We start from the raw sequence: 57,671 nt of genomic DNA, 5'->3' as shown, positions 1-57,671 counted from the left end.
CCGTGAAGATTATCGTAAAGTTAAGGCTATGTACGGCTTCTAATACTGCGTCATAAGCACCTAATAGTAATAAGATAAAAGACCCAGATATGCCGGGCAGTATCATGGCACAAATAGCGACTGCGCCAGCAAAAAACAAATAAGGCAAGCTTGGTGTGGTCGTGAGTAATGGTAAGCTGCTAATGACCACAGCGGCAACAAGACCAGTCACGAATAGTGCTGCCCGCCCTATATTCCAACGCTGAATCTCACTCAATAATATAAATACCGTTGCGACAACCAGTCCAAAAAAGAACGACCAAATAAATAACGGTTGATTATCTAATAGGTGTTTGATAATACCGGCTAAAGTAGCAAAACTGGTGGCGATTCCCAATAACAAAAATAACAAAAAAGTGGCATCAACTTGTCGCCACACCGCAACCAAACCTTTGATTCCACCTTCCTGTCGAAATATCTGCCAGAGATTGGGGCCGATGCTACTCAGGGCGTTAATCAAGCGCTCATAAATACCAGCAATCAGCGCAATGGTGCCACCAGAGACACCCGGTACGATATCCGCTGCTCCCATCGCCATTCCTCTGATATAAACCCCAAATAGTTGCTTTGGACTATTGGAGGATGCAGCAGTGCTGCTCTTATCCAGTGGTTGTGGCGCTGACGGCTCATTTTGCCGCGGTGATGGTGATGCCGTCATGGACAATCCTTTTTTATTTAAAAACACAGTGAAAGTTAATGCGATGCCGCTAAGTATGCTAGGACAGTGATGCGAAAATTGAATGTCGCAATGTAATAAGACATAAAAGCCAGATTAATGTTAAAAACACTAACCTAGCTCCATGGTATGGTATTGCAAGTGTAGTCGTTACTCAGCAGGCGCAAGTGCTGGATAACCAAGGGCATAAAGTATGCCTTCAAGCCCTGTGACATTGATGGCGGCATCAGCACGTGCTTGCACAATGGGCTTGGCGTGATAGGCGACGCCTAGGTCTGCAATGGCCATCATCGGTAAATCATTGGCACCGTCACCGATACAGACCACTTGTGACATTTCGATGCCTAAACGTTCAGCAGTATGCTCAACGATAGACGCTTTTTTGGCACCATTGACGATGGGCAACTGTACGTGACCAGTGACTTCCCCTTCGTCGATATCTAAGGCGTTGGCGTGAACTTCGTCAATGCCTAATTGCTCAGCGATATAGCGCGCAAAGTAGGTAAAGCCGCCTGATACCAGTACGGTATGGTAGCCCAAAGCCTTTAGTGCACTGATGGTAGTTCGAGCACCCATTGATAGCGTTAGGCGGCTGCAGATATCATCTAGTACATCGGTCGAGATGCCTTTTAGTAACGCCACACGCTGGGCAAAAGACTCATCAAAATCCATCTCACCGCGCATTGCCGCTTCCGTAATGGCTTCGACTTCTTCGCCGATGCCCGCTGTTTTTGCCAACTCAACGATAACTTCTTGCTCGATTAAGGTGGAATCCATATCAAAGCAGGCAAGTTTGTGGGTACGTAGCATATGACCGACTGATAAAATATGGCAATCGACAATATCCAAGCGTTCAGTACTGCTCGCTTGATGACTATCGTTATAAGCTTCGGTCAAGTCATGACGCAAGCGCGTGGTCAGCTGATCATCAATGATGTGAGCTGCTGCGGTCTTTTTGCCAGGATGCATGAGCGTATCAGTGACTGGTACCAACAAATAGCGGAACACTTGTGCTTGAGTAAAAGGCAAGCGCTGTGCGTTTGCTGCCGTTGGCTCTGTATCAGAAACGGTAATATTGACAAAACTGGCATCAGTATCTTCAGCGACGGTGACCAAATGCCAGCTTGGCTGTTCATCGACCCATGATTGCACATACTGGTGGATATCAAGCGTCGATATTTTGGTCGGTAGCACAACAATAAGAGCAAAAACTGGCAGGGACTGTAGCGCATCAAAATCTTGTAAGTTCGTGTTATCTGGTAACAGTGACGCAATAGAGTCAACGGCTTGTTGCCATGCTTTGCTGTCTTTTGGTAACGAGTAAGATGTATTGTGTGGCATGGCTCAATGGTCCCTTGTATGCTCATATAAGATTGGGAATAATAGCAGCTTTACTCAGCAGCGCCTATAGATGACGCGCAAAGTATCACCGTCGATTAAAGATGGCAGCGATCGTTGAAAAATCATTTGAAATTGAATGTGATTATTATGATAAATTTATAAATCTACTAACGCTATAAGACTTATTATGGTGATATAGTAGATAAGATAAGCGGACTGTATTCATGATGATATTCACAACAATGATCGCAGTCGCCGCTTACCAAATGTGCAGTAGATTATCCTGAGTATTAGTATTTGAGACAGCAGTTTTTAAGTAACCAAATCTTGTTGTAAATGCTATTTTAGGCAACAACAGAGGTGTTGGGTTATGGTACTTAAATTTAATACATACTTGTTAAGATACGCACTATTATAGTTTTTTTAAATTCGCCAAAAAATGAGGGATAGCCTTGTTTTTTTAATTTCTCTTATCCAAAAAAGTTTACCATATCATGACGTATTTAGCGCCGCGGCAAGGGTTGTTTGCCATTATTCTTCTGGTTAGTTTTTGTTTGCAGACGTTGTTATTGGTCATCAGCACCGATCAACAGCTGAGCAAAAGTCGTGCGTTAAAAGGCGAGCAGATGGTCGCCCAGCTGATTGATGAAGCAAGGTTATCTTTAGAAAATAAAGACCGTGTCAGCTTAAGTGTCATTGCCAATCGCTATACCAGCGAGCAAGACGTGACGCGCATATTGATTAAAGACAATAACGACGACATCTTGGTGCCTGTTGGCAATGCGCCCATGCAGCAAGGTGATACCATTCGTCAGATTGCTACCAATGGCGATTCGGTGATTGGCAGTGTGTCGTTGACGTTAAAAGATATTAGCAAAGGCGAGATTATCGCTATGCAATGGCCGTTCGTCATCGGTACGATGCTGCTGCATTTGTTGCTTTGGCTGGTTTATGGTTACCTTGCCCGTCCAACCAAAGAGCAAATTAACGCGCTTAGCCGCGATATTCAAGATTTGCATCGTGAGCAGTATATGCAAATCGATCAGCGCAGTTATGATCGGGAGTTTGAACGCCGTGCCACGGATACGGATAGAGAAACTTCGGAGCATTCTGTAGAGAGTGCAACGGACAGTCAGCCAACCAATGCACACAAATTGGATGTACATAGTGAAGTAAACCAGTACTTAAGAACGCAACAGAATCAAGCGGCGACTGATACCACTGGCTCTGATAGTCAGCCTATCGATAGTACGACTGAAGAGCGAGCGGAGCATGATGCAGCAAATGGTGCTGCCCAAGATGAGATAAGCCGTGCTCCTAAATCTGGTAGCGCCTCTCGGTTGTCTGCCACCCGCTCATTTGACAGTGTGAGAGTGCAGATTGTGTTCCATGACGAGTTCAATATGCTTGAGCGTCTGGCACCGGCTCAGCGTTTACCTTATTTGGCATTATGTACGCAGCTATTAAACCAAGCGGTGACCGAGTTACTTAAGCAGCCATTGTTGTTGGGTGTCAGCGCGATGAACGAGCCGCGTTTCGATGACACGGGTGCTAGTGTGTTGTTAAAGGCGGACAATAGCCATGCCAAAGTGGCGTTAGCAGGCGTGATGCTGGGCAAGCTGTATTTGATGCTCAACAAAATCATCCATGACAAGCACATTGAGCTAAGCCGCTTTGCCCTTCCTGCTAAAGCAGGTGTCAGCGATGATGCACAGGCGCAAGCAATGACACAATTATTACACAGCGTCGGCAAAAAAGAGCAAATGCTGATTTTGTTACCCAATGCAGGTCTTAAGCAAATCAGCCACCATGTGCAGGTACAGAGTATCATGCGCCCAACCACTGTTTATGAGCGTGAATGTGCGGTGTTCGATGGTGGTAATGATTCGATGATCCAACGCTTAGCAGATGTGCGCAATGCGGTATTGATGATTGAAAGCGCAGATGAGTCGGCTATTTAATGCTACTTATATTCGCTGATTACTATACAATTGTCTGAGATATTGTCTCTGTCGTTATCTTTATATAGCCTAAAAATAGGGCGGTAATAATAAAAAGCATTGACAACGTGAAGTAGAGACTTTATAAGGCATATATATATTAATGTATTCTTAATACCCTTGCTAAAAATGATAGGAGTTTGTCATGAGTGACGCTGATATTGACGACGATTTTGATGATGATTTTGTCGACGATGATGATGCAAAGATGGTAGAAGAGGCCGAGACGAGCGTGCGTACGCGCTTAAGTAGTCTTGAGAAGCGTCGACTGATCGATAATTTGCTAGAAGAAAAGCGTTTGGCCAAAGAGCTAAAGGATGATCTAGACGATATAGACAATTTCGATGAAGATGGCGATGATTGGGATGATGACGATCTTTAGTTTTTAAACTTAAGTCATAGCCTAATGTGAAAGTGCTCAGTCATTTAAGCCGACTAAAGCCTTTTAATAACGGCATATTAGCTGACAGTGTAATGCTAATGATATCGCGATCGTTACTTTTTGACGGTTGCTCGCAACCCGCTCTATGCAGTTATTCTTATTTTATAAAGATGGTTTGGGTGCTTTGCCGAAACCATTTTTACCTTCAAATTATCCACTATTCTGCACTTAACCGATCATTTATGGCGACTGCCGCACTCTATCTTTCAAGGACAATTACATCATGAGTAACCAACTAAGCTTCGATGAATTACTAGACTATTTGGACAATCAAGAGAGCCCATTTGTGCTTGATAGTGTCGCCGCGCATGGTTTTTTGACAGCGACAGTTATTGGGCGTCCATTACCGAATTGGCTGGATGCACTGTTTGAAGGTCATGTTAGTGAAATCCCAGAAAACGTCATCGACGGTATTCAGCGCTGGCGCGATTCTATTATCGCTGAGCTAAAAAACGAGACGCCTATTGAGCTACCGTTTGGCGAAGATGCGGGTGATGAAGAAGTGGCTGTTGATTTTTCAGATGAATCAGATATCGTTGCTTGGTCAATTGGCTTTGTCGATGCGATGTATGGCGATGAAGCCAGTGATTGGTTTGAAGATGAAGAGACGGCTGAAGATGTGGCTGTCTTGACCTTACCAATGATTTTGCTAAGCGGTATCGATGATGAAGATCCAGAGCTTGCAGAGATGCGTAAAGATGAAGACAAGCTGGCACAAATGGCCAATAGCATCGAAGGCAATTTGACCGAGTTATTTTTATTGTTCCATACCAACGATTAGCCTTTTTTATCAATATAGGGACAGCGTGGTTTGGTCTATATCCAAGTTGACGCTGTCTATATAACGTCACCGATAAGGTCGTATTATGACTGTGCAACTCTCCAATCTTGAGCATTTGCCCAACTACCAAATCACCGAGCGTTTAGATGTGGTGTACGGCAGTACAGTACGCTCAAAACACGTCGGCAAAGACTTGTTTGCTGGACTAAAAAATATCGTCGGTGGTGAGTTAACGGCTTATACCGAGCTGTTAGAAGAGTCACGCCAAGAGGCGATCGATCGGATGATTGTCAAAGCAGAGGCTTTGGGTGCAGATGCGGTGGTGGGGTTACGTTTTTCGACCTCTAGCATCGCGCAGGGAGCTTCTGAATTGTTTGTCTATGGCACCGCTGTCAAAGCCATACCGATGCCGCAGCAAGTCTACCAAACCCCACCAAGCGACTCTCATCATCAGTCTGGTCAACAGCCAAATCTACAAAATTCTGCACCGACAGCGACCGATGACTTGCCACGTTTCAACCCTTTTGGTTAGCTAACCAAATCTTAAAGCATCGATGCTTTTTTATGATAAGTTTATGACAAGAGACGTGCCATGAATAATTCCCTTACCCAAATGCTTATCAATTACGCACCGTTTATTTTACTATTCGCTGCTGGTTGGTTCTTTGGGTCGCGTCATGAGCGCCAACATCTCGCGCAGTTAAGCATTGCAGAGCAAGAATTAAGCCATATTATGGTCTCAAGCGAGCGCTTTTATGTGCCGAAACTTGTTGCCAATACTGAGGGCGAGCTGGTACTTGGTAGCGTGGTTATTGCCCAAGATTATTTCAAAATGATTATCGCTCGGGTATTGAGTATCTTTGGCAAAAACTTGACCACTTATGAGACCTTACTCGACCGTGCCCGCCGCGAGGCTCTTGTACGTATGCGTACCGAAGCACAAGCCAAAGGCTATAACCATATCTACGGCTTACGTCTAGAAGTCAGCAATATCAATCAATTGGGCAGTATGGTTGAAGCCATCGCTTATGGCACTGCAGTGAACAGCCGTGAGTAACTCTAAAGCGCAATGAATCACTCAGAATTAATGTAATCAATATCTACGATTGAATGCTAGTCATGCGTTTTGATTGTCCCTCATCTATACCGTTTCTTACTTACCTCACCTGTTATTTATAAAGAATAAACCATGCTTCTTCTACAGATTATCGCTGGATTTATAATCTTTTATATCCTCATAAAAGTCGCTAGTTGGTTTGGAAGCCGCGACAATTCGCCAGTTTCTTTGGATTCTTCTTGGGATCAGGATAATCTTGACGATAGCGATGGTAGTGATTCAGGCAGTAGTGATTCAGGCAGTAGTGATTCAGGCAGCAGCGACTCAAGTAGCGGTGATTCAGGTGGTGGTGATTGAAGGCTGCTGTTCAATGATATTTCATCGTTCTCTAAATCCAAAAACCATATTTGACTGATGAGTCGTTGAATAAAGCAAATAAGGGCGACTTTACCCCTATATACTTGCTTTTACCCTGTCTTATTTTTTGCTGTTTTTTTAATTGATTGTCGGTGTTTAACGGCTATTGATTATGAGGATACGCCTTAGCAAGGATTGCTAATCAGGCGTCATTTAATCAGCATACTCGGTCTATAAAATTCATCTATAAAATGAACCTATAAACAGCTCTTATCTACAAGGATGTAGTTATGGAAGGTCTTGCCATAGTCACGTTAGTCAATTCAGTTATCATTCCTATTTGTCTGTTTTTAATCATGATGGGCATGGGGCTGACCCTCGTCACCAACGATTTTAAACGGGTTTTAAAATATCCAAAAGCAGTCGGCATTGGCTTGACCAATCAGTTGATACTGTTACCTATCATTGGCTTTGCGTTAGCCAATATCATGCCATTACGCCCAGAGTATGCCGTCGGGGTTATGCTCCTCGTACTGTGTCCGGGTGGCACTACCTCAAACTTATTTACCTATTTAGCCAAAGGCGATGTGGCGCTGTCGGTGACGATGACCGCGATTGCGAGCGTGATTACCGTCTTTACCATTCCCATTGTGCTGAGCTTTTCATTGATTTATTTTATGGGCAGCGGTAGTGAGTTTGAGTTACCAGTAGTAAAAACGATGCTGACTTTGGTGGTGCTGACGATAGTGCCTATTAGTGTCGGTATGCTGATTAAACGCTATGCACCAACCGTTGCCGATCGCTCACAAGTTTATGTGTCTCGATTTGGGGTGATATTTTTAACGTTTTTAGTGCTATTTTTGGGCTATGTGCAACGCGATATCATTGTCGACGCCTTTATCGCTACGGGTCCCGTATCGGTATTATTAAATCTCTCAACCATGGCGCTCGGTTATTATAGTAGTAAATGGTTCGGTCTCAACTGGTCGCAAAGAACCTCGGTGACGCTAGAAGTCGGTCTACAAAACAGTACCTTGTCGATATTTATGGCATTGACGTTATTATCTAACTACGACATGTCGATGATGCCAGCCATTTATACCTTGGTGATGTTCTTAAGCGCGGGGATTTTGGTGCGTATATTTAGCGCTCAACACGATAAGCTGAGAAAATCTGAAATAGAAAATAGCGTGTTGGCAGCACGTATGCTGTAGATACTGAAATCCCATAACAGGTTTAAATATTGAACCTTGTTATGGGTAATAGGTGAATTATCTATTTATAGCGTTTAGCATTTAGCATTAACCAATCAAAGTCGGCGGGTATTTACACTGCTTCTAGCTTCCGCTTGTTCACTAGCCGTTTGTTCTTTCACTTTTTCAATTTGAAATAAGAAAGTACGGTTTTTGAGTACCGCCACAAACACCACGCCGCCGACGGTATTGCCCACCAATATCACTACTAAAAACAGTAAATAACGCCCCAAGCTGACGGTATTGCCGTATAGCAAAGCAGAAAAAATCTCAATGTTGCCCACGATACTGTGATGCAATCCTAAAAAACCAATACTGCCAGTAATAAGCGTTACCAAAACGATGCGGCTAAGGGTGTCGCGCGCTGAGGTCACAAGCCAAGCGGTGACGCCCATCATCCAACCTGCTAAGATGGCGCTACCAAATATGACCCACCACCTAAACCCTAAAATGTGTTCGGCATAAGTGTCGATGTCGCTCACGCTAAACAGCTGCATATTTAAACCCAACCCTATCATCAATGCGGCAAACAAACAGCCGCCAACGATGTTGCCAGCGATGACAATGCCCCAAAGGCGTAGCAATTTATGCAACGGTTCAATCTTGTTAAGCACAGGTAGGCTTAATAATGAGGTTTGTTCGGTGAATAATAGCGACTGACCAATGACGACGATGATAAAGCCAATTGGGTAAAGTAGGGAGGCGAGCACGATTGCGTATTGGCTTGGTAGTACGCCACTCAACAGCGCAAAAGCTGATAAAATCATAAAGAAGCTAATGCCAATCTCAAGCCCAGCGGTAAAAGCACTGGTAAATAGCGAGCCAAGCGAGCGCTCAAAGGTTTCTTTGGCATCCATCACTTGCTCAACCAAGATACTGGCATAGCTTTTTGCTTGACTCAAGTTATCATCATTGGCGACTTTTTTGATGGTTTCTTTATCTTCTTCGCTCATATCTTCAGAGAAATCTCCGTCTTCTAAACTTTCTGTCGCCTCGGTATCATCTGACATCTCAGTTTTGCTAACGTCTTTATCTTCAGCAGTAGATGATTGATAAACGCTATCATCAATCAAGCGCTTATCGTCTATTTCATTAGCGTCAGATTCATCAGCTTGAGAGTGGCTGCTATTGTTATAGGTGTGCTCGGTATCTTTGGACACGGTCGGCTCGCTGTTTATAAGATCATGATTTTAGGATAAAGACGCCATTTATATGCTAGTGATGTTATAAAATATATCTCATAGCATGACCCATATTTTATAACATCACTAGCACTTATTTTGTGGGATTCTCATTCGATTGAGGGCCTTTATGGGCTTTTGCGCTTATTAATGGGGCAATGCCACTCTGCAAGTCTGATAAATTGCCTTAGCATCTAACAAAATCTGGCCATCTGCGTTAAAATCACTCTATTCATGATTTTCCTAATTTTTATATTCGCTTTAATCACATTCAATCAATAAAAGATAATGCCATTATGAGTAACCACAACCTCACTACATCTATTCAAGCGGCCTTAAGCCAGTTAGAGAATGCGTACAATCCTGCGGAAGTCGAAGCAGGCATGTATCAAGGCTGGGAAGAAAGCGGCTATTTTAAGCCGACGTTTGACAAAGAAGAGTCATTTTCTATCGCACTACCACCGCCGAACGTCACCGGCTCTCTGCATATGGGTCATGGATTTAACAACGCGATTATGGATGCGCTCACGCGTTATCATCGCATGGATGGTGACAATACGCTTTGGCAACCGGGTACAGATCATGCTGGTATCGCGACCCAAATGGTCGTTGAACGTCGCCTCGAAGCACAAGGACTCAAACGCCGTGATATGACGCGTGAAGACTTCGTCGATAAAGTGTGGGAATGGAAAGAAGAGTCGGGCGGCAATATCACCAGCCAAATTCGCCGTTTGGGCAGCTCGGTTGATTGGTCACGTGAGCGTTTTACCATGGATGATGGTCTGTCTAACGCGGTAAAAGAAGTGTTCGTACGCCTATTCGACGATGGCCTTATCTATCGTGGTAAGCGTTTGGTGAACTGGGATCCTAAGTTCCAAACCGCGCTGTCTGATTTAGAAGTTGAAAACCACGACGAAAAAGGCAGTTTGTGGCATTTCCGCTATCATTTCACGGATAAAGACCTAACCACCCAAGATGGTAAAAATTATCTTGTGGTAGCCACCACGCGTCCTGAGACATTGCTTGGTGATACGGCTGTCGCGGTCAATCCTAGCGATGAGCGTTATGCACATTTAGTCGGCAAAACCATTACCTTGCCAATTACGGGTCGTGTCGTGCCTATCGTCGCTGATGATTATGTCGAAAAAGACTTCGGTACGGGCTGCGTAAAAATCACCCCAGCGCACGATTTCAACGATTATGAGTTGGGTCGTCGTCATAGCTTGCCATTGATTAACATCCTTGATGAGCGCGCCAATATCTTAGCATCGATGGAAGTTTATCCTGACTTGCAGACGCGTGAGCCAGAGCTAGAGACCACGCCAAGCGAGTATGCAGGACTTGAGCGTTTTGCCGCTCGTAAGTTCCTCGTTGAGCAAGCAGGCGAGCAGGGCTGGCTAGAAGATATCGAAGACTACGCACTAAAAGCCCCACGTGCTGAGCGTGGCGGCACGATCGTTGAGCCGTGGTTGACCGATCAGTGGTATGTCGCGGTTAAAGAGCTTGCCAAGCCTGCGATTGACGCGGTAGAAGACGGTAGCATCGAGTTCGTCCCTGCGCAGTACAAAAACATGTATATGTCGTGGATGACTGATCTGCAAGATTGGTGTATCAGCCGTCAACTCTGGTGGGGACATCGTATCCCTGCATGGTATGACGATGCGACGGGTGAAATCTATGTCGCCCGTGACGAAGCGGAAGTGCGTAGCAAGTACAGTCTCAGTGACGATATCGTATTGCGCCAAGATAATGATGTGCTCGATACGTGGTTTAGCTCAGGTCTATGGACGTTTAGTACGCTTGACTGGGCAGACGTCAACGCCGATCCACGCGTGATGGACACCTTTCACCCGACCAGCGTGTTGGTGACAGGTTTTGACATTATCTTCTTTTGGGTTGCCCGCATGATCATGATGACCATGCACTTCGTGAAAAACGAAGATGGCACGCCGCAAGTACCGTTTAAGACCGTTTATGTGCATGGTCTGGTACGTGATGGCAATGGTCAAAAGATGTCAAAATCGAAAGGTAACGTCTTAGATCCGATTGACCTAATCGATGGTATTGATCTAGAAGCGCTGGTAGAAAAACGTACCAGCAATATGATGAATCCAAAAGACGCGGCCAAAATCGAAAAGCAAACGCGTAAAGAGTTCCCAGAAGGCATCCCAGCCTTTGGTACAGATGCACTGCGCTTTACCTTCACGTCCTTAGCCAGTACCGGTCGCGATATTAACTTTGATCTAAAGCGTGTCGAGGGCTATCGTAACTTCTGTAATAAAATCTGGAACGCCAGCCGTTTTGTACTCATGAACTGTGTCGATAGCGAAGGTGCTGCCAAGCCTATCGATCAAGTGGCGAACCCTGACGTTTGGGAATTGCCAGAACAATGGATCATGAGTCGTCTGAACTCTACCGTTGCCGATATTCATCAGCATTTCGCTCAGTATCGTCTCGATATGGTCAGCCAAGATATCTATGAGTTCATCTGGAATGAGTACTGTGATTGGTACGTTGAGCTTGCCAAAGCCAGTCTAAATGATGACTCGGTATCGGACGAGCGCAAAGCGCAAATCCGCTATGTATTGCTGCATGTGCTAGAGACAGCACTACGCTTTAGCCATCCAATCATGCCGTATCTGACCGAGCAAATCTGGCAGACGGTTGCGCCACTATTAGGTCGCAAGAATACCGACAGCATCGTGGTCGCTGATTATCCAAAAACGGATGCCGCACAAATCAGTGAGCAAGTTGAGGCGGATATGGCGTGGCTACAGGAGCTAATCGCTAGCGTCCGTAACATCCGTGGTGAGATGAAACTGGGCAATGCCGTACGTCTGCCAGTGCTACTACAAAATATCTCTGCTGATGAAGATGCGCGTCTATCACGTATCAAAAACCAGTTCAAAGCGCTTGCCAAAGTCGAGAGCTTGGAGATTGTCAAAGAAGGTGATGAGGTGCCGCTATCATCATCAAGTATGGTCGGTCAGCTACGGGTACTCGTACCGATGAAAGGTCTGATCGATCCAACGGCTGAGCTAGCACGCTTAGGTAAGTCATATGATAAGTTGAAAGGTCAATCCGAAGGTATCGCGCGTAAGCTAGGTAATGAAGGCTTTGTGAGTAAAGCACCTGCGGAAGTGGTAGAAGCAGAGAAAGCGAAACTGGCTGAGTTAGAGGGGCAGTTGACGGCGATGACGGCGCAGATGGAACAGTTGAAAGCGTTGTAGCATTACCTAGATAGTAGCTCCATTTTTTATTTTGCGTCTACTCTATTAGTTAGTTTATACGCATAGAGCAAAACAAAAGTTTATGATACATTAGATCTCTTGGCAAAAGTACCAGTTTATTGACTTCCACTATCGGAGTTATGAGGGCTGCAATGACTTATGCAAGAGGTCTATTAATATACACCTTATTCTTAAAAATATTACTATGCAATTTAGAGAAAATACCATGAGTTCTAAACCTATTCAAAAAATTATATTTGGCAGTCCTGGTACTGGCAAGAGTCATATGATTGATAAAGAAATTATACCTAATGAATTGAAAATTAATATTGATAAGAATCCTGAGAACGTAGTAAAAGCTGTTTTTCATCCAGAATATACCCATGGTGACTTTATGGGAAAGTTGCTACCAATGACCAAATCAGGTCAAGTAGAATACAATTTTTATGAAGGACACTTTTTAAGAGCCCTAAGTCAAGCATATAAGAATATCCTCAAGGTGTATAATAAACAAGGTGATAGAATAGAAGATACAGAAGTAGAAAATGTTGTATTGGTAATCGATGAAATTAACAGAGGTAATTCATCATCTATTTTTGGCTCAGTCTTTCAACTTCTTGATAGAGACGATGAGGGTTGGTCAAACTATAACACCAATATCAATGGTGTAATGTTTTTCAAGCTACTTGAGCTTATAGGTTTCACGTTCTCATATGACAAAAATCAAGAGATTGATGAGTACAAATTAAGGCCGTACGATGGCGTAAAAAAATTAGAAACGTTGCAAGAAAAAATATCATTCCTAAATTTTGATTTAATTAATAAAACAATAAGGATTCCACCGAACCTTTCCATTGTTGCTACTATGAATACGTCAGATAGTTCCATATATTATATGGACACCGCTTTTAAAAGACGTTGGGATTGGGAGTTTATCAATATTGACTCAAACTCGATAAAAGTCTCAGGAGTAGCTTTTAGCAATAGAACCGATTGGGATAGATTTATAACAAAATTAAATAATTTTATTAAATCTAATCACAACTATATTAGAGGAATAGAAGATAAGCAAGTTGGAAAGTATTTTATAAAAGATGAGGTGATACTCAAGTCTAGCATCCAAACTAAACTCATGTTCTTTATTTGGGATAGTGTTTTTACAAGAGATAAAAAACCCCTTTTGGAACTTTTAAATATTAAAAATAAAGATGATCTTGTAACGTTTGGAGATTTTGCAGAAAGAGTAGATGATTTTATTAAAGAGATTGAGAAACCTAATGTTTAACTTCAATGAGCTGAAGGTAATCAAAGGCAATGAGTCTGAAAATCGTAATTATGGCTCATTCGTCGGAATAAGGAAAGATAGCTGTACTCAAGAAATGATTTTTAATCTACCGAGAGGTTTCGATGATTTCGATATAAACTACGAAAATATTAAAAAAATATTTTTCAGCATGTACAAAACTTTTAAAAAGTTCATAAAAAGTAGAAAAAATTTATATAATATCTCTGATTATAAGCCACAATCGAAAGACAACATGAACACGGATAGAAATAATTCCTATCGGTTTACTGATACAAATAATAATGAAATTATAATGTATAGTAAGATTGACATGATTGATAAGATAATGTCTGTTCAGAACCTATTGGATTTAGATGCTTTAATTCAGGAGGTTGGTTTGTTAGAGGATATAGATTATTCGGATATAGATAATCTAGTTAATAATGGAGTGTTTTTAAAGAACAATAGTATCATAATTGATTTTATGCATGGTACAAGAAATGCTATACATAGTATACCAAGCGAGATTATTGAGATATATTGTTATATTTATAATGAGGTTTTAGTCGAGTTAGAATACGAAGTTGACGAAAAAGTAAAGGATATTTCATATAATTTCTCTTATCAATATCTAACTAGCGAGCAAAGTTTATTTAATGAAAATAATTATGAGTCTACAATAAAAATACTTAAAGATCGTTTGGATATAACTCATAGAAATACTTCATATAAAAATAATTCCTATTGGATTGTATATGAGGCCGTAGAAAACTTCTTATATGGTAGCCTAGAATTTGACGAAAATGAAGGGCAAGGATTTTGGGGTATTAATAATTTTTATCAAATATGGGAGGATATGTGTAATTCATTTTTTATTAAAAATATTGAAAAGGATAAAATACTATATTGTGACTCTGCTCTCAGATTGGAAAATAAAGTTGATAATTTAAAAAGAGAAAATTTCGGCGGTTTTAATATACTAATAGATAGTAATTTTGACAATAATTTCAATATCAAATTCAATAAAAACGAAAGATGGATGAGACCTGACCTTATTTTTCATAAGAGCAATAATTCAATTATAAAGTCATTAATTGATAATGGCATTATTTCATACGAATTTGAAAAATCGAAAAACTTGCTCATGAATAGTCTTATAAAAGTTAGACTGAATCATAAGAAAGTATATGATGATGTTCCAAGCTATGAGTTTCAGAATAAAGTTTTTGACTATATAATAAATAAATTTCAAGGTATGAGTCATAGAAACCCTAGAAAAGGAATATCTAAAAAATATCATAGCTTAGCAGTAAAGAAAGTAAATTCTAAACTATATCATTTTAATGGAATAACGGAAAAAGACTTCTTATTAGAATGGAATGGTATTGTAGAAGATACTATTAGAAAAGAGTCTAATCATGACATATATTGTATAGATTGGAAATATCTGCCAATAAGTTTCTTTGATAAATCTTCTAAAGATTTAAAATCAAACGTAGTAAAGCAACTAACATATGAGTTCTGCTTAAAAAATAATGCCTACTGCAAAGATAAGAAGATAAAAAGCCAATTTATACTACCTTCCTATAAAACTACTGAATCAGTAATTGATATCTATAGCGAGATTGATGAAATTGAAGTATGTATGTTGAATTTTGATAAAGTCCAGAGTGTATACCTCTATGAGTAAAAAAGAATTTCGAAGTGACTATATTATAGATTTTAAATCTAATTTAAAAGATATTAAGATCAAAAAATATATAGAAAAATCAGTTAAGAGCTTCTTAAAAAAACATGAGATTTATGACTATTTACTTATTAGTCCTGAGAATCAAATAACTCATAAAGACTTCAAAGTAGTAGATTTCAGTTATTTCTATGAAAATATAGTATTTGATTTTTCAAAAGAAAATGACATACTAAATATGAAGACTAAGGTTTGTATTACTTTTGACAAACGCTTATGTAATATTTATGATGACCATACAAATAGATATTATAATACACTTTCAATTGGTGGTTCTAACGTTGCCTACTATATTCTATTTACTTTAGATGAGATTTATGACTATATTTATTATGATGTTTGAAATATTTTCATAATTATATATTTACAGCTAATTTACAACTTACCCTTAACCTTAGAACTCTGAAAAAATTAACAATAGTTCTAGAGTTAAAAAATCGCCGCAGCAAACACTATGGCGGTTTTTTATTGCCAGCAATTAGTCTATTATCTCTAAAGGAATAACACGCTAACGTAAGGAACACCATGAACCATCTCACCGTCGGACAACGCTCGCCTTTAAGCAATCTTGCTATTGACGATACCGCACCCATCACGCTCAAGTTCACTCGTCAAAGCCCAATAGAGATGGACATCAGTTGCTTTGCCTTAGACGCAGCGGGCAAGCTGATCAATGATGATTACATGGTGTTTTATAATCAGCCAACCTCACCATGCGGGCAAATCAAGCTCACCCATTACGAGTCACAGCCAACGGCGAGTAAAGGCATCCAAGCCGAGTTTGAGGTGAATTTATCCAAACTGGCTACGGATATAGACAGCTTGTTTTTTGTGTTATCAGCCGACACCCCGCTGAATCAAATTCAATCGTTAGAGATTGGCATTTGGCAGCAGTCACAAAAAGTACAGGCAGAATATCAAGCAGCAGACTTTGCCCAGCAGCAAGCCAGTATGCTGATGCAACTTTACCGTAAAAGTGGCGTTTGGCGAGTATCCAACGTCGCGCAAGGCTTTAATGGTGGACTTGCCGCCATCGTGCAGCATTTCGGTGGCGATGTAGAAGAGGGCAGCCCACAAGCAGTAGAGGCGACCGTCACGCCAGTTAAAGCAAAACCGTCATTAGAGAAGGTCATGCTAGACAAAGCGCCAAAACTGGTCAATCTGGCCAAAAAAGCCACGATATCGCTTGAGAAACGCCAATTGCAACAATTAACCGCAAAAGTGGCGTTGGTGTTAGATGCCTCAGGCTCAATGAACAGACAGTACAAAAAAGGCCGCGTGCAAGAGGTGGTCAACCGCATATTGCCATTGGCAGTGAGCTTCGATGACGACCAAGCGCTAGACTGCTGGGCGTTTGCCCGAGACCCGCAGTATTTGGGCGAGATTGGACTGAGCAACTATGACGGTTTCATTGACAACGCTCATGGCGGCTGGCGCAAATGGGCACTTGGCCCGCGTATCAACAACGAAGCAGAAGTCATGAAAGCCGTGACGGAGTTTTATCAAAAAGACGGCTTGGATGTGCCTGTCTACGTGCTATTTATCAGTGATGGCGGAGTGAATGACAATCGCGGTATCACGAGAGTCATGACGGAAGCGGCGAAACTACCGATATTTTGGCAGTTTGTGGGCTTGGGTGGTCGTGGTTATGGCATCCTAAAAAAACTAGACGACATGGCAGGGCGCGTGATTGATAATTGCGACTTTTTTGAACTAGATGATTTGGACGACATTAGCGAAGAAGCCTTGTATGAAAATATGCTGGAGGAGTTTCCAAGCTGGCTCAAAGAAGCACGCGAGATAGGATTGATAGCGAAATAAACCAATCAGACACTTGTCCCTAAAACTAAAAGCCGCCCATAGTGTCTAGACTGTGAGTGGTTTTTTATTGCTAAAAATTCAGTCAAAGGTGGTTAGCTCACTTACCCAACCACTAACCAAACATACCTATTGATAGCAAAAACCTCGTAAAAATAGCCTTGTACCATTTTGAGTGATATTGCATGCTTAGCTACCTATATAGGTAGGCAGTTCTATAAATGATTATCTGGTTTAACAATCTAGCTGTCTAACCTTTATCGAATATTAGCCAATCCATATCATTCAATGACAGTATTTTTATGAGCCAACACAAAAAAGCCTTTTACTATCGACCCAAAACCAATCAGCATAACAGCCCAACGGTGCGTTGGACGTTTGTCATACTGGGTTGGCTATTTTTTGTATTGGGGATTATCGGTGTATTGCTGCCAGTCATGCCGACTGCGCCTTTTATATTACTGGCGGCAGGTTGCTGGGCACGTAGTTCGCGGCGCTTTCATTTTTGGTTGATCAATCATAAATACTTTGGGAAATTTGTCCGCGATTGGGAAAATAATCATGCGGTGCCACTCTATGCCAAGTGGTTAGCGACAATAATGATGACTATTTCAACAACGATGTTATTTTTTAATATTCCCGCCGATATGATATGGATAGCATGGCTGGTAGCCGTGGTCTGTACTGGGGTAGCGGTCTATTTGTTCCGTCTGCCAAATGCCTAAAATACGTTGATTTTCAGGTCAAAAATCGTAAAAAATAGGCTTTAGTTACATGAAAGCTAAGATAAGACTTGCGAAATCAGGATGTTCCCCCTATAATACGTCCAAGCTTAAGAGCAGTTCTGCACCAAATCATTACCTCGTAGTATTAGTTATAATCCTTCGTTTTAATATTTATCGTTCAGTAGCTATTTGCAAGCGTTATCGGTCACTAGGCCATTAATAAATTTAAAAGTAGGATTATATTATGTCAGACGTTCAAAAAGGTACAGTTAAGTGGTTCAACGAAGCTAAAGGCTTTGGTTTTATCGCTCCAGAAACTGGCGCAGACGTTTTTGCTCATTACAGCGAAATCACTGGTTCAGGCTTCAAAACTTTAGCTGAAGGCCAAGAAGTTGAGTTCACTGTAACTCAAGGTCAAAAAGGCCCACAAGCCCATAACATCGTTGCTATCTAATTTGTCTTTATAGACACTTAGAGCAAGATGAAAAAAAAGCGAACCTTCGGGTTCGTTTTTTTTCGTCTAAAATTTGGTGTAGATTACTCATAAAAAAGCCTACTTACTATGTTAATAGTCGTAGGCTTTGTTGATTCTGCATAAATTTATAGTGGGCAAGCTATCATAGGAATGAGCGTCTTATAAAAAACTGATACCTATATTAATCAATCCACCGCCAACGATCAACCAAGCGAACATAATCGCCCCCAAGATAAGGGGTTTAACGCCAGCTTGTTTAATAGCGCCCAAATGCGTGGTTAGACCAAGTGCAAACATCGCCATGGTGAGCAGCACATCGTCTAGCATCACCATACTATGCTCAAAGCTTGCGGTCATCGGCACCCAAGTGTGCAGTAAGACGATGGCAATGAATATGAAGGCAAACCAAGGTACTTTGACTTGTTGGACGCGATTCATAAACGATGGTTTTTTGCCATTGTCGCTGCTACCTTTGGTTAAGGCAAACGATAAAATAAGTAAAAAAGGGGCAAGCATCATGACGCGTATCATCTTGGTGACAACCGCTGTGTCACCCACTTCGGGACTGACTGCGTTACCAGCGACGACGACTTGCGCCACTTCATGAATGGTGGAACCCGTATAAATCCCGTACTGCTGAGCATTTAGCCAAGGTTGCAACCAACCAAGATGGTATAAAAACGGATAGAGCAGCATCGCAACCGTACCAAAGACCACCACTGTCGCTACGGCAATAGTGACTTTGTGGGCTTCCGCTTTGACCACAGGCTCGGCGGCAATAACCGCGGCGGCACCGCAAATACTCGCGCCTGACCCAATCAATAGCGTCGTTTGTTTGTCGACTTTTAACCATCGGGTACCTATCCAATAGGTGAGTAAAAAGGTCGATGTCAATACCAACGCATCGCTCATCACCGCAGACAGTCCGACACTTGATACTTGCGTTAAGGTCAGCTTAAAGCCATAAAACATGATGGCGAGGCGCAATATTTGACCTTTGGCAAATGCCACGCCGACACTTAAGCGCTCAGCAAGGTTAGGATAGACAGTATTGCCCAATACCATACCAAGGAGAATGGCTAAAGTGAGAGAAGACAAGCCAACGATACGTCCATTTGTCCATGTGTTGACACTAGTATTGAGCCACAAACAAAACAAGCTGCCAATCAGCACGACGATGAGCCCTGCTAAATGGCGGCTGCGCGGGAAATAGTTATTTACTGATTGGGTCAAGGCGTACATGACTAACTGTCCTATTATGTATAATCGAAATAAGCATAAGCTTATGAATAGACATTATAAGGCAGACCAATCTATAATAAAAACAGACTAATTAGATAAAAACTATCGATTTTTTAGGTTGATAAAAGTCTTTGGGCTAAAAAGATGGTTTTTTAGATAATAAAGGGTTTTTAAAATAACAGGTGGTTTTTAGATTGTATCAATAAGATAGGATGTCAGAGAAATTATGAAAAAAGCCATGCAGGTATTGCCAAAGATTACCCTCAAGCAATTATCAGTGTTTGTCAGTATTTATCAAACGGGTAGTACCAGCCGTGCCAGTGAAGCGCTGCATTTATCGCAGTCGGCGGTCAGTAGTGCGCTGACAGAATTAGAAGCAAGGCTACAAATGCCATTATTTGAGCGCGTCGGGCGTAGGCTCAATCAGCACCCCAACGCCCATCCTATTTATATACAGGCACAAGCCATCTTGGGGCAGGCCTTAACTCTAGAGCATTATCATAAGCATCAAGCAGGGCAGATTCATATCGGTGCCAGTACCACGATCGGCAATTATGTGCTGCCGCCGCTGCTTGCCAAGCTATATGCGACGCTGCCCGATGCCCATATCGATATGTATATCGCCAATACTCAAGAAGTGGTCAGCGAAGTTGAGCAGTTAAATATTGATATTGCGCTGGTAGAGGGTATGCCGCGCCCGACAGACATGAAGGTGATTGAGCAGCGTGCGTGGCGGACAGATACCTTGATGATCTTTACCAAGCGCGATAGCAAATGGTTGACAGACATGGTAGCGTATAATGATGCGGATAATTGCTACGAGCTTAGTATTGCACAACTGGCAAAGCTGCCGCTATTGGTACGAGAGGCAGGGTCAGGTACACGGCAAATTATCGACGAGCAGCTGCTCAAGCATTTGCCTGATGCGGAGATTGTGATGGCGATTCAGCAGTCGGAAGCTATTAAGCATATGGTGAGTGCAGATATTGGTCTTGGCTGTTTATCACAGCATGTCATTCAGGCAGAGCTGACAGCAGGAGCGCTGGTACAGGTGAAAGTCGCGGGCATAGATTTGTCACGAACTTGGTGGCTAGTGTGGCATAAAGCCCGCCATCAAAGCCCGATTTGGCAAAGCTTTATTGATATTTTGACAGAAGATTAATTTTAGTGATAAATATAGAGGTATTAGAAATATAGAGGTATTAGCGAGAATATCTAATATTTCAATGAATAATAAAAAAGCGCAATGTCAGACAATGCGCTTTTTTTAATGAGCTTTTTTAATAGTTTTAGCTAACTTGGAAACGAGGTTAGGTCTTTTTTTAAACTACTTATTAATGGGCTTATCCAGTCTTACGACCAAGCTATCGCATGGGACGTTAGGCAAGATATTATCTGCCGTCGCGCCACTAAGCCAAGCGGCGATACCATGGCGTTCATGACGACCGATGACCAGCAAATCAACCTCATGCTTGTGGCAATAATTGACGATACCTTCGCTATTAGAGATGGCGGTGGTCACTTCAGAATTGACCGCATGTAGGTCATTACGCTCCAAAAACTGTGCCAGTTTGGCACGCGCTTCTTGACAGCGTTCATCGTCAATCTCATCGTATAAGCTGGAGGCTGGCACCAGCTCATAGCCAAAGCCAACCATAGTATCTTTGACGATATGTAATACCGATAACTTGGCGTTAGGACGATTCTCGACGATACGTTTGGCCTTTTGGGCGACCACATCAGCATCGGACATTAAGTCGGTGACCAATAAAATATGTTCGTAACTCATGAGCGGCTCCTTGTGACAGATGATTTTAACTATAGCACTACTGATGGCTGCTGTTAAGTAAGCTTTGAGTTCGCTTTGTGAAAATCCGACATTCTGCCATCTTAGTCATCTTTATCACTATAGTATCTTGACTTATGAAGGTGCGAACCCCATCTAATTCCGTTAGGCAAATTCTTTTTAATTTATACCAGCGCATTGCTGTCATTTAAAATGATGCACGGGTACATGCCATTAAATTTGAATATTACTCATAAGTTAATCACAATAAAACTCACAATATTTTTATATGAATAGCATATAAAAAAGACCCTACGATAAGTATTAAATACACTATTTATCTATTGTTTACTCCAATTTTATTTTATCGCCACTGGCTAGATTTAGTCATTAATCGCATATTATTCTAAATAAAATTAGAGCAATCCATAAGGAAAATTATGACCGACACGTTATCTACTACTGATCTAACTTTGCATCCTGCCTTTGAGCTGATTGAGCATCGCCATATCGATGCATTGTCGATGGACGTATTAATAAGCCAACACGTCAAAACAGGCGCGATGCATTACCACTTGGCACATCCGAGTGACGAAAATGCCTTTTTGGTGGGCTTTCGAACTCAGCCAATGGATTCAAAAGGTGAGGCGCATATTTTAGAGCACGTGGCTTTATGTGGCTCTGAGAAATTCCCCGTCCGTGACCCGTTTTTCTCCATGATTAAACGCTCATTAAACACGTTTATGAATGCGATGACCGCTGCCGATTGGACGGCGTATCCGTATGCGACGCAAAATAAAAACGACTACTTTAATTTGCTAGCCGTTTATCTGGATGCCTCATTTTTCCCCAATATTCATCCGCTGGATTTTGCCCAAGAAGGCATCCGTGTTGAGTTAGACGAAAATGACAAGCCGCAATTTAAGGGTATCGTTTTTAATGAAATGAAAGGCGCAATGAGTGGTGAGATTGACCAGTTGTATCATACGGTCGCCCATCATTTATTCCCAACGACGACGTATCACTATAATTCGGGCGGCGATCCTGCCGATATTCCTGACTTGACCCATACTGAGCTGGTTGAATTTCATCAGAGCCATTATCATCCGTCAAACAGCGTGATTATGAGCTTTGGTAATATTCCAGTTGCTGAAACCCAAGCTAAAATCCATGAAGATGCCTTGATTCAATTTGAAGCGGGCAAAAAACACGTCTCGCGTCCTGAAAAACGCCTGTCTGCACCGATTAGCGCCGTTGATACTTATACTGCTGACGAAGCAGGTCCTGACCAAACTCATCACGTGATTGCGTGGTTATTACCATCGATTACTGATCCCAAGCAGCGTTTGGCATTGCGTTTATTAGAAGGCGTGTTGGTTGAGCATGCTGGTTCGCCGCTGCGTGCGTATCTAGATAGCCATCCACTCGGTAAAGCGCCAAGTCCACTACTAGGGCTGGATGACAGTCATTATGAAATGGTCTTTTATACCGGTCTGCGCGGTTCAAACCCTGAACACGCCGAAGCGGTAGAGCAGGGCATTATTGATTTGCTTACACAAGTGGCGAGCAAACCGATTGATGATGAAACGATTGAAACTATCTTGCATCAAATCGAGATTGATCAGCGCCATATCGGCGGCGATAGCATGCCCTATGGTCTAAATCTCATGCTAGAGGGCTTTAGCACTGCTATTCATGACGGTAATCCTATCGATGTATGGGAAGTCGACGAGCATTTACAATGGCTACGTGAGCAAGTAAAAGATGCGCAATGGTTACCGAATTTAATCAAGACTCATTTGCTTGATAATCAGCATCGCGTACGCGTGACCATGACGCCTGATAGTGAAAAAACAGCCCGTTTGGCAGCAGCTGAGCAGACTCGTCTTGATACCATCGAGATGGATTTGACCGCTGATGATAAAGCTATCTTAAAACAGCAGGCATTTGATTTGGCAGCGCGCCAAGCAGCGCCTGATGATTTAAGCTTATTACCAAAAGTGGGTTTAGAAGACGTACCGACTGATATTAGCTTTAAACAAGGGTTGCAAAAGCAGATTAATTTAAGCGGCAAAGAAAGTACGCTATTTGAATATGAAGCGGGCACCAATGGCTTATATTATTATCAAATAATTGTACCGTTGACTGATGCGATTGATAATGAGGATACAAGCGAGCTGCCCGTTAATGAAGTCATTAATCATCCGCTATTGCCTATTTATTTGAGCTTGTTATCAGAGCTAGGTACAGATTCTCTAAGTGCCCATGAAATGCAGGCCAAGCAAGCGGCGCATTCATCAGGGGTGACGGTGCGTATCAGCCAACGTACCAATGTCGATGACAGCCAAGCGATTAGCAGCTATTTCGTCGTGGCAACGCGCGCGCTGAATCGTAAACCTGAAGCGATTGATTTGCTCAAAGAAGTGATGGAACACAGTATCTTTAGTGAGCATGATCGTATCAAAGAAATCTTGCAGCAGCGTCAAGCAGGCTGGCAATCAAACCTTGCTGGTTCAGGGCATTCTTATGCCATGCAAACCGCCAGCCGTGGTATGAGTCGTCAAGCGCAGTTAGAGTACGTGCGCAGTGGTCTGCCAGCATTGAACGCGCTAAAAGACTTCTTAACTCATGCCAGTAGCGATGACGCACAGTGGGATAAATTAGCAAACAGCTTGATGGACTTACATCAACGTCTAATTAGTTTGCCTAAGCACGCGGTTATCATCTGTGAAGCGGAGCAAACCGAACGCTTAAGCAATTTAATCGTTGATAGCTGGAAAGACAGTCAAGCGCCAAAAATTGCAGCGCAGTTAAAAAATGCTGATGCAAGTATCGACGCCAATATTCCAAGCGAGTTTGCCGAATTGCAACTTGATACGGCGTTAAATGGTGAAACAGACGTAGTTAAAACCCTAGAAAGTAGTGTGGCGCTCGATGTTGAAGACTTGGCGTGGCTAGTGCCAACCAACGTCTATCATAATGCCAGCGCTTATACCGTACCAGCGGCTGATCATCCAGATACGGCAGCCTTGATGGTATTAGCGCCTTATCTACGCAATGGTTATCTGCATAGCGCTATTCGTGAGCGCGGCGGTGCTTATGGTGGCGGTGCGGGCTACGATGCCAATGCCTGTGCCTTTAAGTTCTTTAGCTACCGTGACCCGCAGTGTGCTGAAACTTTTGCCCATTTTGATGCCAGTATCGAATGGCTATTGAATGAGCCGCAAACGGACGAGCAGTTAGAAGAGGCCATCTTAGGTATTATCTCAGGAATGGATAAGCCAGGCTCTCCAGCAGGGGAGGCGGTTAAAGCCTGCTTTGCAGATTTGCATCATCGCGGCGTCGACTGGCAACGTAAAATGCGTGCCTCAATACTGGCCGTGACCGTGGCTGACTTGCAGCGCGTTGCTAAGCAATACCTGCAAGGTCAAAAGCATGTACGTGCAGTACTTGCGCCTTATGATAAAGAAGCAGCAGTACAAGAGTTAGGCTTTAACGTTTGTAAAATTAAAAGTTAACCTTCTTCAAGTCTGCTGATTTAATTGTTATAAAAAAAACCGCCGCTTTCACTAAAAATGGAAGCAGCGGTTTTTATTGCTTGATAGTGTTTTTTAAAGGCTTACTTTTTGATTAAGTAATTGGCGACTGCTTTATAGGCAGGTAAAGAAGTTGGGTCGATTTTACCGTTACTGGCATCTGGATATGACGCAAAACGGACGATGACCATGTCCGCTGCTGGGTCAACATAGACCGTTTGACCGTGGACGCCGCGTGCCGCATAGATGGGCGTGGGGTTATTAAATAACCACCACATGCTTGTGTAGCTGCCGTTAGTCAGCTGCTTATAATCGGCTTTCGCAAAAGCCTCTTTATCGCCACCCGCTTCGATATTATCAACGACTGTAGCTGGGAATAAGCGCTTACCATTAATTTCGCCTTTATTGAGCATCAAGCTACCAATGCGTGCCATATCATGCAAACCTGCACTAAGACCGCCGCCAGCAAACGGCGTACCTTTAGCATCGACCGTCATATACGCGCTTTGTTCAGCACCGATTTTTTGCCAGATGCGTTCAGAGAGTAATTCATTCACCGCTTTACCAGTCGTACGCGAAATAATCCAGCCTAGGGCGTCGCTATTAATGGTTCGATAGTTGAAAGCTTCCCCGTGTTCGCCGTTCTTCTTAACTGTTTGCAGGTACTCAAAGTAACCATTGGGTCCTTTATAATCTTTCGGTTTTGGTAGTGGGCTTGCCGCTTCTGAATACTTCCAGATATCGGCATTAGGATCAGCATAGTCTTCGCTATAATCGAGCGCTGTGGTCATGTCCATGACTTGGCGTACGGTTGCATCACCAAAGCCACTGTTTTTGAGCTCTGGAATGATAGACGCTACCAAGGCTTTATCGTCAAGCTTACCTTCGGTCACGAGGATTTCTGCTAACAGCCCAGTCATTGATTTGGTCATCGACATCGCCGCATGATTGCCCAGCTCATTGAGACAACCGTTTTGGCGCTCGTATACCACCTTGCCATGATGCATGATCATAATGCCGTCAGTATAATTGGCATCCAGTGATTGCTTCCAAGTCATCGGGCGCTTACTGTTAGTAGGCATAAAGGTGATGGCATCGATGTTTTTATCTAACGCATAGCTGAGCTTGGAAGGCGCACCGATACCGCGACTGACGTCAGTGGTGGGCATCAATTCACGGATATGACAGACCGTCCAACGCAGCTTGGGGAAACTAAAAAAATTAGAGGAAGGTTGAGTAATCAGTTTATCGGCAGGCGGCGGAAAACCTTGCATCCAGCCAAGCGTTTGTGGGTCTGATTGTTTGGCGGTTAACCGTGCATCTTCCGCATGGCTGGTGATACTTATACTGGTTAGGGTCATGGCGATGGTCAGTGGTAGTAGCGGTAAAGAGCGTTGCAATAAAGTCAGCATAATATTCTCGCAAGTCGGCTTAAACGATTAACTTCAGACAATAAAAAACCATTGATAAGTGGCTATATTCAAAACTTAGCATAAGACTTATCAATGGTTTTTACCAACCACTTTTGTAAAGCAGTCGATTTTTTTATAAGGTTATTTTTTATAACGTTATGTTTATAACTCTATTTTTTATATGCTTAGGGCTAGTAGCGCTTGATCGCTTGGTCTTTACCGATGATATCCTGATGAATAGGGAAATTTTCATGGTTATCGTATTTCTTGCGGTCAGCAAAGTAGCTTTTTAGGGTACGACGTACCGCTTCAAAGGCAAGTTTGTCCCATGGAATATCTTCTTCAGTAAATAACGCACAATCAAGACTTTCAGAGCCGATGCCATAAGCACCGTCTTTTAGCTCAGTGATATAGATGCTATAGATTTGCCCGATATCAGGAATATCATATAAGCAGTATAAATGCGGATTGATGACGACCGCTTCTGCTTCTTCAAAACTTTCACGAGCGGCCCCTTCTGCCATGGTTTCGCCATTTTCCATAAAGCCAGCTGGCAGTGTCCATAAGCCATACTGTGGCTCGATCGCGCGGCGACATAGCAGTACCCGATGCTTATGCACAACGAGTGAGCCACAAATCACTTTTGGATTTTCATAGTGAATATAGTGGCAATTGGGGCATACCAAGCGTGGGATATTATCCGTGGCTGGTATTTTACGTTCTGCTTCATGACCGCATTGTAAACAATAGCGCATATCAACTGCCTTATTTAGTGATAAATCTACATGATAAATAGAAATGATAAAAAGGATTGTCGTTCTTGGAAGAATTATGATTCTTATTTTATAAAATAGTATGACTTTAGCTTATCAGATGTTATGTGATCATAGCTGTTAATCCTAAGATAACACAAATTCTCATCACACTGGCAGTGATAATAACAAGCACACAGGTTTGCGCAACTGCTTACGGCTACGGTTGCTATTAATGAATGCATCAGCAGGCAGAGCAGGACAGTCACATAAAGTATATGCAGTCACGATAAGATTGCGCTAGGCTAGACTCACGCTAACTATTGAATGATAGCTTTACCTATAACGAGAGTAATGGCTGCCGCGACCGGTGTTGTTGTAAATAAGGGCAACCAGAAAAGCGCGCGCATCTATCAGAGTAGGGGGTATTAAAAAATGCCACTTTACGTCGCCAAGCATAACGATAAATGAATGGAGGCCAGCATGTAGATGCGATACGCGTAGCAATAATACTGGCGCAAGCGTTGTACACATTGCGAGAGATAAGCTCCACCATCCGATGCTTAATTCTAATAAAAATATAGGGCAATAATCATGTTACTTCCACCGCAGTCGCTACGTTTTGATGAATTTTCAGTCGCTGTGCCGGACTTTATTCGTTATCCCACTATTAGAACGCTGGCGGAACGGGTGCAGCATGAGACCTTAAATGCCGTCACCAGTCCTGCGCTGTATGATGCTAGCACTTCTCGTAGCACTCGCATTCTAGATAGCTTGTATCAAACACCCATTGCCGATGCCTCGGTATTGGTTGCCATTACCCATGAACGCCATCCAAAACTGCTACTGACACGCCGCGCTGCGCACATGAACAGCCATGCTGGCGAGGTCTCTTGCGTTGGTGGTAAACATGACGCAGGCGACGGTAATAATGTCGTCACCGCTTTGCGTGAAGCCTGTGAAGAGACCGCACTACCACCTAATAAAGTCCAGCTCATTGGTCAATTGCCCATTCAAACCTCCAAAAGCGGTATGAGTGTGCGTCCTATTGTGGCGCTGATTGCGCCAGATTTATTATTAGTCCCTGAGCTTGGCGAAATTTCGCGTATTTTTTGGGCAGATTTTGAAACCTTGCTGACTCAGCCTACTGTCGAGTATGCGGTAGAATATGCAATGCAAGATAAGATCGCGACCATTCTTACACCTAGCTGGCAAGTGGATGGTGAAACGGTTTGGGGTCTGACAGGACGAGTCATTGCCAGTCTATTAGAAACAGGCTTTGATCGCCAGCTTGAGTGGTATTATCGTATCCAAAATACGCGCAATTAATCCGTAAGGCGGCTAACGGCTGACGTTTAATCACTATTCGTTTTATTTTAGCTACTATGCTTTATTTATAATCCCCTACTTATAATAATCGTCGTTTTTCTTTAGCCACCAGTTCATATTATCTTGGCGTTTGGCGCGGAAGGCTTCTAATTTTTCAGCCACACTTTGATTGTGTTGGCGTGCCGTATCGAGCGCAAAGAGAATCGGCACCGATGATAAGACACCAAAGCGGATTTTTGATTTTGGCAAATCCAGCCCATCGCCGATATCATCGCCGACCAAAGTACGGGTCACGCTAGCATTGATCATCTCAACGAAACGCCCCCGTCGATTGTCTTCGCCCATCAGCTGACGCGGCAAATCATGCAAGGCTTTGGCTAATGGTTGCCCCATTTTAAAATCAAGTTGCTGAATTGATAAATAAGTATAGAGCCATTCCCAACAGGCAGTTTCATCTTTTGGCAGGCGATCTAAGTCAACCCCCATCCAATAACTGGCAAGATTCCATAGATGCAGAATACCTGCCGCTTCTTCAGTGCTGATGCGTGCGCCAAGCAGCCGTAACCCGCGCATAATCAACAATGAAAACTGCAAATGAGTAGCAATCATATCGGTTTGATTGATAGGAAGACCCCAATAATCAGTATTCCAGCTGCCATCTGAGTTGTGATGTTGGTCGGCATCTGGTATGACGCCTTTAGCAGCATTGCCTTTACCTTTGAGCAAGTTTTGCCGTACTAAGGTATGAATTTGCCGCACCTTGATTGATTGCCGCCAACCTTCTGAGCCAATCGCCAATACTTGCTCGATAGACTGACGTTGATTATGGGCGTTTGTATTCGGCTTATGTAATGGGGGATGTTCAGAGACGGCTAAGATATAGGCATACGTACGCATCAGGCGGGGCAAGGCATCGTGCATCAATGCGCCTGTCTGAATGAGCGGCAGGGAGAGGGCAGGAATGCTGTAGCCTGCCATCAAGGCGACATTACGTAATAGCCAAATCAGCATCAGCGGATAGCGTCGATAGGCAATCGCACCGATTTGGGCAAGCTTGGGATCGAACCAATCGGGATGGTGGCTAAATTGTTCAGCCAAGGCGTTAAATGCAGAGTTGTTTGTGAGATTAGCATCGAATTTATTGCTATTGCTATTGCTACTGTCGCTGATAATAAATTGCTGTAAGGGCTTTGCAAAACGAATGCCGTCAGCGGCTAAAGTATCTGCCAGTGAATCACCGATATCGTAGCCTGTGACTATTTCATTTAATAAATCTTGCGAGATAACGAAGTCTTTTGGCAATAAATAACGCTTGATGCGCTTTAAGACTTGCAAGTCGCTATGGTCATCAATCGCGGTCGTCCGTCCGTGACGCTGATAAGGTTTTATTGAGGGTTGTTGTTGATTCAAAGTATCAGCCGTCTGTTTATCAGTTATGTTGATTGAATCCATATTTATTAAATGCCTTCTTACCAAATGCCTTCTGAACAAATGCTTTCCTATTAGATCATTTCACAAGGTCAATAGTATTAATAGCCATTTGACTGGTTTAGCGTTTCTAATTGTCTTTGCGTGGTGTTCATACGGCGCTTGGCTTTACGCAGCTCGTCGGCTAATGACAGTAGGCGCGCGCGTGCTTCTTTTTCATTAGAAAAGTTTAACATCGCCCCACTTTCTAGCTTATCAAATTCTTCTTGGTAGGTTTCTATGAGGCGCTTGTCTTTGTCTAACTGACTGTCTAAGGCGTAATAGTCTAAGCCTTTTTGATTGGCAGTTTGCAGTGTGTTCGCCAAGGTTAAGGGGCAGACATTATTGAGCTGACGTCCGCGCCGACCGACATTGTAAGCATTACTGGTCGTGCAGTATTGCTTAAGCCCCAGCTGGCGACCGCGCTCCCATGCCAGATAGTTGGGGGCAACACTGGCCTTGGCACAGGCTTTGGCATGTGATGCAAGGCGATCTGATGAGTAACCTGCTACGCCATCGTTGTAGCCAATAGCCTGCCAGTCACCAACGAGGCATTCCTGCTTAGAGAGCGTGGCACAGCTTGATAGTAAAACAATGCTACCAAGGAGCGCTAAGCTTAACGAAGGTCGCGGTACAAACTGTCGCATGATTATCTCTTCTATGGCTATTGATGCAAGTGCTGATATGGCTAATGAAAAATACTTTTAATGAACCATGCTCGGATGCCAAAGTACGTGAACTATAAAATAATAAGCCACTGATAAGCTAAATCGCCTTTAAGTGGCTCATCTTCTTATTAATGAGGGCGAGTCAGATCGACTGAGGTGCCGCTTACATTGTCTTTCAAGCTGACTTTGAGCATGAGGTAACCTGCGATACCAGAGACGATTGAGCCCATAATAATACCTAAGCGCTCATCAAATAAGGCTGTTTCACCAGCAAATGCCAGACCGCCGATGAACAGACTCATGGTAAAACCAACACCACAGAGTAAGGCTGCACCGTAAATCTGCTTATAATTCATGCCTCTTGGCATGGTTGAGATACCAAGCTTAAAGATTAACCAGCACATGATCATCACGCCCAATTGCTTACCGATGAATAGACCGGCCGCAATACCAAGCGGTACTGAATGGAACAGCTCAGCGAAGCCTGCACCTTTGAGGGATATGCCTGAGTTGGCAAATGCGAATAATGGCAAGATACCAAAGGCAACGGTGTTATGTAAATCGTGCTCTAGCTCTTCTAGTGGTGAGTGCTCAGGATCAGTACGGTCAAACATAGGAATAAATAGTGCTAAGACCACGCCAGCCAAGGTGGCATGGATGCCGGACTTGAGTACCGCAATCCACATGATCACACCGATCAGCAGATAAGGCGTGATGCTGGTGACGTTGCGACGATTAAGAAGGTATAAGAAGGGTAGACATAGACCTGCCACTGCCAATGACTCTAATGACAAATCACTGGTATAAAATAAAGCGATGATTAAAATGGCGCCAATATCATCGAAGATAGCAATCGATACTAAAAATACCTTTAAAGAGTTGGGGACGCGATTGCCTAACAAACTCAAAATACCTAGGGCAAAAGCAATATCGGTCGCGGCTGGAATCGCCCATCCTTTCCAAAACTCAGGCTCGTTATAGTTAAAGAGTAGATAGACAATCGCTGGCATTATCATGCCACCGAGTGCCGCACCAGCTGGCAGGATGATTTGCTTAACGTTAGACAGCTCACCGATCAACACTTCACGCTTTAGCTCAAGTCCCACTAAAAAAAAGAAAATCGCCATCAAACCGTCATTAATCCAGTGATGAGCGTCTTTAGCGATAGCAAACTCACCGATTTGAATGGCAACGGGTGCGTGAATAAAGCCCTCGTACCACACATTAAGAGGAGAGTTGGCAATAATCATTGCAGCAATGGCAGCCAATGCTAGGACGATACCGCCCGCTGCCTCAAATTCAAAAAATGCTTTAATCCTGCGTATTGCCATATCATCCTCATTTGCTAAACACGAATTACAAATTAATCCAATAACCTCAAATATCTATGACATGACTCATAAAGACATGATAGACAGCAACAGTTTCTCATACTCTTATTGATATAGACAACAAAATACGTCAACCAAAAGTTATAAGTGCCACTTGCCACATTAATAATAGCGATATTATAAAGTCGATAGAGCAGACAAAAGCTTGGTCAGTCGTTACATACTTTTAATCAATCGCTGTTTATCTTAGATACTTATTAAGCCGTTAGACAAATCTAGCAGACTTTTTTACGTTTTTGGCTTTTTTTAGCGTTTTATCTTTATAATGATTGGCATTTTGTGATGTTCTGTCACAGCTTTAATACATATCAGTAGTACTATCAGCTAATGAATAGCAAATTTGATAGCAACATTGCTACTAATATTTTATTTCCAGTTCTTAAAGCCCGTTCTTAAAGCCAGTTTTTAGAACTTCCTCATTTTCCATCATAAAATTTACAGGTCAGCGTCATGGACTTATCGCTTTCGTTAGAGGTTATATTAATGCTCACCGCTGTGGCAGCGTTGGCAGGCTTTATTGATGCCATCGCTGGTGGTGGCGGTTTATTGACCATCCCCGCCATGTTACTCGCCAATATCCCACCAGTGCTAACGCTTGGTACCAATAAGCTACAAGCCGCTTCAGGTGCGCTAGCAGCCTCTATTACGATGATTAGAAAAGGGGTGGTCAAACCGCAACGTATCAAAGTAGCTATCGTTGGCGCTTTTATCGGTTCTGTTCTCGGCACTATCGCTGTACAGATGTCGCCGCCAGATCTGCTTGAGACACTGATTCCGTTTTTGATTGCGGCTATCGGGATTTATACCTTGTTTGCGCCTCGACTTGGCGAAGTAGAAGCTGCGCCGCGTATCTCAGAAGGTAAATGGCAAAAAGTGGTTGCACCGCTAATTGGTTTTTATGATGGTTATATTGGACCAGGCACAGGGATGTTTTTTGCGCTCGGCAACGTGGCATTGCGCGGTCGTCAAATTATCGAAGCAACAGGCGCAGCAAAGGTATTGAATTTATCGACCAATATTGGCTCGTTAATATTCTTTATTTTGGGCGGTAATGTCTTGTGGAAAGTAGGGCTTGCCATGATGGTGGGACAAACGATAGGTGCGTATTTTGGCTCTCATATGGTGGTCAAGGGCGGTAGTAAGCTGATTCGTCCGATGATTGTAGTGGTATGCTTGGCGATGATAACCAAATACGTTTTTGGTTGATTGTTGTTCAACACGCCCTAAATGTATTTAGCAAAGAAAAAAACCTCAGCCAATATGACTGAGGTTTTTTATGTATCGTGAATAAATTATCAAAATCTATTCAATATAAGTGCCTAGCGGCGACGATCGATATCATCGTACTCACTGCCCATGATCCCATCACTAAAGACTTCAGAGAATTCACGCTCATTGTCTTCATCAATGTGACCATCAAACACGTCTTTTGCACCAGCGTTAGGATCGTTATAAATAGCCAAATCCATTTTTCCTTCTGATTTTGCCACAATAGCCGTCACAGCGGCATCGCCACCGACGTTCACTGCGGTACGTAACATATCAAGGATACGATCCACACCTAAGATAAGACCGATGCCTTCGATAGGTAGACCGACTTGAGCAAATACCATTGATAGCATAATCAGACCAACACCCGGTACACCAGCGGTACCGACGGAAGCCAAAACGGACATTAGAATGACAGTCAGATACTCAGTCACGCCCAAGTCAATACCATAAATATTGGCAATGAAAATGGTCGCAGTACCTTGCATGATGGCGGTACCATCCATGTTGATGGTCGCACCAAATGGCACCGTAAATGAGGCAACTGAGTTATTAACGCCCATGCGCTTAGTGACCGTACGCAAGGTAATAGGAATCGTCGCGTTCGAGCTTGACGTACTAAAAGCAAAAATCTGAACTTCACGCATTTTTGCCAAAAAGGTTTTGATGGATAAGCCCGAAGAGACTTTGAGTACAATCATCATAGTGACAAAGAAATGGAATGCCAATGAGCCGACCAATACCGCCACATAACCGAGCAGTGACCAAATCAAGTCTAAACCCAGCTCTGCCATTGCTTTGGTCAATAGCGCAAATACACCATAAGGTGCAAGATTCATAATGATGGTCACCATTTTCAAGATGACTTCATTGATTAATTCTAAGCTCTGCACTAAGCCTTTGGCAGGTTTACCCACCATCAAGATACTAACACCGATCAAAATAGCAAAGAAAATAATCGATAACATATCACCATTTGCCATCGCGCTGATGGGGTTTGATGGGATAATATTAGAGAACACATCTAGCAGTGGTGGTGCTGAAGCTGCTTCAAATGCCGCTTCGGTTTCGATATTCATGCCTTTACCGATACCAAATAGCACGCCAAGCCCAATCGCTGTTGCGATAGCCAGAGCTGTTGTCATCATATAAATAAGAAATGTCTTGGTGCCGATGCGACCAAGCAAACGAATATCCCCAATACCGCAAACACCGCAAATCAGTGAGATCAGCACCAAAGGCACGACTAGCATTTTGAGTGAGTTGACAAATAGCTTGCCGACAATGGCGAGGAAGCCATTGGTAATGTACGTATGAATGAAACCGCCTTCAGCGTTCAGTCCTGAATAGTTTATAAACAATCCCAGTATGATACCGAGTACCATAGCGACAATAATTTTGCCGGTCAGTCCCATATTTTTCCACATAACTTATATCCTTTGTGTACGTGCCCCAGTAGCGAATAGATAGGCTGCTCACATCAATGTGATTGTTGCCATTATTATCACCGCTCTTGCTACGTCTATTAAATTCTTTCAACTTCCACTTAGTGTCACGTTTTCGGGGCACAATATAAAATAATTGTTAAGGATACTGCAACGTTTTTTTATGACTAAGGTAATATAAATCAATAGTTAAGTTATCTGCGCCGAATTTTTCGCGAGTAAAGTAGGTAAATGACAAGGCATATTGACCAATATTAAGGCGTGTTGAACATTCAAAAATAGATATTGCTGATCGCCAAAACTGTTCTAGACAAAGCATAAAATGACGGTAATGCTCATGCCTTAATTAGTTTTATAACATATTTTTTATATGGAGCTGGGAGAATTTATTATTATTTCCAATATTAATAGAGGGAGACAGGGCTGTTTTTTGCCATTTCATTGTTAAAAGTAGACGCTTAGAATGACTAAACTGACTATTTTTAACGTCGAACTGCCTAAAAAACAGTCTCTGTCAGTGTCATGGTTGAATCATCAAACACACCTTAACGGTTAAAAATGGCGATTCATAACTAAAAAAAGACTGCTCAAATGGGGCAGTCTTTTCTAAGTGAATGATCAGAATGTATCGTGCAAGGCTTCTAGCAGCCTTAACATCTATTGTTTTTTAAATATTTTAAGCCTGATTCCTTTGTGTCTTGCTATTTCAAAGCTTGTTATTTCAAAGCTTGTTATTTCAAAGCTTGTTATTTCAAAGCTTGTTATTTCAAAGCCTATTGTTTCAAAGCTTGTCATTTTAAGAATTATCAAAGCTTTTTATTCTAAACTTTGTCACTTTCATCACGGCGTAGACCATCCTGCCATTTAGGATCAGTAGCGGCAGGCTTGTCTATATCATCCTTCATATTTTCTGCATCTTCAGATATTTCAGAACGCTCTAGGTCGTCAGCATTATGTTGATTCAGACGATGGTTGTTACTCATGCGTTCACTTAAGTGTGACTCTGCGTCACGGTGGCGATGATCTAGTGCTTCCACCTCAGGCTCAGACTCATCAAAATCGGTCTGTGAACGTACCTCCTCAATGGTATCTTGCTCTTTGACCATTTCTACATCACCGTCACTCTCATAACCATGATTGGGGTTGGCATCGCCAGTTGGTTTGTCTGTACTGACGGGCGTACCCAAATCATTAGAGTCGACATCATTTTCAGCTGTCATGTTTGTCGCAATGCCATTTCTGGCTTGCGCGTCATTTTTTAATTGTGCATAGTCCGTTAATTGCTGTACGGCATTATCGAGGCTGTGTGGATTGGTGCGTTCTTGGGCATGCAATAAATTTTTATCGAACACATCGGTCAATAATGAGTCAAAGCGTATGGCGTTGTACTGAATAAGTACTTCTGCTTCTTCTTCAATAATATCGCCGTTTTGGCTGGCATATACCACATGATCCTCAAAAGTAAGCCCTTCAAAACTGTCCTTGTGTTCAGCCTTTTTAAACCTCTGCCATAATGGCTCGATGCTCAGTAGCGTTTGATAAGCGTGTTCCATACGTCCAGTGACATCATCGGCTTCAGTATTATAATAGACCATGGTTTTGAGGTAATCACGGAATGGGTTGGCTTCAAAGTCATCCATAAAAGCATCGCCCAGCTTGCGTTTGAGCTCATCGCTTGGCGGCGTAAAGATAGAGCCGCTGGGGAAAGTCACAAAACTGACCAAACTGGCCGCCATACGATTAGGGAAGTTTGCAAAAAAGGCTTCAAAAGCTTCTTGAATGGTATATAAGCTATTTTGTAAGGCAACCTCAGCATGCAAGCGTTCGGACGCTGATTTAGTACCATGCTCATAAAACTGCAAAATAGCAGTGCTAATGAATAAATGGCTATGAATATCAGCTAAGCGTCCAGACAGCATCTCTTTACGTTTTAAGTCACCAGCGAGCAACCCTAACGCCATATCAGCCGTTAAGGCAAAGCTTGCGCTCAGGCGGTTGATGTGTTTGTAGTAGGGACGAGTAAAGCTGTCCGCAAAGCTTGGTGAATGATTACTGCCACCGACATAACCTGCGACAAATGCCTTTGCGCCGCGATTAAAGGTATAACCCAAGTGTTTAAAAAACAGTGTGTCGAACTGTTTGAGTGCACCTTCTTTATCTTCGCTTTGCAGCAATTGCAGCTCATCAAAGAGATAAGGATGGCAACGCATCGCGCCTTGACCAAATATCATGAGTGAACGCGTCAAGATATTTGCGCCTTCAACCGTGATAGATACTGGAATTGCCTGATAAGGGGTGGCCAAAAAGTTACGTGGACCCATCTGTACCGCGCGACCACCAACCACATCCATACCGTCATTGACCACACTGCGCATGGTTTCAGTCGCATAGTATTTTGCCATTGCCGTCATCACTGATGGTGTGCCGCCTTGGTTCAGACCGCAGGTGACGAGGTGACGAAATGCCTCTAGCATATAAGTGTTACTGGCCATGCGGCTGGTAGCGTCTTGGACGCCTTCAAACTTGCCAACAGAGATTTTAAACTGTTCGCGTACTTTGGCAAAAGCACCGACAGACAGATACGTCATTTCACTGGCTGAGGTTGATAAAGCAGGTAAAGAGATGCCGCGACCAACGCCCAGGCACTCCATCAGCATACGCCAACCGCGACCTGCATTTTCGACGCCGCCGATGATGTAATCTAGTGGAATAAAGACGTCTTTACCATCGACTGTACCATTCATAAATGGCGAGCCAATTGGATTATGGCGTGGTCCTGTGATGACACCTTCATGGCTGGCAGGCACAAGCGCACAAGTGATACCGTAATCGGTCTTATCAGGATTGCCAAGCAAACCTTCAGGATCGTGCATCTTGAATGCTAACCCCACGACCGTGGCGATAGGTGCGAGGGTAATCCAGCGCTTAGAAAAGTTCATACGCAAACCGAGCACTTGCTCGCCCTCATGCGCACCATAACAAACCACTCCTGTATCTGGAATCGCACCAGCATCGGAGCCCGCTTCAGGACCAGTGAGACCAAAGCAAGGTACCTCGTCGCCTTTGGCAAGACCGGGTAGCCAGCGCTGTTTTTGTTCGTCCGTACCATAATGCATCAACAGCTCACCAGGGCCGAGCGAGTTTGGCACCATACAGGTAACCGCAGCGGTCGGCGAGCGCGAAGCGATTTTACTCATGATACGGCTTTGTGCATAAGAGCTAAAATCTAAACCGCCAAACTCTTTTGGAATGATTAAGCCTAAAAATCCATTGGCTTTGATAAATTGCCACGCTTCAGGCGACAGCTCTTTGTCTTCATGCTGAATTTTCCATTCATCAAGCATGGCGCATAGTACTTCTACTTCATTATCAATAAAGCTTTGCTCTTCTGCCGACAGCTCTGGATAGGGATATTGAGCAAAAGTGTCCCAGTCGGGATTGCCCATAAACAGCTCTTTTTCCCACCAGCTGGTACCCGCATCGAGTGCTTCGCGCTCGGTATCGCTCATGCTCGGCATTGCCCCGCCCAAAGTCTTGTAAACAGGTCTGGTAATCAGTGACTGACGAATAGGGGCGACGAGCAAAACGATGCAAAGTAAAGCAATTGGTATGCCCAAAATGAGCGACCAAGGACTGATAAAGGCAGTGACAAGGACGGTAACTAGGGCAACGATACTGCCTGTGACTCGTGATAGGGACAATAAAAAGATGGCCAAAACCATGGCTAATTGAATAATGATTGCCAAAATAAATAAGCCAATTGCCATGACTGTCTCCTTTTATAACGCTAAACCAAAAGCGCGAAAAATGTGTGTGTATTAAAGTATTTGAATAAATCTTGTTGTTATTTTTGCTGATGTTTAAGGGTCTGGTGAACAAATTAAACCAATGAGCCGTTATGGATTTTGTAGCATATTTTATAATCAATTTTAATTTGTTGAGCATTTTACAAAAGTGGCTTTGATAACTGTCTAACCAGTGACAGACAAATAAAAGACAAATTTAGCTATCAATATGAAACAGTTGCCGATAACTATCAATAGCTAAAATGCTACGCTGTGTCGATTATATGTATCAAGATTTTCTCATATAGGCAAAAATAACAGTCGTAATCAGTTATCCAAAGGGCGCTAAGCCGCTTTCTGCATAAGATAGTGTCTCATTGCGTCCAACAATGATGTGGTCTACCAAGGATAAATCGATTAAATCGCAGGCTTTCTTTAGCTCGTAAGTTAATAAGTTGTCTGCCGTTGAAGGGGTCGCATCGGTATGCGGATGATTGTGTGCGACGATGAGTTGGCTGGCGGCGTGACTCAAGGCATGACGCAGAACGTGTTTGATACAGACGGAGCAAGAGGAGATGCCGCCAGTAAACAGTATCTCAAAATTAATGAGATTTAACGCATTGTCTAAGCAAAGTACCGCAAAGACTTCGCGATGCTCCCCGCGCAGCTGAGTACTGATATAGTCTTTGACCATTTGCGAGCGCCCAAGTGCGTGACCAGTTTTAAGCTGACTGTCCAAATAACGCGTGCCCATCTCAAGTGAGGCCAATATCTGCGCGTATTTGGCAGGACCAATACCATGACAAGCCAGTACAGTCTCTTGCGGCGCTGCCAATAATTCTGCCAAGCTACCAAATTGCTCGATCAAATGACGCGCCAACTCGATAGCTGACTGTGACTGGGTGCCTGTGCGCAGAAATATCGCTAATATCTCGGCATCAGATAAATGAGCTGCGCCAAATTTCAGTAGTTTTTCACGTGGTCTATCATCTTCATGCCAGTCTTTAATTGCCATTATCACTCCTTGAGAATGGATTGCTGCCAGATATATTGAGTAAATACGGAAATTCTTACCCAACTTATCTCATAATTGTTACTATAAGCGCAATTTTATCTTTCAACTTTTTATTGATGCCATGCTTATGTCCAATATTGTGCTTGCTATCACTGGCGGTATCGCCGCCTATAAATCTGCTATCTTTGCCCGCCTATTAATCAAGGCAGGCTTCGATGTGCGTGTCATTATGACCACAGGCGCACAAGCTTTTATTACGCCACTGACCCTGCAAGCTTTGACTGGTAATGAGGTACATATCTCATTACTCGATGAAAAAGCAGAAGCGGGGATGGGGCATATCGAATTGGCGAAATGGGCGGACTTAATCATCATTGCCCCAGCCTCTGCCAATACGCTGGCTCGTCTCGCGATGGGCATGGCTGATGATTTATTGACAACCGTATGCCTTGCAACGGCGGCACCAGTCATCATTGCGCCAGCCATGAATCAGCAGATGTGGGCGCACCCTGCGGTCAATCTCAATGTCCAAACCCTGCGTGATATGAATTATCAAATTATTGCGCCTGCTAGTGGTGAGCAAGCCTGCGGTGATGTGGGAGCAGGGCGTTTGCCTGAACCAGAGCAGCTATTGGCAGAAGTGTTATTATTTAACGCGATGCAAACCACGCCGCAATTATTGGCAGGTAAACGAGTGGTAATTACTGCAGGACCGACGGTAGAAGCTATCGATCCGGTGCGTTACTTATCCAATCACTCTACTGGCAAGATGGGATTTGCATTAGCACGTGCGTGCGTGGCTGCTGGTGCAGACGTTATCTTGATTGCGGGCGGCAAAGTGGCACTGCCGACTCCGCTGAATGTCACACGTATTGATGTGTTGTCGGCTAAAGAGATGCTGATAGTAGCTCAGCAGTGCGTAGATGGTACGCACAGTGCGCTACAGTATGTGCCTGAAGATGAGCACGACCATTCTCACGATCACGAACACGATCATAGCCATCAACATGAACATCATGGCGAGTGTGATTGCGGCGATGATCATAGCCATAGTCATAACCACAGCCATGAGATTGATGATAAGGAGCATGCTCATAGCGAGAATCAAAATGTAATGGCGGATATCTTTATTGCCACGGCGGCTGTCGCTGATTATCGTACTGAAGAAGCTGCCCCGCAAAAAATTAAAAAAACCCAAGATGCGATGACGCTGAGTTTGGTCAAAAACCCTGATATCTTGGCGACGATTTCGCTTGCGCATCCAGCGCTGTTTGTCGTCGGTTTTGCGGCAGAAACGCAAGATATCGAGCGCTATGCTCGTGGCAAACTGGTGTCTAAAGATTTAGATTTGATCGCTTGTAATGATGTTTCCCGAGCAGATATTGGTTTTGCCAGCGATGATAATGCCATGCAGGTATTTTTCTCAGAGCGTTATGAGCACGATAGCGTCACACTTGAGAAGGCGAGCAAAGATAAGATTGCCGAGCAGTTGGTTGGCATCATTGGTGAGACAATATGGCAACGCCACAATGGTCACAATGCCTAGTTATGTCACTATTAATCTAGATATTAGGTCTTAATGTTTATGGCTAATATGATGGATAGCGATAGCACCCAGACGTTGTTATTGATGGTAATCTTTGCGCTGGCATCGTTGCTACACGGTATTAGTGGGTTAGGTGTGACGTTGGTGACGACCACTGCGCTTGCTAGTATCTACCCGTTACCACATGCTATTGTGTTGGTCATTTTTCCGTCATTATTGCTTAATGCCATGACTTGGCTCGCGGGTGGCGGGCGCACAATCTGGCAAAATTTCATCTATTACGGCACGCGCTATTGGTTACTGGCATTGACCAGCTTACTTGGTAGCATTCTAGGCGCAAAGCTCTTACTATGGATCGATAGCGCCTATATTTTATTATTATTGGCAGCGGTTATTGGTTTTTACGTCATAAGCAGCTTGCTTGGTAAGCAACTCCGTCTACCTGCTACCAAGCCTGTGTTAATCATCGTTGGCTTTAGTGCAGGGGTGATTGGTGGCTCGACCAATGCCATGTCGACCATATTGATGATGTATCTACTGTCTGCCAGCGATGATAAAAACACCATCGCTAAAGTCGGAAATATGTGCTATTTTCTGGGTAAAATTGCTCAAATAATTGTATTACGCGAGCCTATTATGGCGCTCAGCAGTGGTGAATGGCAGCTGATTACTCTGCTTAGTGTACTATCGATTGCTGCGCTTTTAGTTGGCATCCGCTTGCGTCGCTATTTGCCCCAAGCGCGCTTTCGTCAGCTTATTTTATTGATACTTACCGTGCTTGGTATTCGTGTCGGCTGGCAGGGAGTTATGGCATTTTTATAAGATAGCTCGCGAGGCAGCTGGCTGTTTAGATGCTATTTTATGCGCGCGTTATTTTGTTATTTCATTAAAAAATATCTGTTGCGCCAAACGAAAGGTATTACAGTGCGCCTCAACCACATCGTCGATATCTTCTGAATAGCCACCACCCATCACGATAGCGATAGGAATTTTAGCGGCTTTTGCTTGGCGTAACACATATTCATCACGCGCTTTACAACCCTCTATCGTCAGCCCTAACTTTCCTAATTTATCAGTTGCCAGCACATCGACGGCGGATTGATAGAAAATCATATCGGGCGCAACGTCGCTAATCAAACGTGGTAATGTCGCCTCTAGTGACTGCAAATACTCCGCATCGCCAGTATCATTGTCTAGCTCAATATCCAAATCTGATACTTGCTTTCGAAATGGATAGTTCTTTGCGCCATGCATACTAAAGACAAATACGCGCGGCTCACCTGCCATAATACTGGCATTGCCATTGCCCTGATGGACGTCTAAATCGACCACTAAAATCTTTTGCGCCTGTCCACGATTTAATAATAAATTACTCGCGATACAAACATCATTAAACACGCAAAACCCTTCGCCATGATCAGCAAACGCATGATGCGTGCCACCTGCGACATTCATCGCCGCGCCATATTGCTGCGCATATAATGCACATTCATAAGTGGCATGAGCAATATAACGCCCACGTTCTACCAGCTCTGGTGTCATTTCAAAGCCAATGGCTCGCGCTTCCTTTCGTGGTAATGTCTGAGTTTTCAGCTGATACCAGTAGTCCGCAGTATGCGTGGTCAAAATCTCATCTTCGCTTAAACGTGCAGGGGCAAAAAAATTATCGGTATTGATAGTGCCTTCAGCCAATAGCCGCTCGGGAATCATGGTGTATTTTTGCATGGGAAAGCGGTGTTTTTCCGGCACGGAATATCGAAAAATATCAGAGTAAGCAATTTTTAGCATAGTGTTAGAGGATGTCTTTTTTGAAAAGTATTTTAAGGATAAATAGGTTTAAGCGCTTTGAAAGTAAGGTACTGATGAGACATTGTAAAAGCTACGGATAGCTATGATAGTCAGTTCATTACTGCACAAATTGCGTTGGCAAAAAGAAGGTTCTAGAATCTGATTGTTGACGTAGCTCGGTCAGCAATGTCGGTAAGTCTTCCGCAGGGTTTTGATTATCGATCAAATCACTAAATATCTCATTCGCGACCGTGGTCATCGCGATGACACTTTGTAATAAATGCTCGATAACATCATTACCGATGCCTACCGCTTCGACATCGATAGCGTGTTTGTAGCGTATTTCGCCATCATTGACATCCATTTCTAGATTGCCGATTAGCAAGTCATAATTTATTTGAGTAATCAGTAGCATCGCCGCGCTTTGATGACTCTCTGGTATCAAAAATGGCAAAATTCCATAGACGGCCAGCAGCTTGTTGTTTTCTTGCACGCGAAACAAATAGCCGCAATCGAGACTTTTATTGCGCATTCTAAGCGATAAGTGATGCGATTGCTGACGGTCATTGTTTTTGTTGCCACTGCTTTTGGGTCGATAGTGAGTATAGTGCCATTGCTTATCATTAAAGTACTGTTTCAGAAAATCGATAATGGGCGTGTCGCTAGCTTCGTGTTGACTGGCACTCGAGTTAAAGGCGTCAGTTTCTGAGTATTCGCTTGTGTTTTTGACATCAGATTCAGAATCGATTTTGGTATCATCATGAGCGTCACTAGTATCCTCATCATCTGTATCACTACTATATATGTCATGAGGCTCTGTTTGCGTCATATCAATTCCAACTTCATCAGCCTGTGCTGCTGAACCAGTCAGTAACTGTTTGAGTTTTTGCCACAAGCTGAGTGTGTTACGTTGACTCATAAGTATGGTGCTGTCAAATAAATGAATGAGATGGAAAATTGAGACAAATGCATCAAGACAGTAAATGACTAGGCATTAAATGCTAAGCCTTTTTTGATATTCGGTTGCTCATAAAACGCTTGTAACATTTCACGAGTATGTGCTGTCAACCACTCGCTTTCAATGGCATCGTGCACCACAGGTAATAGCGCTGTATTCAATTGAGTCATGGCTTGCTCATCAATATGAAGACTCGAAACTACCGTCGCAATAGTATCTAACTGATGATTACCATACCAAGTATCGATGCTCGCTGCCACAAGGCTGTGTAAGTAAGGTGACTGGCGCAGGCGGTTATAGCTTTGCTGAATGCTGGCTTCGATATGATCGATACTGCTGTTGTCAGGCTCATCACGCAGATAAGTCTGTAGATGACTGACAGGCTGGTCTTTGATTCTCGCCCAACCAGTGATTAATAATCGCGCGACTTCGTCATTTGATAAATGCTCTTGCGCATTGGCTTCTGCGCGGCGTGCTAAATCTTTAATATTACGATGCAAATACGCCTGCAGTTTTTCGTCAAGGTTCCTATTGGTCGCTTTTTCAAAAGAGCTGCGCCCAAATTTCATCAGTTTACCAGCAGCGCCTGCTTTATCCAGCGTGGTTTCCATAAAGTCATTAATGGCATGATATAGCGTTTGGGTTAGCAAATCGGCAAAAGTCTCGTTGCCGACCAGTGTATGAATCAAGATATTGCGTTGCTGCTCATGGCTACCCACATAATTGGCAAGGGTCTGAACTTGAGTGTCATCCACCAGCTCAGACAACGGCACGTTATCATTGACTGGATGATAAATAATCGTATGCAAGATATCGCGAATATCTTTACGTATCACATCAGTCATCGGTTGATTGAGTAGCCAGTCATTAATCAGCTGTTGCAAATCATCGGCACTGACATATTTATTTAATGGCTGTGCAGCAAACCATTGCCATGCCTGCATAGACAGCGGTTCAGCTTGAATGCGTAGCCATTGCTGCATAAACGCAACTTGTGCCTCGATTAAGCCATCTATGGTTAGCGCTGGCGTATCTAGATTTTGGTGATCTTTTGAAGTCTGCATAGGTTTTGAGGTCATAATAATCGACAATTTGTTATACTGTGTGGGTGGGGTAAGCATAAAGTATTATGCCATGAACGTCATCTGTGTTTGTGATGAATATTGACTGCTGCTTAATAAATAATGAGAGGTTTTGATGACAGCTCTGAATACCGCCTTACTTGCGCTTGATGAGCTGACCGTTCAGCGCGGCGAAACCCCTCTATGTGAAGGGGTAGTACTCAATCTGGCAGCTGGTAGCATTTGCCATTTAATTGGTGCCAACGGTACTGGTAAGACGACTTTACTGATGCAGCTGGCTGGGTTATTGCCAGTGTTAAGCGGTGAGGTTTATTATCAAGGAACAGCAATTTTACCTATTCAGCCTTTGTATGTGTCGCACCAATTGGGTATACATCCAAATCTAACGGTCGCACAAAATCTGACTTTTCTGCTGAATTTATATGGGATTAGCCCAAGCGTTACTGATATTGATGACGCCTTGGCTTGGGTCGGATTACAAGGCTTTGAGACGATTAGCTCAAGCCATTTATCTGCTGGGCAAACCCGCCGCATTACCCTTGCAAGATTATATTTATTGACCCCTGAGGTGACACCATTATGGCTACTCGATGAGCCTTTTACTGCCCTTGATGTCGATATGGTAGCGCGAATGGAAGACAGATTGCGCGATTTTGCCCATGAAGGTGGCGCTATATTAATGACCAGTCATCAGGCCGTTGGTGTTGCCAATCAAGTGCTCGATTTGTCCGATTATATGGTTTGAATACTAGTTTGCATACTCTCAGTATAAGTGTCCCAAGCATCCGTAGAAGAGCAAATAAATGATAGAAATAGACGGTCCAGTACAAACAGTGAATAAAAGCTCAAATACTGACTTAGCTGCGGTGCGCGGTATCAGCTTTATACAGTTATGGCGGCGCGAGTGGCAAGTCAAACAACAGGGTGCCGTGCAGTGGCTTTATCCGCTAGTGCTGTTTTTGGTCATTATCACCTTATTTCCGCTAGCAGTGGGTAGCGAGCCAGCGCTATTGCAACGCCTTGGCGTATCGGCGGTGTGGATTGCCGCTTTGTTGTCACTGGTCATGGGTGTTGACGGTTTGTTCAAGCCTGCCCTTGATAATGGCACGCTGGCACAATTGGTCGTTGCCAAAGCGTCATTGCCCTTATGGGTGTTGATTCGTTTGGTTATCCATTGGATTTTTAGTAGTGGTATTGTGGCAGCGCTTAGTTTACTTGCCGTGCCTTTGTTTCAGCTTAGTTGGTTTGAGGCGTGGATATTGATGGCTTCTATTGTGACGGGCAGTCCGATGTTGTTGATGCTGTCAGCGGTCGCGAGTAGTTTGACGCTGTCATTAAAGAATGGTGCGGTGCTAGTGCCTTTGATTGCTTTGCCGATGCAGTTACCAGTGTTAATTTTTGCCACAGGAGCGGTTGATTTATTTGCCACTGGTCTCAATGGTTTACCGATACTGGCTTTATTACTAGCAGGCAGTATTATCTCGGTTTTGGTGATGCCATGGGTGATTGCCATGACGTTAAAAATGGCGTGGCTGAATTAGAAACGACATAAGTTATGTACAACTCTCTGTATTGAGAGTTTGTAATAAAAACCCCTATAAAAAACCTTTGTATTAACAGCATGTTGAAAACTGGCAATTTTGCTATAATAGTCAGTTAACTAAGCAAACAATCACTTGTAGATTTTATCCAGTGTTTAACGCCGGCAGGTTAACAGGTAGTCGCGCCCATGATGCGCTATATCGGTTACAACCAATACGCTGTGCCAATAGGTTTATTCCCATGCCCAACTTGAATAACGTCTCATCTCCTAGCTTGTGGCAGCGCATCTGGCAAGGCTTTTTGACCACTGTGGGTACCAAGCAGTTTTTTCGCATTTTTTCGCCTTGGGTCAAGTGGCTGGCGATATTAGCCAGTATTTGCCTGTTGATCGGTAGTGTCTGGGGTCTCGCTTTTGCGCCGCCTGATTATCTGCAGGGTAATAGCTACCGCATTATCTTTATTCACGTACCCGCTGCCAGTATCGCTATTTCCATCTATTTTGCCTTAGCAGTGCTCGGGGTCATTTTTTTGGTTTGGAAAATAAAAACAGCTAGCTTAGTGGCGCAGGCGCTTGCTCCGCTAGGATTCTTGCTCTGTGTGATTAGCTTAATCACGGGCTCTATTTGGGCGAAACCCACTTGGGGTACTTACTGGGTTTGGGATGCACGTTTGACCTCTATGCTCATTTTGGCATTTCTGTATGCGGGCGTGATGGCGTTATTTGCCGCGTTTGAGCATACTGCCAATCGTGGTAAAGCCGCCGCCATTTTGTCTATTGTTGGCGCAGTAAATCTACCCATTATCAAGTATTCAGTACAGTGGTGGAACACCTTACATCAAGGCTCGACCTTTACTTTGACCGCCGCGCCCAAGATGTCAGCAGATATGTGGATGCCATTATTACTGATGATTATTGGTAGTTATTTATTAGTGGCAACATTAGCGATTTATCGTACCAATACCCTTATCTTGTATCGTGATCAAGGCAAAGCATGGGTCAAAGAATACATTCGCGGGCAAGCTAAATGACGATAATGACTGTCGCCAAAAAAAATCACGGCTAGGAAAATATTATGCAGCCTTACTTTTATAGCGTATCTGAATTTCTTGCCATGGGTAAGCATGGCGTGTTCGTTTGGTCGTGCTGGGCAATTACCGTTGGCATGATGCTGGCGTTTGTTATTTATAGTCGGAGACAACGACAGGCTTTAATCAAACAGTTGACCATTCAGCAAGCGCGGCAAGCACAGCGCACTGCTAAAACAACCATGCCTGTCACCAAGCAGCCTAATTAGCTAGTAGGTTCGTCCTATCTAGCGTTAGCCGTTAATTTTTAGCCACTCAATCTGCAACTTAGCACCTGATAAAGAGGTGACTGCCACAGAGGTTATAGGGCTTATTGATTTGTCCGAAAAATGCTACCATATAGCCATTAGAAGAGTACGATTAGAAAGACATTTTTAGAACGTTTTTCTAATGGTAGTTTCTTCAAATTTTTCTGTTTTATATATTTGTATGGCATTGACTATAGTTTATAAAACAGTGACTCATTAATGAGGTAGTGGTATGAACGCAGTTCGTCGCAAAAAACTGATGTGGGTTATGTTTACGCTTGCAGGAGCGGCGATAGCCGTAGTATTGGTTCTTTATGCCATTGGGCAACAGACCGATTACTACTTTGATGCTACCGCGATTGCACAAGGTGAAGCACCACAAGATAAGCGTATTCGAGCAGGCGGTATGGTCGTTGCGGGTAGTGTCCAGCGCGCAGAAGACAATCCACTAAACGTTGAGTTTGCCATTACTGACTTTCAATCGACAGTACCAGTGACTTATCAAGGTATTTTGCCAGATTTATTTGCTGAAAACTCAGGTGTCGTAGCGACAGGTAAGATGCAGGGTGATACTTTTGTCGCTGGAGAAGTCTTGGCGAAGCATGATGAAAACTACATGCCGCCAGAAGTGGCCAAATCGATGAAAGAAAACAACCGTAGCGGTGTAGTGCCTCCTTCTGAGCAATATAATCCTGCTGAAAAGGTGCACGAGACTGATACCTTACAGCAGTAATTATATAGTCCGTATCATAGTAAAAGAGCCGCTAATAATATATTAGCGGCTCTTTTTTTACATGAATTTTAGTGCTAATAAGTTTCGATAATTTCTTATAAGAACTTAGTCGTCCCATTCAGGCGAGTAATCTGGATGCTTAATTTTGCGCCCACCAGCACGCGCTAAGCTGCTGATTTTCTCAATATCATCCGCACTTAATTGTACTTTTATAGCGTCTAAGTTGCCTTGCAAATGATCAGGGTTAGACGTTTTCGGAATAGCGATACGATGCTTGTCTGAAAGAATCCAAGCCAATGATATCTGTGCTGGCGTGACATTATGTTTGTCAGCGATTTCTTTAATAATCTCATTATCGAATACATCCCCGCGTGCAAGTGGTGAATAAGCTTCGAGTAGAATGTGGTGATTGTTCAAAAAAGTCTGCAAGGTTTTTTGCTTGATGAACGGATGAAACTCAACCTGATTGACCACAATCGGTACATCAGCATATTTCTCAGCTTCAATGATATTGGCAATATTAAAGTTAGAGACCCCGATATGGCGCGTCAAACTTTGTTTTTGTAGTTCGCACAAGGCAGGAATGGTTTCAGATAAAGGAACACGGTCATCCGGCCAGTGCAATAGTAGCAAATCAACATAATCAGTATCTAAATCTGCTAAAGAGCGTTTAGCGGCTGCAATCAATTTCTCAGGCTCAAACTTCATATCATCAGGAAAAATCTTTGTGGTCAAAAAGAATTTATCCCGAGATACCCCTGATTGTTTGATACCTTGACCAACTTCTTTTTCATTGCCATAAGCTTGAGCGGTATCGATGTGCTCGTAACCCATTTTCAACGCTTGGCTGACGACATCAACACAATCTTGACCGGTCGATTGCCATGTACCAAGCCCTAGTACAGGAATATTTGCTTGTCCAGCGGTACGAATATTATAAGTTTTAGCACGCATCTTATTATCCTTGTTATTTATGTATTTATTGATAGAGTATCGAATCATCAATACTCTGATCACCTTCTCTATTTGACCTACCCACTATAGAAAAAATTGGCAGCAAGTAAAAGGGCACGTGACGCTTTCCTACAAAGGACAAACAGGCTGTAACGTCATTTTTAGTAACTGATAGATAGACAGCAGCGAGCGGTTAAAAAATAAAAATCGTAAAATCGAGTCCATAAAAAACGCCCATCACTATCTAGCAATGGGCGTTTACAATCGGGACGAAGACGATATTTAAGTGTTTTGGATTTAAGTGTTTTTGGCTTAAGAGCTTATTGAGCAGCAGCTTCTACAGGGGCAGGTTTTGTTGCGGTATCCGTGTGCGCACTGTGATCAGAGCCCCAGATTTTTGGGTACTTATAGCCTGGGAAAGTTTCATGAGCATACTTTTTAAAGGCTTCTGAGTTATATGCATTGGTCACATCTTCGACCCATTTTTTGCCAGCATCTGCTGATTTGATGGCTGACCAGTTGACATAAGCAAAGCTAGGCTCTTGAAATAGCGCTTCAGTCAGCTTGATACCAGCATCCGTGGCATAGTTGCCATTGATGACGGCAAAGTCGACTTCATCACGAGCACGTGGCAATTGAGCGGCTTCTAACTCAATGATTTCAATGTCGTATTTGCTGTTATCAGCGATGTCAGTTTTTGATGCCGTTAGCGGATCAATATTGTCTTTTAGCGTGATCCAGCCAAGATCATCCATCATCACCAGCGCACGAGCAAAGTTACTTGGATCATTTGGTGCAGAGACTCTCATGCCTCTATAAACATCATCAAGCGTGGTCTTTTTACCTGAGTAAATGCCAAGTGGGGCAGTAGGTACTTGGAAAACTTCTACCAGATCAAGATTGTTTTCTTTTTTGAAGGTATCAAGATAAGGCTTATGCTGGAAGATGTTGATGTCCAAATCACCTTCAGCCAAGGCAAGGTTTGGGCGTACATAGTCAGTAAAAGCAATCAGCTCAACTTCGTAACCTTGCGCTTCCAGTGAGCTTTTCACTTGGTTACGCACCATATCAGCGAAGTCACCTTCGGTGGTACCGATGACGATTTTGGTATGCTCAGGATCGATATCGCTAGCGGCAGTCTCTGCTGTTGAGCCTTCAGTAACAGGCTCTTTAGTTGCTTCTGGTGCTGATGAGTTGTTGCAACCAACCAAGACTAGGCTTGATACGCCAACGGCAGCAAATGCAGTCGCTAACTGACGGCTGATATCTGTTAATTTCATGGAGCTTCCTTAATAAGAGGGATGGGATGGAGGGCAAACGCTGGCCATTAAAAAAGCAACATTAGGGATAGTAATGCTGCTAAGTTAACGACTGTTAAGTTAGTATCAAAATTAAAGGGTCTCAGTAACAAAGTCAAGCATTTTGCTTAGGATGAATCGGCATTAAACCCTGAGTATTATTCATATTAGCGTTAACTGGCTTTGTCTAAGTCTTTTTTCTATCGTTTATCCAAACGGTTAGCCAACCAATTACCTGATGCTTGAATGGATACAACCATTATTGATAGGACAATAACGATAAAAATCATTACCTCCGTTTGATAACGATAGTAGCCATAACGAATGGCTAAATCCCCCAGACCACCGCCGCCAATCATACCCGCCGCTGCTGAATAAGAGAGCAGGCTGATACAGAGAATCGTCACGGACAATACCAGTCCTGAGCGTGCTTCATTGAGTAAAACTTTAATAATGGTCAGTGGACGTGCGCCCATAGATTCGGTCGCCTCAATGATGCCGCGTGGCACTTCGCGTAAGTTTTGCTCGACCAAACGGGCAAAATAAAACGAACCTGCAATGGCGAGTACCAATGAGGCCGCAATCGGTCCAATACCTGTGCCAACGATAGCTTTCGTAAATGGGCTCATGGCAATCATCAAAATGACAAATGGAAAGGCGCGCATAAAGTTGGTGATGCCACCAAGCAGACCATACAATGTTTTGTTTTGCAAAAACTGTCGATCACTGGATAAAAACAAAAATACGCCAAACAACCCACCGATGACAATGGCCACCGTCGTTGAGATGCCAAGCATAATAAATGTATCAATAAACGCGTTCACAATCTCTTTGCGCAGGGCAAACAGCTTGTCTATCGAGGCGGATAATTCACTACCAGTTAACATATTTATTTCTCCTGCCTCATTAGTCTTCGTGCACTAAGCCTTTGCCAATCGGGGTGGTCGCTTGAATCAGACCGTCTCTCACATCTGCAACTTCCAAGAGTTGACCTTGATGCAGTAATGCGGCGCGATCACACAGCCTACGGATGACACTCATCTCATGAGTCACAATCACAATGGTGACGCCAAGTTGTTCGTTGATATCGCGTAGACAAGTCAACAAGCTGCGGGTCGTCGCAGGATCAAGCGCACTCGTTGGCTCATCAGCCAATAATACTTTAGGACTGGGGGCAATCGCTCGGGCAATACCGACACGCTGTTTTTGTCCGCCTGACAGCTGAGCAGGGTAGTGACCAGCGCGGTCTGTTAGATCAACAATCTCTAGGCAATCCATCACTCGTTTATGAATGTCGCGGCTCGGATATCCTGAAACAGTTAAATTAAAGGCCACGTTGTCAAAAACAGTACGATTGGACATCAGATTAAATTGCTGAAAAATCATACCAATATTATGCCGGGCGATACGCAATTCACTGGCAGACAATGTGGTCAAGTCGGTGCCATCGACGATGACTTGACCAGCATCTGGACGCTCAAGCATATTGATTAGGCGTAGCAAAGTAGACTTACCGGCACCCGAGTATCCCATTAGGCCGAAGATTTCGCCTTGCTGGACAGATAACGAGGTCGGTTCAACGGCAGTAAACCAATGTGGTTTGCCATCTTTGTCTTTGATTGATCGGTCGCTTAAAAAACTCTTGGTCACATTGTTTAAGACAATCATGTCATTCATGGAGGGCTCAAAATTCAATAATTTTTTTAATAGTCACAAACGCGCTGTCGGGCCTCTTTAACAATGTAAGAAGCCAATTAAGAAACAACCGTTAATAACCCTATAATAAGGGGCGCTAATATAGCATATTATCGAGCACTTTGGATATGAACATCCGTGACAGGCTTATGATTAATAGCTATTAGTAAGAGGGGTTTTATAGAATGTGAGTCGCGACGATCGAGTAGAATGAAGTGTCTGTTCATAGCACCTTATATAGTCATTCCACTATAAAAGTATTACGGCGTTAACCTCGCTTGAAGTATTAAATATACATCTACACTCGGTTGCCTTGTACTACTTTTAAATTGACTCGACTATAGCATCGCTGACTAGGTCGTGTCTTCATTTTAAAAATGGTGATAAACATGAGATAAATTGCCGTCAAACAAGGAAAGTAGCGCAAATAATATCGAGATATTGATACGCTATTTGACGATGTTTGGCAAAATTTAGCCATTTTTACCCATTCTAGTCATGCTGGTGATAATGTGGGTCGTGCTTGACTGGTATGACAACTAAAAACCTGGTATGTCCATTCAACGTATCAGTAATGATGCGCCCTTGATGGGCGGTAACGATTTGTGATACTAGCGATAAGCCTAGTCCAGAACCTTTATTTTTTTGTTGCAACCGCACAAATGGACTAAATACTTCTTCACGTTTGTCTTCTGGAATACCCGTGCCTTCATCAATCACTGCTAATACTGCATATTTCGGTAATGGGCGTACAGGATCGGTCTTGGCTTTTTTTAGATGCTTGGCAAACAAGCCTTCTTTGCGCGGTGTACTGAGTACTTCTGTAGGATTTTGAGTGTTATTTTGAGCATCACCCTTGTCGCGTGTATTGCCCCCTTTATTTGTTATGGCGCCTTTGGATTTGGCAGCTGTATCATTCAAGGCAGTACTCTTAGCGTCATTGATAACTGCAGACGGCTCTTCAGTGTCAGGAACTGCTTTCCAAACCACCTTTTTAATTTTGTCAGTCAAATCATTGGTAAAGTTATGATAATTAGCAATCAATGAGGATGCGCTGGTGCTTCCAACGGTATCGTTACTGTTGACTGAGTTTGCCGAAGTACTTGCGTCAGTTTGAACACTATTCGCATCAGTAGATTCTGTTGTCGCACAGGTCTCAATAGAGTCAATGTCTCCGTTGATATTATTAATATCAGCCTTATCTATTTTAGTCTCTATATTTACATTGGTATCGGTATCAATATCGGAATTGAGATCATGCTCAACCGCAATATTTTCTCCGTTTCTATATATCGGTGGTGCTGGCAACACGATAATAGCATCCGTTGCTTCAGATTTAACTTTACCAGTACTATGAGAAGAATCGTTTGAGTGTGTATGACTATGCGCAATATGATTATGCGTATTGTCTTCATTAACCTCGATTGGTTCGTGATAGGAGTCAAAATCAGAGCTATTATAATCAGCAAAGCTACTGCAGAGTATCGTTTGTAGCAGGTAATCAGGTATGGTATCTGCTTCATCAATAGTTTGCACACCATACAATAGTACCGTCACGGGTGGCTTGCCGTGTAGCATGGCATTGGTTAACAAGTTACGAATCAAATGAGTCAACATCGATGATTGGCCATCGATCACAATATGTTCACCAATGAGCGTCGCTTCAGGATAATGTTGCCGCTCTTGATTCACCAGATCGTATAAATCTAAACTTTCAACTTGCTGCAAGGCATGACCGGCGTCTAAACGACTCACCAGTAAGATACTCTCTACCAAATCATTGAGCCCTGACAAATCGCGGTTAATCGCTTGCGCACGTTTATCAAACTTTGCTTTGGTATCAGATGGTAGCGCCCCTGCGAGCATATCCATCATCTCAATCTGTAAGCGAATACGAGTAATGGGGGTACGTAGTTCATGAGAAGCATGTGCTAAGAGCAGGTTATTGGCATCGATAAGGTGTTCGATTTTTTGTGCTGCTTGGTTAAATCCACGCGCTAGTGAGGCGATCTCATCGTTACCACGAGCATTCACCCGTACGGTAAAATCACCATCACCCAGTTGCGCCATCTGCTGGCTCATCTGATTGATGCGCCAAGTGATGGTACGAGCAATCCACCATAGGACACCTGCCATAATAAGTAACAGTAGTAGTGTGCCAGTAAATAAATTCAGCGCAGAAGAGAGTACTGGTTTTTTAGGCGGTAAGCGTGATTCATACAAAAGTGTATAGCCGGTGCTGCTATAAACCTGAGCTTGCTTGGTAGGGGAGGTATCTGCGAGAGAGGGAAAAACGCGTGAAAATAAAGAGGGCGGTGCGGGCAACTCCAACGGCAAATCGCTGTTATCCGTTTGCATTAGCAATCGACCTTCGCTGTCATATAAGCCCATCTTTGCCTGTAATGACTCATCAAAGATATCAAAGCTCTTTTTGACCACTGCTAGCATAAAGCGCGCTTGCAAGCGATTGTCCTCGCTAACAGAGATATTCAGCTCATGCAAGAAGGGGTCTATTTGTCCTAAAATCTGAGTGGCCAATACTTCTGATCGAATACTTGCATCTTTATCGTGCACAAGTTGCGTCAACAGCACCATCGCCACTGCAAATAAAATAAGTGCCAGCATGACACTGGCAAATAATTTGGCAAATACCGAACGAAATCCCAACTGCTGCATTAAACCATCTCTACTATCAGCCGTTTATATCCACTCATACTTCTAATTTGCATAAACAATCCAAAAGTATGGTTTGTATCGATTAATTTGCCGCTTTTGCGATCAAACTTGATCAGTGGCAAATTGATAACCAACACCGCGTACGGTAATAATACGTTTTGGCTGGCGTGGGTTGTCTTCAATTAAAGCACGCAAGCGCGAGATATGAACATCAATGGCGCGATCGATATTATCTGAGCTGTCATCATTAGGCATGGCTTGCCACAGTTGCTCGCGATTCAATACTTTACCAGAATGGGTGGCAAAGTAATGCAATAATTGAAACTGATGCGTCGTTAAACGAACAGGCTCATCGTCGATGGTCACTTCATGGCTATCAGGAAAGACACTCAAACGACCAAAGGTCAAGCTGTCAGACTGGCTATCTGCTTGATTGGGCTGCTCATGACGGCGAATAACAGCACGGATTCGAGCGAGAAGCTCGCGTGGCTCAAAAGGCTTAGATATATAATCGTCAGCACCCATCTCAAGACCTAGCACGCGATCGGTGGTATCACCTTTCGCTGTCAACATGATAATGGGCACTTTATTGGTCATGTTGTTTTTATTGCCGCGAATTTTTTGACAAACTTGCATACCATCCATATCAGGTAGCATTAAGTCAAGCACGACCAAATCAATGTCACGCTCTTTGGCATCCAATAAATCAAGCCCTTCTTGACCAAGTCCTGCATGATGGACGTCATAATAATTCATGGTCAGGTAATCGCTGATTAACTCAGCTAGATCAGGATCATCTTCGATTAATAAAATCTGCTTGCTCATGGGTTATCCTCTAGTTGTTGTTATGGTTGGCCAAACGTTTCATCTGTTTTGATATTTTGTATCACGATAAATACATCGCTGATTTTAGGATCTTAAACATTTAAACGATTAAGCCTCTAGGTTCTCAAACTTTCTAAGATTTCTCAAACTTTCAAGATATTGAGTCATTTAATACCAATGATTCAGAATACTCGCTTAATGCTATATATCGTACGGCCATATTGCCTAATTAAGCAGTTACAAAACAAGAGAGGCTTTGTTAATGTTTCTACACAATGTAACTGTCGGCATGCATAGCTATGAGACATTGACTTTTTTACCTTTAGCATCATCCGGTAAATCAGCCAAACAAATCAAACTGTCGTTGCTAATACCAGCAATTAAATACTGCTTTGTGATAGGGTCATATTCGACTACTTCAATAGGCTGGCGTGTCAGGCGCTGATCTTGTCCAATAATCCACACGTTAGCAGTTAACGGTGACAGAGGCTTATATGGTGACGTTTGCAATTCTGTCAAGTCAACATCGTGCAACGCGCGCTTAGGTACGATGGTGCCCACATCTATTTGACCATAATTAACCCGCCCCGTGACTTTCATATCTGGCAATAACTTGTCTCGACTTGCTTCATTGTCAATGACGTTAACATAGACCAACAGCTTTTTCGGCTGGCTGGTCGCGGTCAGTTTACTGACTTGTCCTGTGAACTGTTCCGACATACCTTCAGCTGTAAAATTGACAGTCTGACCAACCGAAAGTTGCGGTTCTGCTTGGATAGGTAGGGTCGCGATAAAGTGTAATTTAGTTTCATCGCTAAGCTGTAATAAAGGCGTGCGCGCCTCTAGTCTTTGACCTGCTTTGGCATATAAGTTTTTTACACGGCCAGAAAAGCTGGCACGCACAGTGACCAAATTATACTGATTCTGCTGCGGTTTTAAGCTCGCCGTGCTATTAGCGCTGGTTTGGTCATTGTTTTTAAGGTTGCCGACTGCGTTTTTAGGAGTGCCCACTGTGGCGTTTGCTGCTGCCTCTTCTTTGTTAGCAATTGGGTCGTTTTTAGTGGTTGTTGCGCTATTTTCTGCTGTAGGCTGATTGGGTTTTGAGCTAGCGTCTGTTTTTTGTGAGTGTGTTTGCTTTACATCAACCGCATCGTTCGTCATCTCAGAATCTGGGGCAACGCTGTTCGATTCTGAAGATTGTTCCTTAGCTGGGTTGGATGCATCTGCTGTTTTGCTTTCTGATTGCACGCGTCGAACAATAAGCAGCGGCATATCTTTTTCTACCCATTGACCCTCAGTAACCAGTATTTCTTCGACGTTAATGGGGTATGCAGCGATAAGCTTAGTCTGTTTGATAGGTTCGATCTTACCTTGTAAACCAAGACTGGGCTGATAACGTGAAGGTTTTATGCTCAATATATGATCTGGCGTCATGGTCACACTATCATCAGTAATGACAATAGGGGTATCTACAGTCTCACTGTTTTCTGCAGTCACAGGCTCATTGGTAGGCGGTGATGGCTGACAGGCAGCAAGAAGAAAAACACTCAGTAGATAGGTGCTATTTTTTAAAAATTTAGAAGCCGTCATAGCAGTCACCATAGTAGTCATCGTTTTATTATATAGTGAATTGCAACTGGGTGAAATAAGTGCAGAAAACTTAATAAACAGCTGGCAATAAGGCTATTAAATCCAGTCATTAGCTAAGGTAGGAGTGACAGCAAGTTTGAACAAAT

Annotated in this window: 49 protein-coding genes (1 of these 49 running past the window's edge); 25 read left to right on the top strand and 24 right to left on the bottom strand. The window is 43.2% G+C overall.

Translation table 11 applies throughout. The annotated features are described in order from the left end of the window. On the bottom strand, positions 1-697 hold the 5' portion of the coding sequence (locus ACI2JM_RS07960; protein WP_404643398.1) for a DUF368 domain-containing protein. Its footprint begins 299 nt before the window's first position; the window shows 697 of its 996 coding nt (coding positions 1-697); the start codon lies at positions 695-697; its stop codon lies beyond the left edge, outside the window. A gap of 168 nt (positions 698-865) precedes the next feature. Next, on the bottom strand, positions 866-2,056 hold the full coding sequence (gene serB, locus ACI2JM_RS07955; protein ID WP_404643396.1) for a phosphoserine phosphatase SerB: 1,191 nt from the start codon (positions 2,054-2,056) through the stop codon (positions 866-868). Between the two features lie 494 nt (positions 2,057-2,550). Between serB and ACI2JM_RS07950 the strand changes: the two genes are divergently transcribed. From ACI2JM_RS07950 to ACI2JM_RS07920, 7 genes are all read left to right on the top strand, one after another. Next, entirely contained in the window at positions 2,551-4,017 is a 1,467-nt protein-coding gene (locus ACI2JM_RS07950) for a hypothetical protein (RefSeq protein ID WP_404643394.1), read from the top strand. 184 nt (positions 4,018-4,201) lie between these two features. Then, the gene (locus tag ACI2JM_RS07945; RefSeq protein ID WP_045443968.1) at positions 4,202-4,438 is read left to right on the top strand and encodes a PA3496 family putative envelope integrity protein; all 237 of its coding nucleotides are present in this window, start codon (positions 4,202-4,204) and stop codon (positions 4,436-4,438) included. A gap of 283 nt (positions 4,439-4,721) precedes the next feature. Next, a complete protein-coding gene (locus tag ACI2JM_RS07940) occupies positions 4,722-5,279 on the top strand; it encodes a YecA family protein (RefSeq protein ID WP_055124803.1) in 558 nt (185 codons plus the stop codon). An 85-nt stretch (positions 5,280-5,364) separates the two neighbouring features. Beyond that, positions 5,365-5,811 carry a YbjQ family protein gene (locus tag ACI2JM_RS07935; protein WP_201582054.1) on the top strand — a complete coding sequence of 149 codons (447 nt, stop codon included), beginning with the start codon at positions 5,365-5,367 and terminating at the stop codon, positions 5,809-5,811. A gap of 60 nt (positions 5,812-5,871) precedes the next feature. Then, positions 5,872-6,336 (top strand): heavy metal-binding domain-containing protein, encoded by a 465-nt coding sequence (locus tag ACI2JM_RS07930; protein WP_055124801.1) that lies wholly within the window; start codon positions 5,872-5,874, stop codon positions 6,334-6,336. A 132-nt stretch (positions 6,337-6,468) separates the two neighbouring features. Then, entirely contained in the window at positions 6,469-6,693 is a 225-nt protein-coding gene (locus tag ACI2JM_RS07925; protein WP_404643391.1) for a hypothetical protein, read from the top strand. A gap of 290 nt (positions 6,694-6,983) precedes the next feature. Continuing rightward, positions 6,984-7,907 carry a bile acid:sodium symporter family protein gene (locus tag ACI2JM_RS07920; RefSeq protein WP_404643389.1) on the top strand — a complete coding sequence of 308 codons (924 nt, stop codon included), beginning with the start codon at positions 6,984-6,986 and terminating at the stop codon, positions 7,905-7,907. Between the two features lie 95 nt (positions 7,908-8,002). Here ACI2JM_RS07920 and ACI2JM_RS07915 read toward each other — a convergent pair whose 3' ends face one another. Further along, positions 8,003-9,106, bottom strand: coding sequence for a formate/nitrite transporter family protein (locus tag ACI2JM_RS07915; protein ID WP_404643387.1), 1,104 nt, complete (start codon positions 9,104-9,106; stop codon positions 8,003-8,005). 317 nt (positions 9,107-9,423) lie between these two features. Between ACI2JM_RS07915 and ACI2JM_RS07910 the strand changes: the two genes are divergently transcribed. The 7 genes from ACI2JM_RS07910 to ACI2JM_RS07880 all read left to right on the top strand — a co-directional run bounded on the left by ACI2JM_RS07910 (position 9,424) and on the right by ACI2JM_RS07880 (position 18,386). Next, the gene (locus ACI2JM_RS07910; protein ID WP_404643385.1) at positions 9,424-12,357 is read left to right on the top strand and encodes a valine--tRNA ligase; all 2,934 of its coding nucleotides are present in this window, start codon (positions 9,424-9,426) and stop codon (positions 12,355-12,357) included. A 226-nt stretch (positions 12,358-12,583) separates the two neighbouring features. Further along, entirely contained in the window at positions 12,584-13,642 is a 1,059-nt protein-coding gene (locus ACI2JM_RS07905) for an AAA family ATPase (protein ID WP_404643383.1), read from the top strand. Continuing rightward, positions 13,635-15,332: a hypothetical protein gene (locus tag ACI2JM_RS07900; RefSeq protein WP_404643381.1), complete on the top strand. Its 1,698-nt coding sequence runs from the start codon at positions 13,635-13,637 to the stop codon at positions 15,330-15,332. The genes ACI2JM_RS07905 and ACI2JM_RS07900 overlap by 8 nt, the downstream gene beginning before the upstream one ends. After that, positions 15,325-15,732, top strand: a complete 408-nt coding sequence (locus ACI2JM_RS07895; RefSeq protein WP_404643379.1) for a hypothetical protein — start codon at positions 15,325-15,327, stop codon at positions 15,730-15,732. The genes ACI2JM_RS07900 and ACI2JM_RS07895 overlap by 8 nt, the downstream gene beginning before the upstream one ends. A 182-nt stretch (positions 15,733-15,914) precedes the next feature. Beyond that, positions 15,915-17,210, top strand: coding sequence for a VWA domain-containing protein (locus tag ACI2JM_RS07890; protein WP_404643377.1), 1,296 nt, complete (start codon positions 15,915-15,917; stop codon positions 17,208-17,210). 299 nt (positions 17,211-17,509) lie between these two features. Further along, the gene (locus ACI2JM_RS07885; protein WP_404643375.1) at positions 17,510-17,932 is read left to right on the top strand and encodes a YbaN family protein; all 423 of its coding nucleotides are present in this window, start codon (positions 17,510-17,512) and stop codon (positions 17,930-17,932) included. A gap of 244 nt (positions 17,933-18,176) precedes the next feature. Beyond that, positions 18,177-18,386, top strand: coding sequence for a cold-shock protein (locus tag ACI2JM_RS07880; RefSeq protein WP_045453470.1), 210 nt, complete (start codon positions 18,177-18,179; stop codon positions 18,384-18,386). 180 nt (positions 18,387-18,566) lie between these two features. Here the strand turns inward: ACI2JM_RS07880 and ACI2JM_RS07875 are convergent, their stop codons facing one another. Further along, complete coding sequence (locus ACI2JM_RS07875) at positions 18,567-19,649, bottom strand: YeiH family protein (RefSeq protein WP_404643372.1); 1,083 nt, start codon at positions 19,647-19,649, stop codon at positions 18,567-18,569. A 226-nt stretch (positions 19,650-19,875) separates the two neighbouring features. On the opposite strand from ACI2JM_RS07875, the gene ACI2JM_RS07870 reads away from it, so the two are divergent. Beyond that, positions 19,876-20,811, top strand: coding sequence for a LysR substrate-binding domain-containing protein (locus ACI2JM_RS07870; protein WP_314886419.1), 936 nt, complete (start codon positions 19,876-19,878; stop codon positions 20,809-20,811). A 165-nt stretch (positions 20,812-20,976) separates the two neighbouring features. On the opposite strand, the gene ACI2JM_RS07865 is transcribed toward ACI2JM_RS07870, so the two are convergent. Continuing rightward, on the bottom strand, positions 20,977-21,438 hold the full coding sequence (locus ACI2JM_RS07865) for a universal stress protein (RefSeq protein ID WP_404643370.1): 462 nt from the start codon (positions 21,436-21,438) through the stop codon (positions 20,977-20,979). Between the two features lie 437 nt (positions 21,439-21,875). Here ACI2JM_RS07865 and ACI2JM_RS07860 point away from each other — a divergent pair, with 437 nt between their 5' ends. Continuing rightward, positions 21,876-24,953 carry an insulinase family protein gene (locus ACI2JM_RS07860; RefSeq protein ID WP_404643368.1) on the top strand — a complete coding sequence of 1,026 codons (3,078 nt, stop codon included), beginning with the start codon at positions 21,876-21,878 and terminating at the stop codon, positions 24,951-24,953. A gap of 101 nt (positions 24,954-25,054) precedes the next feature. On the opposite strand, the gene ACI2JM_RS07855 is transcribed toward ACI2JM_RS07860, so the two are convergent. From ACI2JM_RS07855 to ACI2JM_RS07845, 3 genes are all read right to left on the bottom strand, one after another. Further along, entirely contained in the window at positions 25,055-26,383 is a 1,329-nt protein-coding gene (locus ACI2JM_RS07855; RefSeq protein WP_404643366.1) for a serine hydrolase, read from the bottom strand. A gap of 191 nt (positions 26,384-26,574) precedes the next feature. Further along, the gene (locus ACI2JM_RS07850; RefSeq protein WP_060491831.1) at positions 26,575-27,138 is read right to left on the bottom strand and encodes an NUDIX hydrolase; all 564 of its coding nucleotides are present in this window, start codon (positions 27,136-27,138) and stop codon (positions 26,575-26,577) included. Between the two features lie 333 nt (positions 27,139-27,471). Further along, entirely contained in the window at positions 27,472-27,696 is a 225-nt protein-coding gene (locus ACI2JM_RS07845; protein WP_228139089.1) for an HPP family protein, read from the bottom strand. A 33-nt stretch (positions 27,697-27,729) separates the two neighbouring features. On the opposite strand from ACI2JM_RS07845, the gene ACI2JM_RS07840 reads away from it, so the two are divergent. Next, the gene (locus ACI2JM_RS07840; protein WP_055124790.1) at positions 27,730-28,464 is read left to right on the top strand and encodes a CoA pyrophosphatase; all 735 of its coding nucleotides are present in this window, start codon (positions 27,730-27,732) and stop codon (positions 28,462-28,464) included. Positions 28,465-28,539: 75 nt separating this feature from the next. On the opposite strand, the gene ACI2JM_RS07835 is transcribed toward ACI2JM_RS07840, so the two are convergent. The 3 genes from ACI2JM_RS07835 to nhaA all read right to left on the bottom strand — a co-directional run bounded on the left by ACI2JM_RS07835 (position 28,540) and on the right by nhaA (position 31,930). Beyond that, a complete protein-coding gene (locus ACI2JM_RS07835) occupies positions 28,540-29,916 on the bottom strand; it encodes an oxygenase MpaB family protein (protein ID WP_404643363.1) in 1,377 nt (458 codons plus the stop codon). A 77-nt stretch (positions 29,917-29,993) separates the two neighbouring features. Next, positions 29,994-30,578, bottom strand: coding sequence for a DUF2799 domain-containing protein (locus ACI2JM_RS07830; RefSeq protein WP_060491829.1), 585 nt, complete (start codon positions 30,576-30,578; stop codon positions 29,994-29,996). A 149-nt stretch (positions 30,579-30,727) separates the two neighbouring features. Further along, entirely contained in the window at positions 30,728-31,930 is a 1,203-nt protein-coding gene (nhaA, locus tag ACI2JM_RS07825) for a Na+/H+ antiporter NhaA (protein WP_045444001.1), read from the bottom strand. Positions 31,931-32,440: 510 nt separating this feature from the next. Between nhaA and ACI2JM_RS07820 the strand changes: the two genes are divergently transcribed. Next, complete coding sequence (locus ACI2JM_RS07820; RefSeq protein ID WP_198330152.1) at positions 32,441-33,196, top strand: TSUP family transporter; 756 nt, start codon at positions 32,441-32,443, stop codon at positions 33,194-33,196. Positions 33,197-33,309: 113 nt separating this feature from the next. Here ACI2JM_RS07820 and ACI2JM_RS07815 read toward each other — a convergent pair whose 3' ends face one another. The 3 genes from ACI2JM_RS07815 to radC form a co-directional block, all read right to left on the bottom strand. Then, positions 33,310-34,686, bottom strand: a complete 1,377-nt coding sequence (locus ACI2JM_RS07815; protein ID WP_045444003.1) for a dicarboxylate/amino acid:cation symporter — start codon at positions 34,684-34,686, stop codon at positions 33,310-33,312. Between the two features lie 839 nt (positions 34,687-35,525). Continuing rightward, the gene (locus ACI2JM_RS07810) at positions 35,526-38,471 is read right to left on the bottom strand and encodes an acyl-CoA dehydrogenase (RefSeq protein WP_404643360.1); all 2,946 of its coding nucleotides are present in this window, start codon (positions 38,469-38,471) and stop codon (positions 35,526-35,528) included. A gap of 349 nt (positions 38,472-38,820) precedes the next feature. Further along, entirely contained in the window at positions 38,821-39,504 is a 684-nt protein-coding gene (radC, locus tag ACI2JM_RS07805; RefSeq protein WP_198330155.1) for a DNA repair protein RadC, read from the bottom strand. Between the two features lie 127 nt (positions 39,505-39,631). On the opposite strand from radC, the gene coaBC reads away from it, so the two are divergent. Together coaBC and ACI2JM_RS07795 are read left to right on the top strand one after the other, a co-directional pair. Continuing rightward, positions 39,632-41,050 (top strand): bifunctional phosphopantothenoylcysteine decarboxylase/phosphopantothenate--cysteine ligase CoaBC, encoded by a 1,419-nt coding sequence (gene coaBC / locus ACI2JM_RS07800; RefSeq protein WP_404643357.1) that lies wholly within the window; start codon positions 39,632-39,634, stop codon positions 41,048-41,050. 39 nt (positions 41,051-41,089) lie between these two features. Next, a complete protein-coding gene (locus ACI2JM_RS07795; protein ID WP_404643355.1) occupies positions 41,090-41,872 on the top strand; it encodes a TSUP family transporter in 783 nt (260 codons plus the stop codon). A 48-nt stretch (positions 41,873-41,920) separates the two neighbouring features. On the opposite strand, the gene ACI2JM_RS07790 is transcribed toward ACI2JM_RS07795, so the two are convergent. From ACI2JM_RS07790 to ACI2JM_RS07780, 3 genes are all read right to left on the bottom strand, one after another. Next, positions 41,921-42,838, bottom strand: coding sequence for a histone deacetylase (locus tag ACI2JM_RS07790; RefSeq protein WP_404643353.1), 918 nt, complete (start codon positions 42,836-42,838; stop codon positions 41,921-41,923). 118 nt (positions 42,839-42,956) lie between these two features. Next, on the bottom strand, positions 42,957-43,757 hold the full coding sequence (locus ACI2JM_RS07785; protein ID WP_055124781.1) for a YbjN domain-containing protein: 801 nt from the start codon (positions 43,755-43,757) through the stop codon (positions 42,957-42,959). A 68-nt stretch (positions 43,758-43,825) separates the two neighbouring features. Continuing rightward, entirely contained in the window at positions 43,826-44,875 is a 1,050-nt protein-coding gene (locus ACI2JM_RS07780; protein WP_404643351.1) for a hypothetical protein, read from the bottom strand. A gap of 118 nt (positions 44,876-44,993) precedes the next feature. Here ACI2JM_RS07780 and ccmA point away from each other — a divergent pair, with 118 nt between their 5' ends. The 5 genes from ccmA (at position 44,994) to ccmE (ending at position 48,487) form a co-directional block, all read left to right on the top strand. Next, a complete protein-coding gene (gene ccmA / locus ACI2JM_RS07775) occupies positions 44,994-45,623 on the top strand; it encodes a heme ABC exporter ATP-binding protein CcmA (RefSeq protein ID WP_404643350.1) in 630 nt (209 codons plus the stop codon). A 58-nt stretch (positions 45,624-45,681) separates the two neighbouring features. Continuing rightward, positions 45,682-46,419 (top strand): heme exporter protein CcmB, encoded by a 738-nt coding sequence (locus tag ACI2JM_RS07770; RefSeq protein WP_404643348.1) that lies wholly within the window; start codon positions 45,682-45,684, stop codon positions 46,417-46,419. 241 nt (positions 46,420-46,660) lie between these two features. Beyond that, positions 46,661-47,449 carry a heme ABC transporter permease CcmC gene (ccmC, locus tag ACI2JM_RS07765; RefSeq protein WP_060491821.1) on the top strand — a complete coding sequence of 263 codons (789 nt, stop codon included), beginning with the start codon at positions 46,661-46,663 and terminating at the stop codon, positions 47,447-47,449. Positions 47,450-47,493: 44 nt separating this feature from the next. Further along, entirely contained in the window at positions 47,494-47,715 is a 222-nt protein-coding gene (gene ccmD / locus ACI2JM_RS07760) for a heme exporter protein CcmD (protein ID WP_045444018.1), read from the top strand. A gap of 271 nt (positions 47,716-47,986) precedes the next feature. Continuing rightward, positions 47,987-48,487: a cytochrome c maturation protein CcmE gene (gene ccmE / locus ACI2JM_RS07755; protein WP_045453493.1), complete on the top strand. Its 501-nt coding sequence runs from the start codon at positions 47,987-47,989 to the stop codon at positions 48,485-48,487. A 105-nt stretch (positions 48,488-48,592) separates the two neighbouring features. Here the strand turns inward: ccmE and ACI2JM_RS07750 are convergent, their stop codons facing one another. The 7 genes from ACI2JM_RS07750 to ACI2JM_RS07720 all read right to left on the bottom strand — a co-directional run bounded on the left by ACI2JM_RS07750 (position 48,593) and on the right by ACI2JM_RS07720 (position 57,525). Continuing rightward, positions 48,593-49,441, bottom strand: a complete 849-nt coding sequence (locus ACI2JM_RS07750; RefSeq protein ID WP_404643345.1) for an aldo/keto reductase — start codon at positions 49,439-49,441, stop codon at positions 48,593-48,595. A gap of 320 nt (positions 49,442-49,761) precedes the next feature. Beyond that, on the bottom strand, positions 49,762-50,721 hold the full coding sequence (locus ACI2JM_RS07745) for a MetQ/NlpA family ABC transporter substrate-binding protein (RefSeq protein ID WP_404643343.1): 960 nt from the start codon (positions 50,719-50,721) through the stop codon (positions 49,762-49,764). 218 nt (positions 50,722-50,939) lie between these two features. Next, positions 50,940-51,626 (bottom strand): methionine ABC transporter permease, encoded by a 687-nt coding sequence (locus ACI2JM_RS07740; protein WP_060491817.1) that lies wholly within the window; start codon positions 51,624-51,626, stop codon positions 50,940-50,942. 19 nt (positions 51,627-51,645) lie between these two features. Further along, positions 51,646-52,416: a methionine ABC transporter ATP-binding protein gene (locus tag ACI2JM_RS07735; protein WP_055124775.1), complete on the bottom strand. Its 771-nt coding sequence runs from the start codon at positions 52,414-52,416 to the stop codon at positions 51,646-51,648. A gap of 510 nt (positions 52,417-52,926) precedes the next feature. After that, positions 52,927-55,110 (bottom strand): ATP-binding protein, encoded by a 2,184-nt coding sequence (locus ACI2JM_RS07730; RefSeq protein WP_404643340.1) that lies wholly within the window; start codon positions 55,108-55,110, stop codon positions 52,927-52,929. A 102-nt stretch (positions 55,111-55,212) separates the two neighbouring features. Continuing rightward, on the bottom strand, positions 55,213-55,935 hold the full coding sequence (locus ACI2JM_RS07725) for a response regulator transcription factor (protein ID WP_045444030.1): 723 nt from the start codon (positions 55,933-55,935) through the stop codon (positions 55,213-55,215). Positions 55,936-56,232: 297 nt separating this feature from the next. Continuing rightward, complete coding sequence (locus ACI2JM_RS07720) at positions 56,233-57,525, bottom strand: efflux RND transporter periplasmic adaptor subunit (protein ID WP_404643337.1); 1,293 nt, start codon at positions 57,523-57,525, stop codon at positions 56,233-56,235. Positions 57,526-57,671 lie beyond the last annotated feature (146 nt).

The sequence above is a fragment of the Psychrobacter sp. NPDC064578 genome, assembly GCF_044901245.1.
Taxonomy (GTDB): Bacteria; Pseudomonadota; Gammaproteobacteria; order Pseudomonadales; family Moraxellaceae; genus Psychrobacter; species Psychrobacter cibarius_C.
Note: the sequence above shows the minus strand (reverse complement) of the source record. Positions and strands in the feature narration are given on the sequence as shown.

Coding starts and splice junctions, on each gene's coding strand:
- ACI2JM_RS07885 (WP_404643375.1), top strand. CDS start 17,510: ATGAGCCAACACAAAAAAGCCTTTTACTATCGACCCAAAACCAATCAG.
- ACI2JM_RS07945 (WP_045443968.1), top strand. CDS start 4,202: ATGAGTGACGCTGATATTGACGACGATTTTGATGATGATTTTGTCGAC.
- ACI2JM_RS07840 (WP_055124790.1), top strand. CDS start 27,730: ATGTTACTTCCACCGCAGTCGCTACGTTTTGATGAATTTTCAGTCGCT.
- nhaA (WP_045444001.1), bottom strand. CDS start 31,930: ATGGCAATACGCAGGATTAAAGCATTTTTTGAATTTGAGGCAGCGGGC.
- ccmA (WP_404643350.1), top strand. CDS start 44,994: ATGACAGCTCTGAATACCGCCTTACTTGCGCTTGATGAGCTGACCGTT.
- ACI2JM_RS07770 (WP_404643348.1), top strand. CDS start 45,682: ATGATAGAAATAGACGGTCCAGTACAAACAGTGAATAAAAGCTCAAAT.
- ACI2JM_RS07905 (WP_404643383.1), top strand. CDS start 12,584: ATGAGTTCTAAACCTATTCAAAAAATTATATTTGGCAGTCCTGGTACT.
- ccmC (WP_060491821.1), top strand. CDS start 46,661: ATGCCCAACTTGAATAACGTCTCATCTCCTAGCTTGTGGCAGCGCATC.
- ACI2JM_RS07815 (WP_045444003.1), bottom strand. CDS start 34,686: ATGTGGAAAAATATGGGACTGACCGGCAAAATTATTGTCGCTATGGTA.
- ACI2JM_RS07880 (WP_045453470.1), top strand. CDS start 18,177: ATGTCAGACGTTCAAAAAGGTACAGTTAAGTGGTTCAACGAAGCTAAA.
- ACI2JM_RS07785 (WP_055124781.1), bottom strand. CDS start 43,757: ATGAGTCAACGTAACACACTCAGCTTGTGGCAAAAACTCAAACAGTTA.
- ccmE (WP_045453493.1), top strand. CDS start 47,987: ATGAACGCAGTTCGTCGCAAAAAACTGATGTGGGTTATGTTTACGCTT.
- ACI2JM_RS07910 (WP_404643385.1), top strand. CDS start 9,424: ATGAGTAACCACAACCTCACTACATCTATTCAAGCGGCCTTAAGCCAG.
- ACI2JM_RS07855 (WP_404643366.1), bottom strand. CDS start 26,383: ATGCTGACTTTATTGCAACGCTCTTTACCGCTACTACCACTGACCATC.
- ACI2JM_RS07850 (WP_060491831.1), bottom strand. CDS start 27,138: ATGCGCTATTGTTTACAATGCGGTCATGAAGCAGAACGTAAAATACCA.
- ACI2JM_RS07780 (WP_404643351.1), bottom strand. CDS start 44,875: ATGACCTCAAAACCTATGCAGACTTCAAAAGATCACCAAAATCTAGAT.
- ACI2JM_RS07950 (WP_404643394.1), top strand. CDS start 2,551: ATGACGTATTTAGCGCCGCGGCAAGGGTTGTTTGCCATTATTCTTCTG.
- ACI2JM_RS07940 (WP_055124803.1), top strand. CDS start 4,722: ATGAGTAACCAACTAAGCTTCGATGAATTACTAGACTATTTGGACAAT.
- ACI2JM_RS07930 (WP_055124801.1), top strand. CDS start 5,872: ATGAATAATTCCCTTACCCAAATGCTTATCAATTACGCACCGTTTATT.
- ACI2JM_RS07820 (WP_198330152.1), top strand. CDS start 32,441: ATGGACTTATCGCTTTCGTTAGAGGTTATATTAATGCTCACCGCTGTG.
- ACI2JM_RS07920 (WP_404643389.1), top strand. CDS start 6,984: ATGGAAGGTCTTGCCATAGTCACGTTAGTCAATTCAGTTATCATTCCT.
- ACI2JM_RS07810 (WP_404643360.1), bottom strand. CDS start 38,471: ATGGCAATTGGCTTATTTATTTTGGCAATCATTATTCAATTAGCCATG.
- ACI2JM_RS07900 (WP_404643381.1), top strand. CDS start 13,635: ATGTTTAACTTCAATGAGCTGAAGGTAATCAAAGGCAATGAGTCTGAA.
- radC (WP_198330155.1), bottom strand. CDS start 39,504: ATGGCAATTAAAGACTGGCATGAAGATGATAGACCACGTGAAAAACTA.
- ACI2JM_RS07895 (WP_404643379.1), top strand. CDS start 15,325: ATGAGTAAAAAAGAATTTCGAAGTGACTATATTATAGATTTTAAATCT.
- ACI2JM_RS07870 (WP_314886419.1), top strand. CDS start 19,876: ATGAAAAAAGCCATGCAGGTATTGCCAAAGATTACCCTCAAGCAATTA.
- ACI2JM_RS07720 (WP_404643337.1), bottom strand. CDS start 57,525: ATGACGGCTTCTAAATTTTTAAAAAATAGCACCTATCTACTGAGTGTT.
- ACI2JM_RS07925 (WP_404643391.1), top strand. CDS start 6,469: ATGCTTCTTCTACAGATTATCGCTGGATTTATAATCTTTTATATCCTC.
- ACI2JM_RS07795 (WP_404643355.1), top strand. CDS start 41,090: ATGGCTAATATGATGGATAGCGATAGCACCCAGACGTTGTTATTGATG.
- ACI2JM_RS07890 (WP_404643377.1), top strand. CDS start 15,915: ATGAACCATCTCACCGTCGGACAACGCTCGCCTTTAAGCAATCTTGCT.
- ACI2JM_RS07745 (WP_404643343.1), bottom strand. CDS start 50,721: ATGAAATTAACAGATATCAGCCGTCAGTTAGCGACTGCATTTGCTGCC.
- ccmD (WP_045444018.1), top strand. CDS start 47,494: ATGCAGCCTTACTTTTATAGCGTATCTGAATTTCTTGCCATGGGTAAG.
- ACI2JM_RS07935 (WP_201582054.1), top strand. CDS start 5,365: ATGACTGTGCAACTCTCCAATCTTGAGCATTTGCCCAACTACCAAATC.
- coaBC (WP_404643357.1), top strand. CDS start 39,632: ATGTCCAATATTGTGCTTGCTATCACTGGCGGTATCGCCGCCTATAAA.
- ACI2JM_RS07830 (WP_060491829.1), bottom strand. CDS start 30,578: ATGCGACAGTTTGTACCGCGACCTTCGTTAAGCTTAGCGCTCCTTGGT.
- serB (WP_404643396.1), bottom strand. CDS start 2,056: ATGCCACACAATACATCTTACTCGTTACCAAAAGACAGCAAAGCATGG.
- ACI2JM_RS07735 (WP_055124775.1), bottom strand. CDS start 52,416: ATGAATGACATGATTGTCTTAAACAATGTGACCAAGAGTTTTTTAAGC.
- ACI2JM_RS07875 (WP_404643372.1), bottom strand. CDS start 19,649: ATGTACGCCTTGACCCAATCAGTAAATAACTATTTCCCGCGCAGCCGC.
- ACI2JM_RS07865 (WP_404643370.1), bottom strand. CDS start 21,438: ATGAGTTACGAACATATTTTATTGGTCACCGACTTAATGTCCGATGCT.
- ACI2JM_RS07750 (WP_404643345.1), bottom strand. CDS start 49,441: ATGCGTGCTAAAACTTATAATATTCGTACCGCTGGACAAGCAAATATT.
- ACI2JM_RS07740 (WP_060491817.1), bottom strand. CDS start 51,626: ATGTTAACTGGTAGTGAATTATCCGCCTCGATAGACAAGCTGTTTGCC.
- ACI2JM_RS07860 (WP_404643368.1), top strand. CDS start 21,876: ATGACCGACACGTTATCTACTACTGATCTAACTTTGCATCCTGCCTTT.
- ACI2JM_RS07835 (WP_404643363.1), bottom strand. CDS start 29,916: ATGGATTCAATCAACATAACTGATAAACAGACGGCTGATACTTTGAAT.
- ACI2JM_RS07730 (WP_404643340.1), bottom strand. CDS start 55,110: ATGCAGCAGTTGGGATTTCGTTCGGTATTTGCCAAATTATTTGCCAGT.
- ACI2JM_RS07790 (WP_404643353.1), bottom strand. CDS start 42,838: ATGCTAAAAATTGCTTACTCTGATATTTTTCGATATTCCGTGCCGGAA.
- ACI2JM_RS07725 (WP_045444030.1), bottom strand. CDS start 55,935: ATGAGCAAGCAGATTTTATTAATCGAAGATGATCCTGATCTAGCTGAG.